Here is a 49,071-nt window from a genome sequence, read left to right as displayed (position 1 = left end):
AATACCTAACAGATTGTTAAATTTGGCAATAATTCACACGCCAATACATTCTTACTGAGCCAACTGCATAGGCATGTTTATTAATGTTATTCTGGTTCTTGCTCATTGCGGTAATTTACATGTTTATCGCTGATAAACTGCAAACTAAACAAGCCATTCGGCATAACTACCCTGTCATCGGCCGTTTTAGGTATATTCTAGAAAAACAAGGCGAGTTTTTTAGACAATACTTTTTTGCCCAAGACCGCGAAGAGCTGCCATTTAATCGCGCCGAACGCAGTTGGGTATATCGCGCCGCTAAAAATGTTGACCGCACCATTGCGTTTGGTTCTACTCAGATCTTAGATAAACCGGGGGCAGTAATGTTCATGAACTCAGCATTCCCCATCAATGATCATGACACCCATAAAACCATCGCTGTCACCATTGGCCCCGATTGTAATCACCCTTACATAACCGAGAAAATTTGCCATATATCAGCAATGAGCTTTGGGGCATTGTCTCGTCCAGCGATTACAGCACTATCCCATGGCGCAGCAAAAGCAGGCTGTTGGCTCAATACTGGCGAGGGAGGATTAAGCCCTTACCATCTAAAAGGTCATTGTGATTTAGTATTTCAAATAGGCACAGCTAAATACGGTGTCCGTAATGCTCAAGGCCATTTAGACGCACAAAAACTCACCGAAATTGCAGCGCATCCTGAAGTCAAAATGTTTGAAATTAAGTTAAGCCAAGGTGCTAAGCCCGGTAAAGGTGGTATTTTACCCGCCATAAAAGTGACTGAAGAAATTGCCATTATTCGCGGGATCCCAGCGGGACAAGACTCAATTAGCCCCAATGGACACATTGAATTAAACAACGTAGCTGACATTGTCGATATGATAAATCAGGTAAGAGGTATTACCGGCAAACCAACAGGAATTAAGGCTGTGTTAGGCGATATGTCTTGGGTAACCGAATTCCTGGATGAAATTGAGCGCCGTGGTATTGAGCATGCACCAGACTTTTTTACCTTAGACAGTTCCGATGGCGGTACAGGCGCAGCGCCACAAGCTCTGATGGATAATGTGGGCTTACCACTACGACAGAGTTTACCGTTACTGGTTGATTTACTGAATGAACGCGGCTTTAAGCAACGCATTAAAATTATTGCTACGGGGAAAATGATCATACCCTCATATGTGGCATGGGCATTAGCCACTGGTGCCGATTTTATTGCTTCCGCCCGTGGAAATATGTTTGCCTTAGGCTGTATTCAATCGCTGCAATGTAACAAAGACACTTGCCCCACTGGCATTACAACTCATAATACACGACTACAAAAAGGCTTAGATCCTAAAGATAAATCGGTACGTGTCGCAAACTATAATCATTTTTTACACTATGATTTAATCATGATCGCACATTCATGCGGCGTAACAGATCCAAGATATTTAACCCGCCACCATGCTCGTATTGTGCAATCGTCTGGGGTCGCAGTCACTCTCGATAAACATTACCGACATATGCAATAGTGTAGGTCATGAACCCCAGTAAATTACAGGGCTCTAGTGCGCGGATTACTTTGCCGAAAATGAGAAAAGGTGTACAATATGTTTGATATTAGTCACAATAAGCAGTCTTAATGTGATTTGAAGAGACGTCAGTCCAGAGGGTTTCGTATTGAATATAAAAACGAATGCAGTAGATCTAAATGCAAAAAGCTTAAGTTTAAGCTGTAAAAACTGTAATCGAATGACAGAAATCGAAGGAGAATTAGTATGCTTTGAACAAGGCAAAATTAAACGTTTAACACTAGACCCTTCTCCAGCGGCACTGATAAAAATGGTGTGTATTAGTTGGCAGAAAAAGTAATCATTTTTAATCAACAGTCGAATTTGTCATTTTAGACATAACTGACTATATCCCGATCTTCTTCCAAGTGCTTTATCGACCAAAAATCCTAATGTTAGCGATTAAAGCCATAATGGCATCCCAAAAGATACACTGATATCAATTCATTAGCATCATAAGTCAGTGCAAATCGATATAACAGCATGAGTTGATTAGAGCGAGTCAAACAACAAAAGTGTGTCCTGCGTGTCATCATTTTGTTTAATTGGCTAGGTTATACAATACTCTTATCGAGATCACTATCCATCGCCTTAGCTAACGTCACGCCACGAGTCGTCACCCTTAAACCAGCACACAAATCGTTGTACACTATTTTAATTGCATCATCAGACATGTTACGCGTTTTTAGCATTGCCATAATAGCAAACCAATCTGTTGTCACTTGATGCCGGGTGCCTTCTAGCGCCGCAATTAACGCAATATTATGCACAAGTCATCTCCATACACGAATCTGCACCTTTAATAAAATCCAGTTGATTGAAAAACAATGTTATCTGAGATAAATAACTCACGAGTAAGGCTATAGATTAACTGCGTTAATCACTATCGTCAAAAAATTCATTAGCCATAAATCTAACAATAGGGTTTTAACACCATTCAGCGCTGTTAAAATGTTCCATTATAGAGTGCTTACGCTATAAAGAGGTTTTTAATTATGCCCCCACTTAACGACTTCGCTGGTGATAATTCTTACTCATGGTAAGAGAATGATAAACCCAAACGCCCGTTTTTACGCCACATCAACATATATACCTAAACGACCTCGAAATGTAGGCTCCAGCATATCAAGAAGTGACCGCGCTCAACGTTCTAGGAATAGGGCTGCTAGAGCGACCTTCGGTCGGCTAGGTACTCGGAATTAGCCGCACAGCATATTCGCATCTAATCCTCTCGCTTTTAGCTGGTATAGAATCTAGCCGCGCTAGCGTACTAGCATCTAATCCTCTCACTTTTAGTTTATATAACGCAGAAACATGTTTATCGACACTTAGCCCTTCGCCAGATTTTCTTGTTCATTTTGAATATGCCAAAGCCGAGCATAAAGCCCCTGTTGAGCTAATAAACTAGTATGAGTGCCATGCTCAACAATATTACCTTTACTCAATACGACTATTTGGTCTGCATCAATAATGGTCGATAAACGATGGGCTACGACTAAACTTGTGTGACCTTTTGCAGCATCTCGCAAGGCACTTAAAATAGCTTGCTCTGAGCGTGAGTCTAATGAAGACGTGGCTTCATCAAACACTAAAATAGGCGCACCTTTCAACACAGCACGAGCAATAGCAACACGTTGTTTTTCGCCGCCGGAAAGCTTTAATCCACGCTCACCGACCTTGGTATTGCCTTTATCTGGCAATGATTCAATAAAGTCGCTCAAATGAGCCAATTTAATCGCCGCGATAATCTCATCACGGGAAGCATCTGCACGGCCATAGCGAATATTCTCATAAATAGAATCGTTAAATAATACCGTATCTTGCGGTACTACTGCGATTGCTCTGCGTAAAGCTTGCTGGCTAAACTGACGCACATCAATACCATCTATAGTGATCGAACCACTGGCAACATCATAAAAGCGAAATAACAATTTAATGATAGTGGATTTACCTGCGCCACTGTCGCCCACTACGGCAATTTTTTTCCCTGCTGGCACCTCAAAACTGACACTTTTTAAAATGGCTCGTTGATCGTAATGAAAGCTCACATCAGTGAACTTTATCGCTCCAATGGTTGGGCTAATTTCTATCGCATCAACCTGATCTAATACTTGTGGTTGTTTGGCTAAAATATCAAACATGCGTTCAATATTGGCTAATGCACCGCGGATCTCACGATAAACAAACCCTAAAAAATTTAACGGAATAAATAACTGCATCATAAACGCATTAATTAATACAAAATCGCCAATAGTCATGGAATCTTGGCTCACTTCGTAGGCCGCCAACCCCATCATGGCAGTCATAGCAACGGCAATAATTAACGCTTGGCCACCATTAAGCGCAAATAACGATAAACGGTTTTTGCGCTTTGCCACTTCCCATTGCTCAAGCGCAGAGTCATATCGTTGCGACTCAAATTCTTCGTTATTAAAATATTTTACGGTTTCATAATTTAATAAGCTATCCACTGAACGAGTATTTGCCAGCGAGTCGGCTCTAGCGGCATCGCGCACATAACCTGTACGCCATTCTGTCGCCACGACGGAATAACCAATGTAGGTCACAACAGAGAAGAAGGTGATCAGCGCAAAACTCGCGCCATAGTTATAAAAGAAAATACCAATAACTAAGACAATTTCAAGCAGTGTTGGAACGATATTAAACACCATAAAGCGCATTAAAAAACTGACACCACTGGTGCCACGTTCAATGTCACGCGACAGGCCGCCGGTACGGCGATCTAAGTGAAAATCAAGATCGAGTCGATGTAAATGTTCAAAAACCGACCGTCCAAGGCGACGAATAGCACGTTCGGTAACCCGACCAAATAAGGTATCGCGTACCTCACCAATAATGACATTGAGCAAGCGAACCGCACCGTAGGCTAACACCAAACCAACAGGGACGGCGATTAGCTGCGTCGCTGATTGTTTATCGAGCGTATCGACTAAGTCTTTAAGGATAAATGGCAATCCAACACTCGCTATTTTAGCAACGATGAGGCAAATCATCGCCAGCAATACTCGCCCTTTAAATTCTAATAAATATGGCCATAACAATCGTAGAACTTGCCAATTTAACGTCCCTACCGGGCCTTCAAAATACGCAGAAGGTCTCATCTTTACTCCAGTTAATTACCGCTGTTATTGGCAGTGTTACGAATGGTAAACATTGATTGTCTTATTATATGCCATTTCCTTATCAGACTTACGTCACATTATAATGGAATGGATATTATCAAATTTTATTGATGTTAACCTTTTTAACGTCAAGTTTAGTAATACTTAAGGCTTACTAAAAATAGATTTTTATTAGTCAAAGATATAATTTTTGGGTTTATTTGTGTTTTTTTGTGCTTTTTTAAGCTAAATAGAGTTATTTCTGTGAGCATAATTTGCTACTCTTCGAGTACAAATAAAGGCCTGTTTGATGATTAACAGACAAAGATTTACTAACTTAAAGGATGCTTTATGTTGGATAACACAAAAATTCAGTACCCTCCATTACAACTAATACAAACATGGGTATGGATGATGATTGAATCTGATAACCCTGAACTGCAAGACAAAGGCCGTAATAATCTTATCTCGGCCTTTGGTAATCTAGCAAAGGCTAATGAATATCTCGTTGAATATACAAAAAAATAAGGCGCTCATTGCGCCTTATTTTTTGAGTGATTTTGCCAAAGACTATGCTTGACGACGGTCTAGTACACTTTGATTTAGGGTCGCTAAAAGCGACTCGGTGTCATCCCAACCGATACAAGCATCTGTAACACTTTGTCCATAACACAATGCACTGCCTTCAATTAAATCTTGGCTTCCTTCGACTAAATGACTTTCAACCATAACCCCAAATATAGCCTGATTACCTTGAGATATTTGACCGGCAACATCCTTTGCTACCACCATCTGTTTTTTATAATTTTTGCTGCTATTGGCATGGCTAAAATCAATCATAATATTATCAACTAATCCTGACTTAGTCAGCTGATTAGCAATCTCTGAAACATGCTCAGCACTATAGTTTGGGGCGCGTCCACCACGAAGAATAATATGACAATCGGGGTTGCCTTTGGTCGATACAATCGCTGAATGACCAAACTTAGTCACCGACAAAAAGTGGTGAGGAGCATTGGCTGCACCTATCGCATCAATAGCCACTTTAATGGTGCCGTCGGTGCCATTTTTAAATCCAACAGGACAAGACAGCCCCGATGATAGCTCTCGGTGTACTTGCGACTCAGTGGTGCGAGCCCCAATAGCGCCCCAACACATCATATCGGCCACATACTGAGGCGTGATCATATCTAAAAACTCACCTGCGGTTGGTATTCCAGAGTCATTTAAATCGACTAATAATTTGCGCGCAGTGCGTAAGCCATCATTTAGTTGAAAACTATTATCCATATACGGATCATTAATTAAGCCTTTCCAGCCCACGGTTGTTCTCGGCTTTTCAAAATACACCCGCATCACGATTTCAAGCTGATCTATATACTGTTCACGTAACTTAACCAAGCGTTGACCATATTCTAAAGCCGCAACAGGATCATGGATTGAACAAGGACCAATCACCACCAACAGACGATCATCTTTACGGGCTAAAATGTTATGAATGCTGTTGCGTGCATTGAAAACGGTTGCTGATGCATTTTCGGTTGCCGGAAATCGCTCTAGAATCGCAATAGGAGGAAGCAATTGTTTTATTTCATCAATACGAATATCGTCAGTTTGGTAATGCATAGTGGTTACAGCTCCGGCAAAACATTTTATTTATCTGATCCATTAAAAGGTAAATCAGATGATACGATTCATTAAAAATGATCAAAAACCATCGAAAAAAATGAACATGAATCTCCAATTTAACCAGTATCTATCGACAAATCAATCAAGTATTATTCATCGATACCGATAACAGATGCTATAGCAAGTCACGGGCAATACGGTAATAGGAAGTAATAGCGAATGAGACACAGTACCCCGATGTAAACTGAGTATTAAATAAGCCTATTTATAGATTTTTAGTAACCAATCACACTGCCAATCACACTGCCAATCAGCAGTATTATGAAAAGACACACTCATGATATTAATATGCTTTACCTTGGTTATTAACCTCATTCAACTCAACACAAACAAGATGAACCATTTAATATTCAGCTCGTTATCCAGAAGGTAATCACTGATTGAAAAACTAAAAACACCCATTACATTCAGCAAGTTACCATGGACATCAACCCCTCAGTGGCCGCTTCCATTGAGCCTAACGAAGGTTAACACCCATTAGTCGAATTTAACTCGTTGAGTGACAGTGGAACATGGGTTCAGGGCATCGGAAGATTTAGTTTATGCCGATAATATTAAATGACTATTTGATACCCAAAACTTGATTGAATATCAAAAATAGCGGGTTCTGCTTATCAAGCATTAACTTCCATATTGAATAAATTAACGATCTTAATGCTTTGTCTTTTTTAGGGTTTCAAAACTGAAAACAATACTTAGTCGATATGTTTAACGATTTGAGCAATGCCAATCCTCATATTAGTGAAATCACTGATCACAAAGCCAAGTGGTGAGGTTATTTAATCGTTACGTACATGAAATTATATTAGAAAAACAGATATTTGAATATTATCGCCATAAACTAAAATTAAAGCTCGACCCCCTTACCCCCGAGCAAAATCGCATTGTTCAACCCTGCCCAACCAACATTGTCTGTCATCAACCCATCATGACTAATCGAGTTAATAATGCCATTACGTCACCCAAGCAGTCATATCGCGACCTAAAAATACTCGAACTCGCATAACAAAAATAATGTTCAGCCACATCATTAAGCCCCTAAAAAGCATTAGTTCTGCTTCATTGCTTGCAGCTTAATTTGGTAGCGTTGTTTATTATTGGTGTCACTGAGTGCCAATGCACGTTTAAGATTTTTCTCAGCGAGTCGCTCCTCACCCGTTGCCCAATAAGCCCTAGACAAACCAAAATAAAACTCGTGCCGATAATCCGCTTTCTCAACAGCGCGCTTATACCATACGAGTGCATCTTGATATTGCTTATCAAAATACGCTTGTTGGGCCATGTCAAAATAATAAAATGGATTATTAATTCTCGCTAACTCAAGTACTTTATGCACTTCACGCCATTCCTCTAAACGACCTTGTTCACCTAAAATTAACGCTAAGTTATACAGTGTCGACAGATCTTGATCGTTAACGTGTAACGCCGAGCGGTAGACATTTTCAGCCTCATCCTCATAGCCCTTATGTCGATAGATAACCGCCAGTGTATTAATCGCAGCAACAAATTGAGGGTCTAGCTGAATGCTTTTTTTAACTAACGCATAAGCCAAATCGTAATCGGCTTTCACCAACGCTTCGGCGGCGATATTGTTATAGAACATTGCCGTTAATTGATGCTTATTGACTCTTTTTTTATGGTAAGCACGAACAGAGCGTTCAGGCAAAAAGTCCACTAGCATTTCAGATCTGCTAAATAGCACAATGTTGCTATTAACCGGAGGTAACAAACTTAAATTCACATGACCGTTAACTAAATAGAAACCACCGCGCCTATCCCAAATAGGTTCAACATCAATATCATGAAATTCAACCGGCACATTTAATACATCCGCTAACGCAGCCGACAATACAACTAAAGACATGCAGTTACCTTGGCGGCTGAGTACCGTTTCAGCGGCTGTGCGGGTAAAATGGTCTCGATATTCAAAGCCACCATTTTGTGCACCGATATACTGAGCCAACCACTCATTGGCCATCACACCTTGGCTACGGATAGTATTATCGGCTTGAAATTGTCGCCTGAGTTGTGTCACAAAATTTTCTGGCAATCGATAAATATCGTCAACAGTCACAACGTCAACAGGTGTGAACAGTTCATCATGAAACAAGTTATCAATATCAATTTTGTTGACCGACGACGGGGCTGATTGGCAGGCACTCAAACTAAAAAATAAAAACAAAAACAAGATATTAACCCACGCAGGTAATAAGTCATCACCATAATACGGGGGATCAACCTCTATTCCTTTTGAGTGATAAGTGAACATAATTCAGCCCTTAGATAGAAATAAGCTATCTAAAAGTATAGTCAACAGATGACCTCTCGGTCAAAAAGAACCGTCACAAGGTTGTAACGACTTATTAACCAACCGCTATTGGGATAATAAACGCTTATCAAACAGCTGAAGTATTCGAACTCTACCCTCTTTGCCCCCTTTATTAATCCCAGTGGGATTAACTATTGAGATGGGCCATCACTCATAGGCGGATCAATTTGTATATAAACGGGTTTATCTTGGTATTGGTAGGGACGATAAGATTGCAGGCCACAGCTAAAGTGGTCAAAGGGTAACGTCACGGCGACACAACCCAGGGGTAAGGATTGCAAAATGTTAATTTGCTCTTGCTGCCTTAACAATTCTTGCCATTGATGCTGTTGTGACACCAAATCGCGAACCGCAAATGCATCAAAGGCTTGTGATGACGGACGCACCACAACGGTGCCAGAGTAGCTATTGGCACTTAATAACACGACTCCAGCTAACAGACAAATCATCCATGGCTTCATTAATAATGTCATCACTCTTGTTATCCCAAAATGGCTATCTCATAACGCTAGCACATTGTCTCAGCTTCCCCAACAAAGCTTGATAACCTCTTTATTCTGGTGCATAAAAAAACAGAATCCTAATGTTAGGATTCTGTTCCAGGGTTATGTTTTATAATACGAATAAAGCGTATTAATCACTTAACCAGCGGTTTTAACACTAACAAACTCAGGGTAAGCATCTACACCACAGTCAGAAGCATCCATCCCGTTATACTCTTCTTCTTCTGTTACGCGGATACCCATGGTCATTTTAATCACAAACCAAACAACAAGAGATGCTGAGAATACCCAAGCGAAGATAATCGCGGCCCCGTATAGCTGGCTACCAAAACTCGCGTCTGCATTTGATAATGGCACCAGCATTAATCCTAGGAAACCAGCAACACCGTGCACCGAGATAGCACCAACAGGGTCGTCAATTTTAACACGGTCAAAAGCGATAACCGAGAAGATAACAACAGCACCAGCAACCAAGCCAATCACACCTGCCATTAACAATGACGGCGATAATGGGTCAGCGGTAATCGCCACTAACCCGGCTAACGCACCGTTTAAAATCATGGTCAAGTCTGCTTTACCCCATACCACTTTACACACGATAAGTGCTGAGATGGCACCAAATGCAGCAGCGGAGTTGGTGTTGACAAAGATTTTAGCAACTGCACTGGCGTTTTCTGCATCTGAAACTAACAGTTGCGAGCCACCGTTAAAGCCAAACCAACCCATCCATAAAATAAACATACCTAAGGTAGCCATAGGCAAGTTTGAACCAGGGATTGGATGAATTTGACCATCTTCACCGTATTTACCTTTACGAGCGCCAAGCAGCAACACACCAGAGATGGCTGCGGCAGCACCCGCCATATGCACAATGCCACTACCAGCAAAATCAACAAAGCCAGCTTCAGAGAGAAAGCCACCGCCCCATGTCCAATACCCTTCAACAGGATAAATAACCGCGGTCATTACCACTGAAAAAGTAAGGAATGACCACAGCTTCATCCGCTCAGCAACCGCACCAGACACAATTGACATTGCTGTGGCAACAAACACCACTTGGAAGAAAAAGTCAGATTCAAGAGCATGATCCGCACCTTCAGCTTGCGTGCCTATTAGTGAGCCAAAAGAAGGAATAAAGCCACCTTCAACATTATTTACATACATAATGTTATAGCCAACTAATAGAAACATGACACACGCAATGGAGTATAAGCACACGTTTTTAGTTAAAATTTCAGTGGTGTTTTTTGAGCGAACTAAGCCAGCTTCTAACATGGCAAAACCCGCTGCCATCCACATCACAAATGCGCCTGAAATAAGAAAATAAAATGTATCTAGTGCAAAACGTAATTCAGTTACCGTCAGCCCTAATTGAGTTAATTCTTCCATCACCGCCCCCTTATAATGCTTCGTTATCAAGTTCACCCGTACGGATACGGATCGCTTGTTCTAAATCAGTTACAAATATTTTACCATCACCAATTTTGCCGGTATGAGCGGCACTGGTAATCGCTTCAATAAGCATGTCCAAGTTTTCATCCTTGGTGGCAATTTCTAATTTTACTTTTGGTAAAAAGTCTACTTGATACTCTGCCCCACGATAAAGTTCTGTGTGACCCTTTTGACGTCCAAAGCCTTTTACCTCAGTTACAGTCATACCCTCAATGCCCATGCCTGCAATAGCTTCACGGACATCATCCAATTTAAATGGCTTGATGATAGCGCTGACGAGTTTCATCTCGACCTCCAAAAGTGTGAAAAAAAATGGTTGTTGTTTTGTTGTTGAATGAGTTAATTCAATCATTAGGCCACTTTTTCAACAGTCTGTTATATATGGTTTTTATTTTATTTTGTATTTTATTTGTTAACAGAACAGCACCAATCGAGTGCACAGAAAACAGCGCCGCATTGTTTTGGTGCAACTATTACCCCACCATTAATGGCACATAACAGCAATCGATTGATCTGCGACTTCTACGCCAAACACATAAAAAAACAGCCCTCAAATGAGGGCTGTTTGCTATATTGCTTCTGGTTTTACATGAGGTGAGTGTTAATGCTCACCGTAAAACTTATTAGTAAGTCGCTTCACGCTTTTTAGCTTCTTCTTTCCACTGAGGAACCAGTGTTTTCTTAAACTCAGCTTTTTCAGCATTCATGGTTTTCATGTTCATACCTAAAGCGGCTTGTGCTTTTGCTTTAGTTGAAGTGTCAGGGTATGCAATAGGTTGCTTAACACCTTTAGCACCTAGTAGCTGAGCCAATTTAACACGAGCATCAGCCGCTTTATCCAATGAAGTACCTAAAATACGTAATACTTCAGCAGGAGCATGAGTTGATGCACCATGAGAAGCAGTTGCGTAATCCCAACGCCATTGTGAATGACGAATATCCATTAGGATTGGCTTCATTTCAACTTCAGTTGCACCAGCATCCCACGCAGCTTTAGCTTCAAAGTGAGCTTTAACTAATTGAGTTTCAACACGTGCTTTTAAGTCTTGTGCTTTCTTTTTGCTTTCATTAACTTGCTTTACCATAAACTCTTTGCTTTGACTGTGACAAGTTGCACAGGTTTCTTCAAAGCGATCAAATGGGTTACCCACTTTATGGTCTGTAAATTTGCGGCCTTTGTCGTTAGTCACTTTAGGCATATGACAATCAATACAACTCACGTTATTTTGACCGTGCACGCCCATTTTCCAAGTTTCATAACCAGGATGTTGTGCTTTTAGCATAGGAGTTTTAGACACAGCATGGGTCCAATCAGAGAATTCCATGCTGTCGTAATACACTTCCATTTGCTCAACAGTCGTCCCCATATCCCAAGGGAATTTAACGAAACCAGGACGTTCTGCGGTTTTCTCGAAATAGTATTCTACGTGACATTGAGCACATACCATTGATTGCTTGTCTTTACGAGAAGCTTTATCAAATGGCGTATTCAATGTATCCATTGCGCGAGCCGCAAATGGACGTGACATGCGTAACTTTGAAGAACCTTTTTCATGACAATCGCCACAACCAAGCACATTGACTATTTCTGGACCGCCTTTAGCCCACTTACCACTGAAATAACCATCTTCACCTTGCTCTTCAATCACCCGAGGTACATCAGGGCTTTTACAGCTCCAACACGCCATTGGCATTGGACCATCTTGAGCATTTTTTGGCGCACCGGTACGTAATGAGTTAGTTACGTCAGTAACCGCATACATATGACCACGTGGTGCATTGTAATCTTTAGCGAAGCCGTAACCTGCCCATAATACAACTAGGCTAGGTACTTTTTCTAACATATCAACAACTTCTTTGCTTTCCTCAGTAGCATGCCAGCTGTCATATTGCTTTGAAAATTTATCTTTATAAACCTCATTACGCGGTTCGGTTTTATCACTCGCCATTGCGCCTGCAGCCATAAAACTGGCTGCAATCACTGCACCCAGTGCAATTGATTTTACATTCATCTTCATCACCCTTTATCTCCGTGTTACATTATATTTAATTTAATAATCACGACATCTCCAAGGTCAAAGTTAGCTATTTAATTCAACTTTAAATATACCCCTTATGGGGTATAGCGATGAAAGTTTGCGCCAGATCAACATGTAAACAGGATGTATTTCACAGTTTTGTAAACTTGTTAATGTTATCAACCCATACCTAATGTAGAACACACTATTGGACACGATATAAAACAATACTTTTGGCTTATTTTTAATCACTAATCACTATCAACAACAGGATTTTATGTTTACTCGTGGCAGCCTTACCTCCACCATTTTAAGCTTAATGCTTATGTTAATTTTGTTGTCATCAAGCTTAGCGGTATTTTCTATCGTCAATTTAACCTTCAGTTTAGGCGATGCCAAAGGGATTAATGCCTCGGGATCACTGCGAATGCAAAGTTACCGGCTCTTGTTGTATACCAATGCGGGCAGTCATAATACCGATAAAAAAATTACTGAATTTGAAAACACACTTAACTCTGAAGCACTTAAACGTTCCTTTGCTTGGTATAGCCCTGAAGAACTCAGAAACCAATACTTGGTGGTTATCGACAAGTGGCAAGTAATGAAGGTCTATATAGAACAAGGGAATACACAGCTTTACTCTAATTCATTGACCGACTTTGTCGACACCATTAACACCTTAGTATTTAAGATGGAACAGTTCGCGGCCTTTAAACTTAAGCTATTGGTTATTGGACAGATTATCGGCTTATCTATTTTGTTAGTTATCGCTTTCTTTGCTGTAGTGTTCACTCGTAAACGCGTTGTTAAACCGTTGCAATTATTAATGGACAGCGCCGCAACGATTTCTAAAGGTAACTTCAACGTTGAAATGCCTAAAACGGGTTATATTGAGCTGACGGCTCTAGGTAACGCATTGCAGAAAACGGCGGCTGAATTAGCCAGCTTATATGAGGATTTAGAAGACCAAGTAACGGAGAAAACCTTGGCATTAACCCGAGCAAATAACGAGTTAAAGTTTTTATACGACAACCTCGTAATGCTACATGCCGATAAACTTGACTATAAAGCATTGCAATCTGCAATCAACCAACTCAAATATTATGAAGACTTAACCTATCTCAGATTAATCGTTGAACATGATGACGGCTCTGAAGATGTCATTGAAGCAGAAGGCGGTTGGCCGAAAGAGTTGCAAGCTGAATCGGTACATTTTCCGCTATTGATAGAAAAGACACAGTTGGGCTATTTAGATGTCATTTCTAACCGACCATTAAACCAATTATTGTTTGAAAACTTTGCCATGATGTTAACGCGCTCCATTACCATCCATAATGCAAGTGAGCAACGCCAACAACTGGCGCTATTAGAAGAGCGAGCGGTCATCGCAAGGGAATTACATGATTCTATTGGGCAATTATTATCATTTTTGAAAATTCAAGTCAGTTTATTACGTAAAAGCCTTGGTAATAGTTGTCGTAGCCCTGAAGTAGAAAGCCAGTTGATGGAAATCAATGAAGGTGTCAGTACTGCTTATGTACAATTACGTGAGCTGTTATCCACCTTTAGGTTAACCATTAAAGAGCCTAATTTAAGTCAAGCGATTGAAGTTATGTTGGATCAATTACGTCATCAAACCAATATCGATATCCAGTTGAACTACACACTATCCGCACATTTACTTGAAGCTAAACAACACATTCATATCTTGCAATTAATTCGTGAAGCGACATTAAATGCAATAAAACACGCAAAGCCTGCCCATATAGTGGTAGATTGTCAGTTGACTGAGAATGGCATGATTACTATTTCAATTTGTGATGATGGTATTGGCGTGACACATTTAGCAGAACGAGACCAACATTTTGGTATTGGTATCATGCATGAACGCGCCAACAAACTGAATGGTATCGTTTCGTTCAATAGTAATCCGCTTGGCGGCACTACTGTCACGCTGAGTTTCCCCCCTCAACAGGAGCCTTTAAATGGGTAAGCCGTATTCCGTACTTGTTGTCGATGATCATCCATTATTACGTCGTGGTATTTGCCAATTAATCACCTCCGACAGCGACTTTTCGCTTTTTGGTGAAACAGGCACAGGCATAGAAGCTCTTACAGCCGTAGCCGAAAATGAACCCGATATTATTTTGCTCGATTTGAATATGAAAGGCATGTCTGGCCTTGATACTCTTAACGCTATGCGTCAAGAGGGAGTGACAGCAAGAATTGTCATTTTAACCGTATCCGATGCAAAACAAGATGTCATTCGATTATTGCGCGCGGGTGCTGATGGTTATTTGCTCAAAGACACTGAGCCTGATTTACTATTAGAGCAACTTAAAAAAGCCATGCTGGGTCACAGAGTCATTAGTGATGAAGTCGAGGCTTATATTTATGAGTTAAAAAACACCATTGACGATAATAGCTGGATAGAAAACTTAACCCCTCGTGAATTGCAAATATTACAGGAACTAGCCGAAGGTAAAAGTAATCGAATGATCTCTGATGATTTACACATCAGCGAAGGGACGGTCAAAGTTCACGTGAAGAATTTACTGCGTAAAGCGAATGCGAAATCACGCACTGAAATGGCTGTACGCTACCTTAATAATTAGCGCGTTAACAACCAAGTTCATACTCAACAAGGCCACTTCAATGTGGTTTTGTTATTATTTATCGTTAATAAACGCTAACCAACTTTGCAGTACTGACTCAAAGTCTTCCAAACCACAATAAGACTCAGACTCGGCATCATATAAGTTCATAGCATCTTCGAGTTGGTATTTTTCATCAAAATCAATCACATTGGCAAAAACTCTAACCTGCTCAGTGTCGATGTCGATGGTTAAATCCCCACTGATATCTCGCCAATGAGTGAGAGTCCCTTTTTTAATGGCCGCTATTTGGCTAAGAATATAATTAGCTTTGCGATTATCATCACCGAGTTGTTCAGCAAACCATCGGCCTAGCACCTCGTGATCCATACTAAATTCAGCAAAGAAATTGCCTTCTAGGCGGTTACGACGAAACTGATATTCCATACTAGTACTCTTTTATTAGCATTTTTTCTATTTTAACCGATGATTGGCCACTCTGCTGATCGTTAACTGATTAAATCGTGTATTTGATGGTTAAATGCTCGATAAATAAAGAGTTTCATTCTACAAGCTCGTTTAAAACTTGGGCATGATTAAAAAGTAGCGTAAATTATTGCGATAGTGATCACATGGAGTCTCTGATAATGAATAATGGTTTTATATACAGTTTGTTGCTTACAGGGCCAAATGCTGGCCAGTCACTTACCATTGAACAAATAGCACAATGGCAGCCCACTGATGGGCTTTTGTGGCTACATCTTCGCTATCGTGAACCTAAAGCTCGTCAATGGCTCCTCAACTCTGGCTTGGATAGAGTTGAGATGGATACCCTACTAGCAACCGATACTCGTCCACGAGTATTAAGCTCAGAAAAAGGTATATTACTAGCATTGCGTGGGGTTAATTTAAACCCCGGGTCCGATCCTGAAGACATGGTTGCGGTGAGGATTTACGCAGAAGAATACAAAATCATTTCGACCTGCGAGCGTCAATTACAATCGGTGATTGATGTTGCTGATGAGATCACTCAAGGCAAAGGCCCTATTGATAGTGCGGCGTTTATTATGGCCATTTGTGAGCGGCTGACGCAGCGTAAAGTGGAGTTTATTGGCAAGCTTGAAGAACAGCTTGATGAATTAGAAGAACGGGTTGTCACTCAAGTGAACAAAACCTTGCGTACCGACATTGCTGAGCTGCGCAGGCAAACGGTTGTGTTAAGACGCTACTTAGCACCTCAGCGTGAAGCATTTTATCGTATGCTACAAGAAGCCAGTGAACTGTTTGACCATAATGACAAAGTCCGCTTACGAGAAATTCACGAAACCCTGATTCGGGTCATTGAAGACCTTGATGCGATACGAGATCGTGCCAGTGTCACCCAAGAAGAACTGCAATCGCAACAATCAGAACAAGTGAACCAAAGACTGTATTTTTTATCGTTGATTTCGGCGGTGTTTTTACCATTAGGGTTTTTAACTGGGTTATTGGGCGTCAATATTGGCGGCATTCCAGGGGCTGAATCTAACTGGGCTTTTGCTGCATTCTGTGGCGGGTTGTTTGCGCTGATTGGCTTGCAAATGTACTTATTCTACCGCTTGAAATGGCTATGATCAGTGAGTCATCGCCCTTTTTATTCATAACGCGCCACGGAACCGCAATGAAGCACTCGCGGGATGAGGCCAGGTGATCGTTATAAGATGATCGACAAGGTGGGCAGCAAGCTAATGGCAATACCATTATTAGCTCGGTATAGCGAATGTAGCAAACCACCTAAGGTTGAGTCATGTCAAAAGGCTAAGTGAATCATTTATCCTGAGCCAAGATCAAAGGTTAAACACACTACATTGTAAACAAAAAAAGGACGCCGGAGCGTCCTTTTTGATATCCATATTTCAATCACTGAGTGACGGTAACATAGATGATATTATTTGGTTTCTGTTGCTGCAGGCATTTTTTCTACTGAGATTAATTCAACTTCAAAAACCAGTGTTGAATTAGCAGGAATAGTGCCCGTATCACGTTCGCCATAAGCTAATTCTGATGGGATAACAAACTTATACTTAGCGCCTACAGGCATTAACTGTAAACCTTCAGTCCAACCAGGGATAACACGGTTTAGTGGGAATTTAGCCGTTTCGCCGCGAGCATAAGAGCTATCAAACTCGGTACCATCGACTAATGTACCACGGTAGTGCACTTCAACAGAGTCTTCTGCTGCAGGTTTGTCGCCGCTACCGGCTTCTAATACTTCATACTGCAAACCAGATTCAGTTGTGGTCACACCTTCTTTAGCTTTGTTGTCTTCTAAGAACTTTTTGCCTTCAGCAATCGATTTAGCGGCTAACGTTTCTGCTTGCTCTAAACGCTTGTCGTTTAATTTTTTGTCTAGGTTTTCTAATACAGTCTTCATTTCTTCTTCAGTTAACTGCATTTCTTCGCCTAAGCCATCGCTAAAGCCTTTAATCACCATGGTGCGGTCAACAGCAAAACCTAATTCTTCTTGCTCTTTAATGTGGCCCGACATGTATTTACCGATTGAACCACCAACACTATATGCTTCTTTCTGAACATCAGTTGTTAGCTCAACTTTCTTTTGGGCAACGTCTTGTGGTTGATTACACGCAGTAAGGCCTACAACGGCTAATGCAACTAACGATAATTTGTAAATAGATTTCATTAAAGCTTCCTCAGCATCCTTTAGTGGTTACAATAACCTTAATACATTCAATCAATGAGATGTTTAAGTGGTCATGTTTATTTGCCACTCTATACTAGTTAAAACGGTTATACCATTGGGCAAACCTTATATGACAATGTTTAGGACAACAATTCAAGGAGCAAGTTCATGATACGCGTTCCAATGCTGCTTTTTTGGTCAATATTTGTCCTAACAGGTCTATTAACGGCATGCCAGCCTCCAGCCACCAAAGTACAGGTGATTACTACCGATGCCAGTTACAGTGCAAGCCTATCTAATGATGCCAGTATTGCCCTGGTTAGTACGGCTCACAACGGTGTACAAGTATGGGATCTCACCACCTCAACCCTGTCCTATCAGTGGCTGCAAGGTCAGCAGAAAAATACCAGTAACGTCATTGAGACCGCAATATCGGCTAATAACCTCTATGCCGCGACAATCAGCAGTCACTCGCTGGCAATATGGCGATTAACCGATGGGTCTTCCGTGGGATGGTGGTCGTTACCCTCTTATGCACAAAGCGTCGCCATAGCCAATACAGGCCAAACACTTGTTGGTTTAGTCGATGGCTCAGTGATGTCATTGTCACCAGAAAAAGCGCGCCTAATCCAATTTTTGGGCCATCAAGAAAAAGTCAATAGTGTCTCCATTAGTGCCGATGGTAATAAGGCACTCAGTGGCGGTAATGACGGTAAAGTGCTTCTTTGGCAAGCCCAAACGGGTCAACCAATCCAGCAATGGCAGTTAACCTCTCGTATCACTAAAGTGGTGATTAATGATTCTGGAACACTCAGCTTTGCCAGCGATATCACAGGTAATGCAACGCTATGGCAATCGGGTACAGGTAAACCAATCAGTCATCTGGATATTAACCGACGCCAAATGACCTTTTCAACTGCTCGCTTTGTTAATCATGACCAGCAATTACTGACAGGCACGCCATCAAGAGAAATTTTTTTATGGCAAATTAACTCAGGCAAGCGACTTTCACGTTGGCAAGTTCAGCTGAGTAAAAACACCCAAAACAAAGGCGCTGTAGTATACTCTGCCGCAATGATAGCACCAGGATCAATAGTCAGCATTAGCAGCCAAGGTCTCGTTGAGTATTGGCAGCATTAATTAATCAATAAGAGGTCAACATGGATCGCGTTTTACAAAAGATTGATGATCTTGAAATGAGATTATCATTTCAAGACATCACCATTGAAGAGTTAAACCAAGAAGTGATAAAACTCAATGCACTGGTTGCCAGACAGCAACAGCAAATGCTATTAATGGTTAATAAACTACATGCTATTGAGCCCAGTAATATGGCGTCTCAGGTAGATGAAACACCGCCACCGCATTACTAAAGCCTTGCTGCGAAGCGGCATAACTCAGGCTAGCATAACTCAGGCTAATAGATGGCTATCATCTTAAGCTGATGTTGAGCCAATGTGGCATAGACAGTCATCAAACCGAGTGGATCATAAGTAAGTATGAATGACCTATTTGCAAGTAATAACGATCTTAAACGATAGATTAATGCAGCTCGTCGTTAAACGCGAACAACAAGGATAGCCGTCACCTATGCAGCTAAAGCCATTACTCAGCATTGCTACCACAGGCGAAGAAATACTGACTCAAATTGCTGAGCCCGTGACGGTTTTTGACCAAGCATTACACACTTTAGCCGACAGCATGCTCAGCACTATGCAAAATGCAAACGGGGTCGGTATTGCGGCAACGCAAGTGTTCAGTCGCGCGGCGATGTTCATCATGGCATCAAATCCAAACGAACGTTATCCCGATGCGCCCTTAATGGCCCCAACTGTGGTAATAAATCCTCAAATTTTATCGGCGTCTACCGCAACAGAAGCGGGTATAGAAGGCTGCTTGTCGATTCCAGGTCAGCGGTTATCTATTTGGCGACATAGTGAAATTGAGGTTCAATATCAATCACTTGATGGCCAGTTATATCAACAAACATTAACGGGTTTTGTGGCGCGTATTTTTCAACATGAATATGACCACTTACAAGGCATTACCTTACTTGAACGGGTCAACCTTATCGCAACGCAGGTACAGGTGACACAATGTTAAGAACATTCTGTGCTTGGTTGATCCTCTGTTTTGGCCTGTCCGGTTGCGCCTTTAACAGTGTCTTTGTTAATTATCCGTCGCAAATAGCGTCATACAAGCAGCAACTCAGTAGCGAGACGCCAACCGCAAACATCACCGATTTGGCCGGCAATATTAGTGGCAATGATGGCTTACTTTATGCCCAAGAATCTGGACGTATTATGCAAATAGCGGGTGACTTTACCCGCAGTAAGACTTATTACCAGCAAGCCATAGACGCCTATCAAGTCTTTGACGATAAAGCCACTGTCAGTGCCAGTAAACTCGGCGCAGGGGCCAGCAGTATTTTATTAAATGATAATGCCATACCTTATCGAGGTCCGGGATATGAGCGCATCATGCTGCATCAATATCAGGCGCTTAATTATTTATTCAGTGGCGATGCTCAAGGAGCATTAGTGGAAGTTCGTCGCAGCAATGAACTGCAAAGCATGGAACAAGCTCGCTATCAACAATCTCAAAAGTCAGTGCAAGATATGGCTAATGGCACTATTAATTCGCAAATGGCGCAATTAAGTAAGGACGCTGGCAGTGTCACCAGCTCGTTTCTTAACGCCTACAGTTATTACACCACCGGGTTATTACACGAACTCGCTAGCGAACCTAACGACGCGTTTATTGATTATCGAAAAGCAGCCCAAATCACCCCAGATAATGTCTTTTTACAACAAGATTTAGTCCGTTTAGCCAAACAACTGAATATGCCTCAATACGATGAATTTAAACGTCGCTGGGGAGATGCTGTCTTACCGACACCGGAGCAAGGACAAGTCGTATTTATTGTTGAACGTGATTTTGTACCAGAAAAACAAAGTATTACAGTACCGTTCCCCATCAACGGTAATTTACAATCCGCCTCATTAGCGACTTATCAAGCGCAACGTCAGTTAGTCAATAACAGCCAAATTCAAGGTTTAGGTGCGCCACTAACCGCTCAAACTATTGCTAACATTGATGCTTTAGCCATTAATGCGTTAAAAGAAGATTTACCCGCGGCTCTGTTTCGCCAAGCCGCAAGAGTTTATGCTAAATACCAAATGAACCGAAGTGTCCAAAGCAGTGGTCAAGGTGGCAATAATCCAATTGACGCCGGCGCCATTGTGATGCAACTTTTTAATGTAATAACCGAACAGGCCGATCGCAGAAGCTGGTTAACCTTGCCACGCCAAGCACAAATCGCCAGACAATTTATTGATGCCGGCAACTATAATATTCGCTTAAATAACAGCCAAAGTGTAAAAATAGAGGTAAAACCACAGCGATCAACATTAATTTGGGTCATCGAGACTGGCAATCGTACCCGTTTTTATTCGATAATCATCTGATGGACGATAATCGTTTATCAACTGTCACTCATCACCAATGGAATTTATTATGAAAAATTTGAAACTGATATTTGTATTAGCTGCAGTGATGGCACTTTCCGCCTGCCAATCAAAAGTAGAGTATGGTGACGCCACTGAAGTCGAAACCGTCAATGAAAACTTTGGCTCAACCGATCTGCAAAACATTGCCGCTAAGATGGTCGACAGTATGATGGCATTCCCTCCTGTGGTGGTGATGACACAAAGTAACCGCCCAATTGTGTTTGTGGATAAAATCAAAAACAAAACCTCTGAGCATATCGATACAGAATCAGTGACCGACACCATTAGCAACAAGTTATTACGCTCTGGTAAGTTCCGCTTTATTGATATGACTAAGGTTGATACCGTACGTAAACAACTTGATTATCAAAACAATGCTGGCATGGTAGACCCATCAACTGCGATTAAATTTGGTCGCCAAATTGGCGCGCAGTATATGCTTTATGGCAACTTATCGAGCATCGTTAAACAAGATGGCAGCACCAAAGACGTATATTACAAAATGACCATGCGCTTAATGGATCTTGAAACAGGCCTCATTGAATGGTCAGATGAAAAAGAAATTCGTAAAGTAAAATCAAAGTCATTTTTAGGCTTGTAAAACGCCACCACATAGCACTAAAGCCGACATTGTTGTCGGCTTTTTCATACATTTAATAATAAGTTAGGAACACTAACGTGAAATTGTTATCCACCCAATTGTTTCGTTCACTAGTCATCAAAACCAGTCTCATCGCATTATGTTGTGCCAGCGTTATCAGCTGCAGCAGTTCACCGACTACCTCATCATTACAACGGAATGGTTCGGCCTACATCAGCCAAGGGCAGGCACAAGCCAGATCCAGCCTAGTATCGAATGTACAATATGAACTAACCTTCTTTTTAAGTGAACACAGCCAATTCAGTGCCAAATCCATAGCCCACTTTGACTTAAGCAGCGTACCTAAATTACTCACACTCGATCTCAATAAAGTCAATATTAAGCAGTTTTTTATTAACGGTATTAAGGTCTATCCTAATTACAATGGTGCTTATATTACCCTTAATCAAAGCTTATTGAATGAAGGTAGTAACACTATTGAAGTTGAGTTTACCCGTGAACACAGCACCAATGGCGAAGGCCTACATCGTTTTGTCGACCCAGTAGATGATAAAGTTTACTTGTACTCACATTTTGAACCGGCCGCGGCACAACAAATGTTTGCAGTATTTGATCAACCGGATCTTAAAGCCAGTTATCAAATTAATGTGCATGCTCCAAAAGACTGGCAAGTGATCAGCGCCATGCGCGAAGCCAGTGTGGTTGACCAAGGCGACAGCAACTTATGGACTTTCCCTGCTACGCCCAAATTAAGCCCATATAACTTCTCTATGCATGCCGGCCCGTACCATGTGTGGGAAGACAATTCAGGCCGTTACCCCATGCGCCTGTTTTCACGTCAATCTGTTGCTAACCAAGTTACCCCACAAGATTGGTTTACCTACACCAAGCAAGGTTTAGACTTTTTTGACCGCTATTTTGGCATTGCCTATCCGTTTAAAAAATACGATCAAGTATTAGTGCCAGACTTTCTCTATGGTGCGATGGAAAACGCCGGCGCGATTACCTTTTCTGAAGACCGTTTCTTATTTAATGCCAAAATGACGGGTGAGCAAAAAGAACGTTTAGCTGGCGTTATCATGCACGAAATGGCCCATCAATGGTTTGGCGATCTAGTGACCATGAAATGGTGGAATGGCTTATGGTTAAATGAAAGCTTTGCTTCTTTTATGGGCACGCTGGCAACGAGTGAAGCCACCGAATTTAGTCATGCATGGCGCACCTTCTACGCCTCTGGTAAACAAGCCGCTTACCATCAAGACAGCTTAGTGACCACTCACCCCATTGAAGTGCCCGTGGCCACCAGCCAAAATGCCTTTGATAACATTGATGCCATTACGTATCAAAAAGGCGCATCGACCATCAAACAATTGCGTCATTTACTCGGTGAAGAAACCTTCCGCCGTGGTGTGAGCCAATATTTACAACAGTACAGTTACCAAAATGCTGAGCTCAATGACTTTATCAACAGTCTAGCCAAGGCCAGTGGCCGCGATCTGCGTCAGTGGACTCAAGAATGGTTGTATGCCGCTGGCGTCAATACCATCAAGGCGCAATACACTTGCCAAGACAAGCAAATTGACTCGTTTGCTTTAGTGCAGACCGCTGATAATAGCCAACACCCCACACTGCGCGAACAACGGGTGCAAATTGGATTATTTACTCAAAATAGATATGGCCTAGAAAAACAACAATCAATTGCCGTTACGTACAAAGGCGCCTACACCGAAGTAGAGCCATTAATTGGCGAGGCTTGCCCAGATTTGGTCTATCCAAACTATCAAGACTGGGGATTTGTGAAAGTGGAACTAGACTCTAGTTCGTTTAGCACGGCCAAACAGTCTCTAGGCCAAGTGAGCGATCCGCTATTACGTTCTATGTTGTGGCAAAGTATGTGGGACAGCGTAATTGATGGTAAGACATCACTGGATCAGTTCATCAATATCGCATTAATTAATGCCCCACTGGAAAAAGACTACACTATTTTAGGTCAAGTACTTGGCAATCTGCAGCGAGCCAAAAACTACCTTGATCTCATGGCTCCAATGCATGGGAGTTACAACAGCAGAATATCAAAAGCATTAAGCCAAATGAGTCTGCGTATGAGCATGGAAAGCTACCGCAATCGCGACTTCCAACGCCGTTGGTTCGATGCTTACATTAGTTTATCTAGCCATGGTGATGCGTTAAAACATATTCAATCTTTACTGCAAAGTAAGAGCCATATTAAAGGTCTAAACATAGATCAAGACATACGCTGGGCAATGATCAGACAGTTAAACCGTTATGATTATGGCGACGCTAAGGCGTTACTCGCCCAGGAAAAACATCTTGATCAATCTGACTCAGGTGAAAAAGCGGCGATTGCAGCTGAAGTGATCCGCCCGCAGTCATCGCTTAAACGTCAGTGGTTAAACACCATTGAAAATAATGACAACATGCCTTTCTCTAAAATTCGTATCGCGATGAACAATCTCTACCCTGCAGAACAAAAACTATTCAGTGCCGCAACCGCAGATCAACGCTTTGCCAACTTGGCATTAATGGACGACAAAGGCCCAGTATTTATGCGCAGTTTTGCTGCGCAATTAATTCCGACAGATTGTAGTTCAGTGAACATTGATGCGATTAGCTACGCCTTAGATACGCAAACGGGCTTATCGCAATTAGCGAGACGCGCGCTACTCGAAACCCGCCAACAAGAGCAGCGCTGCATAAAGATAAAACAAACGTTAAAGTAATCCGTTTTTAACGATTTATCCCCTCTCTTATTCAGAGTTGAGAGTAAAGTCACTATTGCCAACTTATTGTCCTTTTCAATGGCGAATAATTTGCCTTAAACCCAAAAAAGCGCTGATAAACATCAGCGCTTTTTTTACTTTGATTAGATGAACTTAGCTCTCAACTCATAGTTATTATCTTTATCTCTTAGCTCTTAGCACATTTATTTGACCATGATGTTTGACAACACATCAGTCATCATCCTTATTGCAAGCCACTAATTACGCACGCGAAAGCTCATCATCACAGGAGCATGATCGGTACTGTCACGATCCCGATCATAGTCAGGCCGAACCAGATGTCGGTCAAAGGTTTGATAATCAATGACATGAGCAAGGTTTTGCTGCTGAGTAGGATTAAACTCACTCGACACTAATATGTAGTCCAGTACAGATCCACTGTTGCCATAATAATGAGTCGGCTGTCTGGCAGGATGGGGTTGCTCATCCACTAATGTGCTTGATTCAAACTCATCTTGGGCCAACGTCGCATTACACTTGGTTGCAGCAATAAACAACTCATAGCTGTCAAACAAACTGCTTTGGTGTAATTCTGCCATCAATGACGTTTCGCCTAGCTTAGCCAGCCCGGGGTCTTCAATGTCACTGCGATACACTCGCAATTGATGATTAAACGCGGCTAAGAGTTCACTGCCCATGGTGTCATTAAAGTCACCCATTAACATGAAAGGTTGCTGACTTTGTTGTCGTCTCATCAGCATTTGATGGCACAACAATGCAGATTCACTGCCTCGCTGTAAACTCGATGCCCAGCGCCCAAGCACTTGCCTTGCAACAAAATCTGCACCGCCATGTAAACCACTGTCATTGATATCGTCACGACTCACGCCACTTCGTTTAGACTTAAGATGAATAACATAACAATCACATGGACCAAAAATCGGTAATTGTATGGTTGCTCTGAGCGGTTTACGACTAAAACTAAATGACTCTGCTAAGCCTAACTGGCTCACCCATTGCTTATCTGGGGTGACATTGACGGAATCGATAATAGGATACTTTGATGCAATAGCCACCACAGGACTGCGATACACATAGTCACTGACCACTTCAGGTAAATCTAACGCCACAAAATGCTCATAACCCAGCGACTGAGTCAGTTTGGCTAAGGCGTCAGGACTAAAAACCTCTTGAAAAGCAATAATATCAGGTTGATTTTGGTTAATAAAATCACTTAACCAAGCACACTTTTTTTGCCACTGTTTATCGCTATAGATATTTTCAAAGTCGTAGAAAGCATGAGGCGGTTCAATAAAATTAAATAAATTGATGCTTACCACACTGAATGTAAGCCCGGGTGATGGAGCGGATGATGTGCTGTTTACTTGCAAAATATGTTGTTCCCAGTAAAACCTTCATTAAGGGTACTGGCAACATTCTGATTTGTCGAATATAACGGCATTCATTTGGTGAATAGCCACAAAAACTAAATAAACTAAGAAATAAATGAACCTAAATTAACTCGCTTGCGTAATGCATGAACAGATAAACCGTTAGATAACACCTGATGTAATAACACCTAATGCACTAATATTTGATGCACTAAATCCCCAATTGACTGACACCCGATGTACTGTATGCAATTATCATCCGTATGACCCTTTATGGCTTATCTCTCACCCTGATAAGCCATTTTTTTTACGGCAATGTTTGCTACAGTGTAAGTGTTTATCGAACGATAATTTACAGGAGTATATGATGGCATTACTCAATACACATAACGGGCATATTAGCCGGATAATACAAATAGGCATCCATGCTGCAGTTGGGGTTATATTATTAATTAGCCAACCCGTATGGAGTGCAAGTGAGGACACTATGCTATTTCACTTTACTGATCCGAGCCACTTTACACAATGGAACATCAATAATGACACTGTGATGGGCGGCGTCTCGCAAAGCCAAATTGAGCTTACGCAGCAAGCGTTATTATTTACTGGCACAGTGTCATTGGAAAACAATGGCGGCTTTGCGTCGATAGAGTCGACTCTACTACATCAAATTGCAGATGCATCATTACTCGTCATTGCGGTTAAAGGTGATGGAAAAACCTATCAAATTCGGCTAAAAACACCGAATTTATCTTATGGTGAAGCCTATGTTGCTAACTTTACCACTAGCGCAGACACACTCACTCAACATGCTTTTACCCCTGCAGATTTTACGGTCAGCTTTAGGGGACGCGCAGTCGCGAATGCACCAACATTACATTTAAATGATATTAATCGTGTTGGATTTTTAGTCGCACAAAAACAACAAGGTCCATTTGCAATTGAGTTACACTCTATGCAGTTTGACCGATAAATATTGAGAAAAGAAAGGAATTCATTGAATTTACCCATGCAAATAAAAGGCATTATTTTTGACTTAGACGGCACCTTAGTTGAGTCCAGCTTAGACTTCGGCTTAATTCGCCAGCAAATTGGTTGCCCTGATGGCATAGACTTACTTAACTATGTCGACGACTTAAGCTGCAAAGCCACTCAAGCCGATGCCAAGCAGATTATTCTAGATCATGAATACCAAGATGCGTTGAGTGCCAAGCCCATCAAAGGAATGACCGAGCTGATTAATGCCATTGAAGCGGCAAAATTACCCATCGCCATCGTAACGCGTAACAGCCTTGCCGCAAGCGCATTAAAGGTAAAACAGAATAATATTGCTATCGACCACGTGCTAACCCGCGAAGATTACCCAGCAAAACCGGCACCCGATGCTCTACTGGCGATTGCAGCCCAATGGCAAATAGCCCCTCAAGATATTATCTATGTGGGGGATTACCTATACGACATTCAAGCGGCTAATAATGCTGGCATGATCGCCTGTTTTATTAATCATGGGATTGAAAGTACTTATCAACATTTGGCCGATATTATTATCAATGATCTAAGCCAATTGCAGCAGTTATTAGTTGGTCACTCTCACAGTGACTAACACCAGTACTGATCAGGTACGCCATGAGTTACTGTATGAGTCATAACATGAGTGTTAATACGGGCAACGAAATACTGTGAACATGAGAACGAATATGAACCTAATTCATCCTAAAAAATTACTTAATAGTAAGTGGACCAAGGTTAACGTGGTTCAAAAGCTGAAGCATTTTACTGTCGCTAAAGTCGAGTATGACGAACAACAAAACGTGGTTGAATGTCTTATCCGTGCAGAAATGAATGCACAAGAGTTTGTCATTGACTGGCGCGATCTTAAAGACCCGCAACAGTGGAAAATTGGCTGGCAATAATCTACTGTAAAACACATTCATTATGGGATTTGAAAATAAAAAAGTGACGCTTGCTTAAGCACAATGAGTCACTTTTTTATACTAGCGTTAGCATAACCTTATCTAACGAATTTCAAGATAATAAACGGTTATCAAACCGCTTGTTGATCGGCTTACTATGACATTGACTACAACAACCCACTATTGCTCTGTCATTGGCCTTGCTAACAAAAATAACCAGTTTGTACTCAGCTATTAATTGATAATAAATATTGAACCTTCAAGCCTAAATTGAAGTGTTTCTAGGCCCCAATCAGATAACAGGACGTCCTGGATACGTTCGCCGTCGCCTTCACTACTACACCCCCACATTGTGGCACATGTCTGCCCTGCTATATTTGATCCAGTGCCTTTTGAAGTGTCAGGGATCATATTGTTTAACTGGGCGATATGAGTTCCAAACATACCTTCAAATGTATCCATTTTCACATCAAGGGTTTCCATTTCACCTTCAGGAAAATTGATCACTGCAGTTTGCTCATTTGAACCAGTTTGCTCTGGGGTTAAGGTGACAACATCTTTTGAAATTAAATCGTAAAGTTTTCTGAGTGGTAATTTTTTAGTTGATTCATGTAAGTAAAGTTCTTGTCCATAATTTCTGGCTGCAAAATTTTTTTCTTCATAAGCTCTAGCAAGATATTGATCTGCACGCGCCAAATCTTGCTCTACCATACCACCACCTAAATACATTTTGCCTAACAAATACGAAGACTGTCCATGCCCTCTCTTTGATGCGTACTCTAAATATTCAACGCCTTCGTCAATATCTTTTAAATGCGTATCTTGTAAGTACAATACACCCGCTTTGTATTTGGCATCCATAACGCCATATTTACCTGCGCGACGATACCATTTTAATGCTATGTCTATATCTTTATCAGTACCATAACCAACATAGTAAAACTCACCTAACATGCCCATCGCTGAGGAGTGACCTCGTTTAGTTAAAATACGATAGGCTTTAAAGTATTCGACACATTCGGATGTACTGCACTCAGGCAATTGGTTTGCTTGGCTTTTAAATGGAGCGAAAGCGAGAAAGCTTAATATTAAGCTAAAAATAATAGTATTTTTTGTCATCATGTTAAATCCTTTTATATACGATTCATTACTATTAGCATTTATATACCGAATGTATATAGTAATTATGTCTATAAAACTAACCGTACCTAATATCTAATACTTAATACTTAATACTTAATACTTAATACTTAATACCTAATATCTAATATCTAATATCTAATACCTAATACTTAATACCTAATATCTAATATCTAATATCTAATACCTAATACCTAATACCTAATACTTAATACTTAATATCTAATATCTAATATCTAATATCTAATATCTAATATTGTCAGTTAATAAGCACATTATTCTTCAAAAGCAGTCTAATACTTTAATAACCACTTACCTATCGCAATAGAAGTAAGCCCACTGTTGATAAATATCGGTAAGCAAATAAGCAAATAAGCAAATAAGCAAATTAGATCGATTTACCGCACACATCAATTGTTCACCCAAATCGAGTCGCTGCAAATTGATTCAATAAACGATGCATTAGATAACACAATAATAATGTCGCTACTATCGCAACCAAAATGCTACTCACACGGTATAAAGCACTAAAAATCAGATCATTTTGGGGGGTTAAGTACTGACCAAACAAAATACCTAAGGTCGTCATAGCGCCAAACCCTACTCCTGAACCACTCGCCTCTCTCACATGCACTTGGCTAAATAACATAAGGCCTATCCACAATAGTGGTATAACAAAAATAAGTAACCCAGACCAATCATAAAGTAATCCTTGCACCAGCAACCCAAATGTTACCCCAAACAAGGTGCCGATAGCCCGTTTTCGGGCGTAACCGAGTGCGCCATTCCAATGCATTGGGAATAACAATAACAAAGTGGTGGCTTGGGCTGACATGGAATCTTGTAAATTAAACACCTGAAATACCAAAAATGATGCGGTGGCAATTGATGCCCCCAACAAAGCTTCGTGGCGCATACGGTTAGGCGCTTTAACCACGGCTGCCATTGGCGAGCGAGGTTCAACATCGGGCCATAGGGCGGTCATGGCATAAGCAATGATCACCGACGCTGCCGTCGCCCAAAAATTGCTAAAAATAAGATTGTTAATATCCATACTCGGATAACTGGCAAAGTGCAGCATAATACTTAAGCTGATCACCCCATTAGCACCGAATAAAAACAAGCTTCCACGTGACATTGCCGCAAATCGATACAAAAAAAGCCCAAAAACGATGGGCAATATCATCCCTGGGTGAGAACCAAATAAACCACCTAGAATACCGACCTCAATCCCAGCCATGACCGATGATGCCAACAGTTGACGCATCGCATGCGCATTCATCACGGGCACAAGTCCGAGTAATAGCATTGGGGTTACGGTAAAAAACACCCCATAACTTAGGTCGAAAAACTTACAAATCGCAAACCCTAGCGTTGCGCCTGTTGCAATGCGCAAGCATTGACGTAAATCGTTTTTAGTCAAAGGACTATGGCGTAACAACATCTGAAATACCTACGCGTCGGGGAAAATATTCCACAATAAAGAACTCATCCTGATTGATGCGTTTGCTAAAAAAAGCAACCACCAAAGAGAAAGTCAGCCATTGTTATGGATTAGAGAAATACTGATTAAATGTAAGATGTCATTTAATAAATATAGTGCAGCACACTAATGACCTTAATTTGCACCTTGGCAATAAAGCCAAGCAAACCACTATTGGGCACTAATTGTACAGTGGCACGCGCGCCTGCTGGCAGTAGATTAACGGCTTGCTGGTCAAGCTCAAGGTGTAAACGTAAGCGCTGAGCATTGCGTACCCAACGAGCAGATTCTTGTGGTGCCGCCAAACGACCATTCGCTTCAAACTGTCCGGCGCTGACTCCAGCATCAATTGAACTCACTTGCGCACGATATAAACGTCCAGGTTCGCCATCAAATGCAATAAAAGCACTCGACTCAATATCAATACCGCGAAGACTTTTTTCCCTAAAATCAGCAATGATATCAACCTTATCCGACACTAATGCTAATAATGGTTGACCGACAGAAGCAAAACTACCTACCTGCAGCTGTAAATTAGTCACGATACCATTTTGATCGGCTCGAATTTGAGTATATGACAGATTCAACTCAGCTTGCTCTAAGCGATTCTGTGCTTGGCGAACTTTTAAGTTTCCATCACCATAACGACCACGACTGACTTTTAGTTTTGCTAAGCGCGCATTGGAGGCCTGTAAGTTGGCCTCTGCAGTCGTCGCATCACTGCCAGTCTGATCGTTAAGTTGTTGAGACACTCCGTGAGTCAAAAATAAAGAGTCAATTCTCTTCGCCTCACTGCGCTTTTGTTTGGCATTGGATCTATTGGCTTGCACATCTGCTTTGGCCGCTAATAAGGCAGCATCAAGTTCAGCGTTATCTTGTTTTGCTTGTTCCAGTGCTAACTGTGCTTGTTCTTCGGCAAGCTCGTAAGGAACTGAGTCAATCTTAAATAACACATCGCCTTTTTTTACCACTTGATTATTGGCTACGGCAATAGTCGCTATTTTCCCACTGACTTGGGGGGTGACTTTTGTCACTATTCTGGTCGCCATCGCTTGAGGGGTTAAAGGGATAACGGCATCAGCAAACATAAAGTAGCCGAAGACCATAACAAACATCAAAATGGCTATCTTAACGAGGCGGGCAAATTGTTGATCTGGAGTCATGTTATTTCTCACCAAAAGGGTCGGCAGACGGATCAAGTTTAGCCATGGCATTATCACTAATCAGACTGATCACACGTTCAAACTCACTTAATTCTTGACTGCTAATGCCATTGAGTAATTCAGCACGAATTTGCATAATCCGTGTTTCTATTTGTTTAAGAATGTCGATCCCCTGCGGTGTCAAACTCACTATTCGAGCGCGCTTATCGTTTTCGCAACAACGCCTTTTAATATAGCCTTGCGCTTCTAATTGACCCAAGGTACGCATTAACGATGGCAGCTCTATTTCTAACGCATCGGCTAGCACTTTTTGACTCACATCGTCACCCAAACGTAATAGTTTCCATAATGCAGTCCAACGAGGATGAGTTAACCCTAGTGGAATTAATTCAACATCTGCGGCTGTGCGCCATAATCGATGCAATCTTCCTAGTTGCTCCGCAAGATGCAGCTCTTTTAGTCGTTCTAATTCGTTATACATATTAACTTGCCATTTAGTTAGCTTGCTAAGCATTATAACTAGTTAGCATGCTAAGTAAATAGCTCAATTGCTTACTTGAAGTTAAAAAAGCTTAATAAATTAACTAAATACTTGATATATAGACTTTAAAATATTAATCAACTGAATATTAGTCTGACCTAAAATGCCTATCATCGGCTTTATCTATTCATACTCGACATGTTCAACCCATTCTCCCTTTGTAATAAAACAAGGTGACCATGATCACATTTAATAATTGTAAATATGACAACGGTGTCATATTTACAATTATTAAACAATGTCTAAATGACAATTTAATTCAATTGGGATTAAATTAATATACATATATATCAATACTTTAATTAACTAAAAATAGTTGGCACGACTTATGCTATTACATGCTATCTGTATCAAAATGACTTTGCGCTAAGAGGATTTATGAGCAAAAACAAACTCACCGGCATTGCACTGCTAATCGTGCTCGTTGCTTCCTTCACTGTATTACTCAGTTTAGGCAGTGGCATATATCGAGAAAAACCCCCTATTCCAACGGCTTTTACTGACACCAGTGGCCAACCCATATTTACCAAAGATGATATTGAACAAGGTCAACTTGTGTGGCGTTCTATGGGCGGTCATCAATTGGGATCGATCTGGGGACATGGGTCGTATGTAGCACCAGATTGGACTGCTGATTGGTTACACCGTGAAGCACAAGCTTGGTTATCAATCACCGCAATTGATCGTTATAATCGCGATTTTGCTGAACTTGATTCTGAGCAGCAGGCAGGTTTAGAACAAGGCCTCAGAAATGATATTCGTCATAATACTGTCATTGAAGGCGCTGATGGCAATACATATGTCGCATTATCAAATGTGCGTATTGCTGCGATAAATGAAGTCAGTCAACACTATTTATCACTCTTTGGTGACGACCCAGCACTGTCATCACTGCGCGAACAATATGCCATGAAAGAAGGGACCATCACTGATGCCGAGCATCGTGAATTATTAAACGGTTTTCTCTTTTGGGGAGCATGGGCAGCAGTAACCGAACGTCCTGGCTATGAGTACACTTACACCAATAACTGGCCGTATGATCCCCAAATCGGCAATATACCGACTTCAGATAACATTGTTTGGTCAGTATTAAGTTTGGTGACATTGATCTTAGGTATTGCCATGTTGATTTGGCACCATGCCTGCTGCAAAGAAGAAGCATTACCGGAAGCGGCCAAAGATGATCCATTATTTTTTACCAAACCGACGCCATCACAAAAAGCCGTCGGCAAGTATTTTGTAACCGCTATTGGCCTGTTTTTACTGCAAATATTAGTGGGCGGTATTACCGCGCATTACGCAGTTGAAGGCCAAGAGTTTTATGGTTTCCCATTATCAGAAATACTCCCATACTCGGTCACTCGTACTTGGCATACTCAACTAGCGGTATTTTGGATTGCCACAGCTTGGTTAGGCACAGGGCTGTATATCGCGCCAGCACTATCAGGATACGAGCCTAAGTATCAACGCTTAGGAGTAAACATTCTGTGGGGCGCATTAGTTGTTATCGTACTCGGTTCTATGGCCGGTGAATGGCTTGGCGTACAACAATACTTTGATCTGGACATGAACTTCCTATTCGGTCACCAAGGATATGAATACATTGATTTAGGTCGCGTTTGGCAAGTGTTATTGCTGGCGGGCTTATTAATTTGGTTAGCGTTAGTGACCGCATCAATGCGTCCAGCCTTAAAAGTCAGCAACGACATGCAACCGGTGATTTGGGTTCTGTATGCCTCTTGTGTCGCGATTGGCTTATTTTACGGTGCCGGCCTGTTTATGGGCAAACACTCAAACCTAGCGATTGCTGAATACTGGCGTTGGTGGGTGGTGCACTTGTGGGTTGAAGGCTTCTTTGAAACATTTGCCACCTCTGTCATTGCGCTTATGTTAGTTCGCTTAGGTCTTATCCGTGCCCGCAGCGCCAATGGTGCAGTATTGTTCTCAACGGTAGTGTTTTTAACCGGCGGCTTAATCGGTACTTTACATCACTTATACTTTACCGGTACCCAAACTTCTGTCATTGCATGGGGTGCTATCTTCTCGGCGCTTGAAGTCGTGCCGCTAGCGTTAATTGGTTTTGAAGCCATGGAAACCTATCGCTTACGTAAAGCAAGTCCTTGGATGGAACGTTATCACTGGGCGATTATGTTCTTTGTGGCCACTTCATTTTGGAACTTGATTGGCGCTGGGGTATTAGGTTTCTTAATCAATCCGCCTATTTCGTTGTACTTTATTCAAGGCTTAAACACCACTGCAACTCATGCTCACGCTGCGTTTATGGGAGTGTATGGCATGCTAGGCATAGGGCTAATGCTATTCTGTCTTCGTGGATTAACTGGCAATATGCAATGGAACCACAAATACCTTAAAGGGGCATTCTGGACGCTCAATATTGGTTTAGCGGCAATGGTATTTATGTCGCTACTGCCTGTGGGTATCGTGCAATTTTTTGCGGTTATTGACCACGGCTACTGGTATGCCCGTTCACCAGCGGTGATCCATAGCTACTTGGTTGAAAACCTCGTCTGGATGCGAATGTTTGGTGATATTATCTTCAGTATTGGTGGGTTATTGATGGCGGCGTTCTTATATGACCTTATCAAGAAAGCTATCGTCAGCAAAGGGGCAAAAGCTAACCAAGCTGCCGTATTAACCAATAGCTAAGCTATACATTGATAAACATGTTTTGATAAATATCATATAAGGGGCCATCGAGGCCCCTTTTTGTATCAAGATTATGCTCTTTACCCTTGTTGTTATATTCACACTTGTCATAATGACATCACCCTGTAGTTAACTGGAGTTTGACATGGCATTGAGTCAAGCAGACTTAACCCGTATCGCACTTGATATTACCGCTAACTTGTCTAATCGCGATCGTTTTTCACGTTTAGTCACCACAGTAAGAGAAACCCTCGATTGCGATGCGGCGGCGCTATTATCATTTCAAGGTCATCAATTTACCCCTTTGGCGATTGATGGACTCAGTGCTGATGTACTGGGGCGGCGGTTTATTTTAAACGAACACCCAAGGCTTGAAGCCATTGCCAGAGCGGGTGATATCGTAAGATTTCCTGCCGACAGCGAACTTGCCGATCCTTACGATGGCTTAATTCCTAATGTAGAAGGTAACTTAAAAGTACATGCCTGTATTGGCCTACCATTATTTGCCAATGAACAACTCATTGGCGCATTAACCATTGATGCCATCGATCCCCATAAATTTGATCAATACAGTAATCATCAGTTACGCAGTTTTAGCGCCATTGCGGCAGCGTCTCTAAACAATGCATTACTGATTGATGAGCTTGAAAAACAAGCGAGCAACCTTACAATCCCCGACGCAAAACCATCAGGACAACTTAACCCAGACACCGAAATAATCGGTCAAGCAGATAATCTTTTATCGCTGCTTAATGAAGTTAATGTGGTCGCGGCAACTGAACTCAATGTGTTGATTTTAGGAGAAACGGGTACGGGTAAAGAGCTGATAGCTAAAGCTATCCATCAACATTCAGTGCGAGCCAATAAGCCCCTGGTATATTTAAATTGTGCCGCGCTGGCTGAATCCGTTGCCGAAAGTGAACTCTTTGGTCATGTCAAAGGCGCCTTTACTGGCGCCATTAGTCATCGTAGCGGCAAATTTGAAATGGCTGATAAAGGCACATTATTTTTGGATGAAATTGGTGAACTCGCGCTTAACTTGCAAGCCAAGTTACTGCGAGTACTACAATTCGGAGATTTACAGAAAGTCGGCGATGATCGCAGTCTAAAAGTGGATGTGCGTATTATTGCCGCGACCAACAAAGATCTCAAAAGCGAAGTATTAGCAGGTCGATTTAGAGCCGACTTATATCATCGCTTAAGCGTGTTTCCCATTGTCGTACCACCGCTAAGAGAGCGCCAGCAGGATATTCACTTGTTAGCAGGCTTTTTTATCGAGCGCTATCGCCAACAGTTACACTTAACTCATTTAGGGTTAGAACCTGCATCACTGCAATTACTTGAACAATATGATTGGCCTGGTAACGTGCGAGAACTTGAACATGCTATCCATAGAGCCGCCGTATTAGCCAAATCCCAAAGCCAAAAAGATGGCATGTGTATGATTAAAAATAGCCATTTTGAATTTGCAGATACCTCGCACTCTGTTGCGTTCTCATACAAAAAACTCACGGTTAAACAGTCGATAACCTCTTTACCACAAACAAGCTTACGCGATGCAACCGATCAGTTTCAAAATCAATATATTCAACAAATATTTACCCAACAAGGGAGTAATTGGGCTGCAACCGCACGCCAATTGCAAATCGACTCAGGTAACTTACATCGGCTTGCTAAACGCTTGGGATTAAAATAGCCAAAGTGAAAAAATGAGTTGAATTATTAGGCGTAATAAGTGAGGATGCGCCCTAATCATCTGTACAAATGACCTGTACAAAATAGTCATGCTTGGTAAGATATTGTAGTCTGACTAACTTAACGCCTGTTTTTAGGAATGATATAACCCTTATGATAAATTCGTTACGCGCTTCGTTAATTGGAGCGACTGCCATTATATTAAGTTTTTCCTGTGCAGCAGTTGAATATCGTCTACCTGCCAAAGGCAGCAATTTAGTGGGTGAAAATCAATATTATGTTGTTCCTGAGGGAAAGCTAACCCTAGAGCAAATTGCTTCAGAATTTCAGCTAGGGTTAACTAACTTATTAGAAGCAAACCCAGATGTTGATCCATTTTTGCCAAAAGTCGGTAGTACTTTATTGATCCCACATCAGTTAATTCTACCTAACACTAAGCATGAAGGTGTGGTGATTAACAGCGCTGAAATGCGTTTATATTATTTCCCTAAAGGAAAAGACACTGTTGAAGTATTGCCTATCGGTATTGGTCAAATTGGTAAAGACACCCCAGAAAATTGGGTGACAACAATACAACGAAAACGGGCAAACCCAACTTGGACACCCACCGTTAACATTCGTAAATCTTACGCTGCAAAAGGGATAACATTACCGGCAGTATGGCCTGCTGGCGCTGATAACCCAATGGGTTTATTCGCACTCTATGTGGGTAACTTATATGCTATTCATGGCACTAATGCCACGTTTGGTATTGGTTTGCGGGTAAGTTCTGGTTGTGTTCGTTTGCGTGATGAAGACATTGAATATTTATTTAACAGCATACCTGTTGGCACTCGCGTTGAGTTTATTAACCAACCGATTAAAGCCACTGAAGAGCCTGATGGTAACCGTTATCTAGAAGTGCATGAGCCACTATCACGCACTCAAGCTGAATTTGATTCACAAGAGCCCGTGGCATTATTATTAGATAAGCAAATAACTCGCTTTATTGCTCACCCAGACACTGACTCATTCACATTAAAGCGTTTGCTTGAACAACGCACCGGAATGCCAACTCGGATTAATCCGTAAGCATTAACCCATAAAGGTGTTTGGATTTCTGCAGACATAACAACAATGGCTTTGTTAATTCAGTAAACACTGTGATTAACAAAGCCATTTTTTATAAGCTTGATAGCAAAAATTATGACTTAACCTCAACTCCGGATAAGAGATGAGGTTACTTATCAGGTGTGCTTATGGTCGACCCGCTCTGCTCTACATTATCGTTATCATTCACATTCTGACTATCACCGAGTGCCTCAGTGGTTTTCGTTAACGCAGGTAAATCTTCCATGGACATGTTTAAGTCAGTTTGATCTACATTGATTAACGCTTCGCTCTGCTTAGCCAATTCCGCAGAGTCTTCTGTGACACTCGATGTTGGTTGCAGATATTGCGCCACGTTAGCTTGAGTGATATCAAAAGATAGCGCTTGGTCATTATCTAGCGCCAAACTGATTGTGGGCTGTAATACTACGCCAGCAATAATCACGATGGCAGCAACTGCCGCGTAAGTGAATTTTTTACGGGCATAAAAAGGTGAATGGGCTGCAGTAACGGCACTCGATTGATGTGAATGTTGATATGACGGTTGATCTGATGTTGGTTCGTCAGCTTGAGGTAACCCCAACGCATCGGGTCCCTTGGTGCGCATACCGATAAATTGGCCACCATCATAAATTTCCATTTGATGGCTCGACACCTCACCTTCAACAATGCCCGAGCTGACAATGACTAACTTATTACAATGTAATTTGCCTTTAAATAAACCCGAGACACGCATCTCTTGACAAAAAACGTCACCTTCAACCACACCACCCAGCTCAATTTTTATTTGATCAGTTGAATTAATGGTACCTTTAGTTTGGCCTGCGACAATGGCAGGGCCTTGGATGCGGACATCGCCTTCCAATGCCATATCGGCACCAATATAGGTCATCCCCTTATTTTTATTATTCATTTCTAGGTCCTTGTTAGGATTAATGCTCAGGGTTAATGCTCAGAGTTAATGATTTGTTATTTTTTGTCACGAGAGCTTAAAGGAAATGCACACCATAATAAAGAGAACCGTTAATGGTATACTACCCAGGTCAACAATTTACCTTAAGTGTTATGTCTCCATTACAAGCCTACCAGCAGCGCGTTCAACAAAATATTGTTGATGATCCCGCGCAACATCAAGCAATACTCGCCTTAGATTCGCTCTATCAGCAATATACTTCAGCACAACCGGTCATTCGGGGCTTATATTTGTGGGGGGATGTCGGCCGAGGAAAAACTTTTTTGATGGATTTGTTGTATCAGGGCCTGTGTGATCGGAGCGAGTGTGGTGGGTTACTTAAAGCAAAAAAAACGGTATTACGCCTACACTTTCATCGTTTTATGGCCATGCTCCACCAGCAATTAAATCAGACATCGGGGATCCGCGATCCCTTAACTCATATTGCTAAGCAGATCGCGGCGAAATACTCTGTAATTTGCTTTGATGAGTTTTTTGTATCTGACATTGGCGATGCTATTTTACTGGGCCGATTATTTGAAACCTTATTTCAATCAGGCGTGACCTTAGTAGCAACCTCAAATGTGCCCATAGTGGACTTATATAAAAATGGTTTACAGCGCGATCGTTTTTTACCGACGATCGATCTCCTGCTTAAATACACCCAGACAATCCATTTAAACGGCCCTGTTGATCATCGTTTACCAACCAATGCCGCAACACTATCTGCAATTGCAACGCCAGCAGCTTGGCTGAAACTGCCTTCATCAACGAAGCCTGAAGCCGTTTTTCAACGATTATGTCAACAATATCCACAAGCTAATGCCAGCATCATAAGTCATCCAGATTCAATTGAGGTTTGTCATCGCGATATTGCCATTGCGGCCCAATATGGACAACTTGCTTGGTTTGAATTTTCAGCCTTGTGCCAAGGTCCGCGATCGGCATTGGATTATATTGAACTGGCGGGACAATTTAGCCATATTTTACTCAGCAATGTGCCTACATTAGGCGGCGAAGTACGCAGTTGGATTAAAGCGCGCGGCACTGAAGATGGCGCGGTAGCGACGACCACAGGCGAAAGACAACTGGCGTATGCCAGTGAAGACGATCCCACTCGGCGCTTTATCAGTTTAGTGGATGAACTCTACGATCAAAAAGTGAGGTTAATCCTCAATAGCCATTCCAGCTTAGAAGATTTGTATCTAAATGGGGCATTACAGTTTGAGTTTCGACGCACTTATAGTCGCCTTATTGAAATGCAACAATGGGCGTAAAATAAGCCTGTATGACTAAGGCTAACGGTGCTTAGTCACCTAGCGCTAGACTAAGATGCTTGGTAATTTTCAACGTCATTAAAACGACGTAAGAAGTTGTCAAGGGCATCACTGGTCGGATATTCGAACTGATATTTATTGTGAAAAAACACCGTTAAGCTGACCTGAGCGTCAGATAAGGTAATAGTATAACCATCATGGTCTGTTTGCGCGCTAATGCCACATAACCAATAATCATGGCCAAAATGACCGTCTTCAATGGCACGCTTTTCGCCATGTTGGGTGACTTTGTTAAATACTTTTAACGCACGGTGAATATCAATTTCATTTTTCATGTCATGCTCTGCTGTTAATTTTTTATGTTGCTATTTAAAGATACTATACGCCGATTGCCTTTAATAGATCAGCCCTCAATAGATCAGTATTTAATAGATCAGTTTTTAATAGGCCAGTCATTAATCGATCTGCACTAAATAGATCAGTCATTAATCGATCTGCATTGAATAGATCCCTCAGTAATCGATCTGCACTAAATAGTTCAGTCATTAATCGACCTACATTGAATAGATCCCTCAGCAATCGATCTGCATTGAATCGATCAGTCCTTAATCGAACGGCTTAGTTTAAAGCGGCTCAGTATTGCAGTTTCTTTTTCAGTTAAAACATTTCCATTTGTTAACACAACAAGGCAAAATCACCATACTTTATAACAGACTGAACCTATACCATGCCTGATATTGTGATTGCCTTTTTTGCCCTAGGTTTGCTTGCTGGACTGATCAAATCAGATTTAAAAGTCCCTAAAGCCACCTACGAAACCCTGTCCATCTTGCTAATGCTGACGCTAGGACTTAAAGGCGGAATGGCACTGCATGGTGAAACCAAAAATTTAGCGATCACTGAATTACTGTCTATTATTGCACTTGGGTTTATTATCCCACTGACTCTTTACCCTTTGCTTCGAAAATTAATTCAATTACCACAAAAAGAAGCCATTAGCATTGCGGCCCATTATGGCTCAGTCAGTGCGGGAACATTTGCCGTGGTGATGACCATGGTCGATCAATCTCAATGGCCTTTACGACCTGAAACAACATTGTATCTGGTGTTACTTGAACTGCCTGCGATTATTATCATGTTATGGCTACATCGTTATTTACAAGCCAAAACCGCAGGAAATAGTCAACACGCTTCGGCTGGCAGCGTATTGCACGAAGCCCTGACAAGTCGCGGAGTTGTGTTGCTCTGTGGTGGGGTGGTCATAGGCTGGATATATGGCTCCAGCGGCATGGCACCACTCACACCAATGTTATTGGCGGGTTTTAAAACCTTGTTAGCACTATTCTTATTAGAAATGGGGATTAGTACCGCTAAAGTGTGCTTACCGATCCCATACAAGCAATGGCGTTTATTATTATTTGCAGCGGTCATTCCATTTGTACTGGCTTGGGCGGGTATCGGTTTAGGGGTGTTACTTGATTTACCCTCTGGCAGTATTTTGGTGCTTGCAGCCCTAAGTGCCAGTGCATCTTACATTGCGGCTCCTGCAGCAATTAAGGCGGCGATACCGGATGCGAATATCGGCTTGGCTATGTTGGCGTCGCTGGGGATAACGTTTCCGATTAACGTATTAATAGGCCTACCCGTCTACCAATTGTGGATTGCGCAGATACTAGGGTAAACCGTTATAAATTAGCTTAACGCCCATATTATTTGAACCAAAACGAATGCCTCAAGTGAGTATTGGTTTATCTCATCCGGTATTATTTAGCCTGATGATGAGCGGCTTTATCAACCAACATCGCGTTATCGACGTTAAGCTGATAATGGTATGAAGTTAATCACGGCTTTGCTGGTCGATGCACCACAGCTTTACTAATACGCGTGGCGCTAAGGCTTGCTGTATCCAAGCTGATGTTGAACCACCTTCTGCTCAAAACGCGCTAATACCTTGCAGGTTAATGGCATGACCACAACATGAAATATCTTGGTGGATTTCGCATACCTCTTCACATTGCACAGACTTAAATCATTAGCACTGGGAGTCGATTAAACTTATCAACCCAATCGATGCTGAAAACCGCTGTTAACTGACGAGATATCAACCTGGATCCATTTAATTAACCGTCAACCCCTAAAATATGATTATAAATCTCCACCACACTTTCTGTTTTTTGCTGCACGCTTTGCTTGGATAATTTACTGGGTAATTGTTGCAATGTCAGTTCATGATTCTCGTCGCGGAGCCAGCAATAGGTTTGAGTTAACTGCTGGGCTTGCATGATAGGCAATAACTCCAACTCAGCTAATACTTCAAATATACGCACATTATCAGACCAAATGGTTAACTCTTGATATTGGTAGGCATAGGCTAAGACTAGGTACTGAGCGATAAATTCGATGTCAGCAATCCCACCAGCACTCTGTTTTAAATCAAATTGCCCTGGCTCAACGCGGAGCAAGTGCTCACGCATTTTGATACGCATGTCCCTGACGGCTTTGGCCAATACCACTTTATCTCGCTCTATTTGCAAGACTTGCGAGCGTAGCTCACTAAAGCGTCCTGCCAGCGAATAATCACCAAACACAAAACGAGCCCGCACTAAAGCTTGATGCTCCCACGTCCAGGCTTCTTGTTGTAAATAGGCACCAAAATGCTCAATTTCACTGACTAACAAGCCAGATGCGCCAGAGGGTCGTAAACGCATGTCGACTTCATATAATTCACCCGAGGTTGTGCGGGTGGCAAATAAATGCACAATTCGCTGCGCCAGTTTTAAGTAAAAGTAGCCATTGTCGATCGGGCGTTTGCCATCTGTAGTGCCAGAACCGGTATGACCGTGTAAAAAAACCAAATCTAAATCAGAACCATAACCTAGCTCAATGCCACCGAGTTTACCGTAACCAATCACCGCAAACCCCATGTTGCTAGGGCTAGTTTCCTCGGGAATACCGTGGCGAGACGCCACTTGATGCCAAGCTTGCAGCACGACTTGCTCGATAATGGCTTCGGCTAAAAAGGTTAAATGATCACTTACCTGCATCACAGGTAAAACGCCAGTCACATCGGCGGCAGCAATCTTGAGCTGTTGAGACAATTTAAACTGCCGCAACGCTTCCATTTGCTGTTCCATGTCATCTTCTGGTACCCGTAACAAGTACTGACGTAATTCGCTAGGGTAATCATCAATCGAGGTAATGTCATACAGCTGCGACGGATCAATTAACTCATCTAGCAGCATCGGGAAATTGGCCAGCTCGCGCGCAATCCAAGGACTTGCACAGCACAAACTGACTAACTGCTGTCGAGCGCCCGGGTTTTCACACAAAAGCTCTAGATAAGTGGTACGGGTTAAGATTTTATCCAGCACTTTTGACACAGGTTTAAACGCTTGACTCGGTTTAACTTGATTGACTAATTCTTCCAGCAACTTAGGCATTAGCTTATCGAGCGTTTCACGTCCTCGCGGCCCGATAGAACGTTTGGACACCGTTTGATGCCACTCATTTAATAGTGGCCATAATTCGGCATCATCGATTTGTTGCTCTTGCAACAAGGCATTAGCGTGTTCATCTTGCTGAATATTCCAAAATAAACAGGTCCAATGATCATTATGTTCGTGGCTGTCAGCCCCGCCTACTGTGTCATTGAAGTGACCATGAATGGTTGCCATCGCCTTGTTGATTTTTTGGCGAAGTGCCGCTTCGTCTTCTACCCCTAGCGGGTAACATAAACGCTGCCAATCGAGTTCATTATTGGGCAGGGTTTGCGTTTGTTTATCGTCAATGGCCTGCAATAAATTCTCCACGCGACGCAATAAAATATAACTGTGTTTAAGCTCATCGACGGCTAAATATTCCAACTGCCCTAGGCTGTACAAGGTATCAATGGCGCCAAATAAACTTTGCTGTCGCAATGCAGGCTCGCGTCCGCCACGGATCAACTGAAAACTTTGCACCACGAATTCGACTTCACGGATCCCGCCAGCACCAAGCTTAATATTGTCAGTTAACTGACGACGCCTAACTTCTTGGGCAATCAGTTGCTTCATTTTACGCAGTGATTCAATGGCAGAAAAATCAATATAACGCCGATAAACAAACGGGCGTAATAAATCATGGAGCTCGTCACAATAGCCCGACCAAGGACCAAGCACTCGCGCTTTGACCATGGCATAACGTTCCCAATCGCGACCTTGCTCTTGGTAATAGTCTTCTAACCCACTAAAGCTGACCACCAAAGGACCACTTTCACCATAAGGACGTAAACGCATGTCGACCCGAAATACAAATCCATCTACGGTCACTTGGTCGAGTAGATTAACCAAACGCTGGCCCATGCGAATAAAAAATTGTTGATTGTCCTGAGTCCGTCGACCGCCAACGGTTTCACCATGTTCTGGAAAGGTAAAAATTAAATCGATATCAGATGAAAAATTAAGCTCACGTCCGCCTAATTTCCCCATCCCCAAAATCAATAAAGGTTGTGGCTTACCTTCTGCACTCATCGGTGTACCGTATTGCTTACACATCTCTTGGTATAACCAATCTCGCCCAGCAATAACCAATGCCTCTGCTAATGCAGACAAATCGAGTAATGACTCTTCGACTGGGGTGTAATTTAAAAAATCACGCCACGCTAAGCGAACCATTTGCACATTACGATAACGACGTAAAACCGATTTAACTTGTTCTTCTTGCGTTAATTCCGCTAACAGCGAATGTAACCCAGCATCAAACTCACTGCGCACAACATCATCTAATAAGCCATTAAATAACTGCACAATCCATTCTGGATGACGGCAAAGTTGCTCTCCCATATAATCACTCAAGCCAAATACGGTCTTTAACTCTTGCTGTTGCACGGCGGTCAGTGCTGTTTTAGCTTCAGGCCAAACATCACAGAGTCTTAACCAGTAACGATCTGCACTGGCTAACATCGCGGCAGATAATACCTTGTCACCTTGGTTTTGCATGGCAATAATGATCCCTAAAGAAATGAGTGTTGGACATATTATGTCGCGAGTGGTATATCTATCAGTCAGTCTAATGTTCAGATTAATATCATTGACACCCAGATTACTATAACCTGTGTCATATTGAATTAGCACATGAAAAATCTACATTTGGAGAAAACATGGTAGGTCACCTCCCCCGTGTACTCACATTGATAACCGTATTGTTTGTCACGTTAACCCTTGGCGGTTGCGGTGATAACAGACCGGAACAAATTGCTCAGTACCAGCAACTTGCCCAACAACGTCTTGATCTGTTGGCTAGTTCGCTCAACAACAATCAGCTGCGTAATGCGACATTACTCAAACAATACTGCCGTATTCTCGCTCAGCGTCAATCCGATTTAACCCCATTGCTGGAAGAGTTGGCTAAAGATGCTGGCACAGAAGGTCCAATGTTTACGTCATTAACCCGTCGTAATAAAGACTTAAACAACAGCGCTAACTTTATTGATTTAGACCAGCAATTAGCTGAAGCACAGAATATTTATCAAGCCGCCGACAGCAGTTTGTATAACGATATGCTGTCCGATCCCGTCAATGTAGTTGCCGATATGTCTAATGGGCAACTGGCCAGAGTCAATGCTATCAGCCGTGAAGCTGAAGCGCTGGCAAATGGCTCCGAAGGCAGTGGTGCTGGTAGTCAGCTGGTGGGCAATCCGTCTTACGGTAGTTGGCAAAATAATTCAAGCGGCACCTCAATCTGGGCTTGGTATGGCATGTATGCGATGTTTTCTAACTTCTCTCGTCCAATAGGTTACGGTCGTTGGTCAGGTAACCGTGGCTACAGCTACTACAATGATGTAGGACGTTACCGTTACACATCACCAAGCCAAGCGACCTCGCAAGCAAAAACCTTTGAACAAACCAAGAAACGTTTTAACAGCCAAGGGAAACGATTCGATAGCCCTTATGCCAAAACTCGAACAGGCTCAACAAGCTTGTCACGTCAAAGTGCGAGCGTACCCAAAGCCAGTAGCACTACCCAAAGCGCGAGTAGAAAATTCCGTTCGAGCTATTCAAAAGACAGTAGTTTCCGTAACTCAAGCAGCCGCACTAGTCGCGGTGTTAGCCGTGGAAAATAGGTAAGGACTCACCATGACATTTTTTCAAGAATATGGCTTAACTCAACATTTGGCGATTATTTTAGCCATTGATTTAACCATCGCTATAATTTTACTGGCGTTGATGCGTTATTTGCAAGGTTGGAGCATTAAAGTCAATAGCAGTGCTGAGCTTGCAGAGCGCGACAATTTTGCGTTTGGTATTAGTACCGCAGGTGCGATCGCTGCATTAGGGATTGTGCTTACAGGGGCCATCACTGGCGAAGCTGCACCGTCTTATTTAACCGAAGCTATTGGCATGTCGGCTTACGGCTTGTTTGGCTTAGTGCTAATTAAATTAGGCCGGTTTTTACATGATAAAATAGCCTTAAATGAATTTGCTAAGAACGATGAAATTCTTAAAGGTAATGTCTCTGTTGCTGTGGTTGACGCCGCGGCTGCCATTGCCACTGCGATTATTATTCGCGCAGTATTAATGTGGGCAGAAGATCTTACCCTAGATACCTTTATTGGTATTTTTAGTGCATTTTTAATCTCACAATTGATGCTAGTCATACTCACTCGATTACGTGAAAAACGTTATGCTAAACGTAATCAAGGCGCCTCAATGCAACAAGCATTAACCCAAAATCAAACCGCATTAGCACTACGTCACAGCGGCTATATGATAGCGATGGCGTTAAGCTTTAAAGCGGCCAGCCATTTCATTGTTTATGACCCAAGCGCCCATTTAAGCAACATTATTAGTTGGTGCGTTTTTTCACTGATCATGCTGGTGGTGTTATCGCTGTTGATCGCCATAGTGAAAAAACTGGTGTTAGCCGGTATCAATCTGGCTGAAGAAGTTGAAAAACAACACAACATTGGTATTGCAGCCGTTGAAATGGCAATTAGTATTGCTGTTGCTCTTATTCTTACGGCGTTAATGGCTTAATTTATGACAACACCTTTGCTCGATGATCTTCCCGTTAACACAACACCGGGGGACCCACAGCAAAGTTCCCTTCCCTCCCGTGAAGTATCGTGGCTTGATGATGCCTTATTGCTCGGCATCATGGCCTCGCTGGCGGGATGCGGTCTTATTTATGAATACTTATTATCGCACTATGCGGGGCGTATTTTAGGCGCGCTAGAAGCCGCTATTTACACCATGATAGGTTTGATGATTGTGTCTATGGGCGTAGGAGCATTTGCCGCCCGTAAAATAAAATGCGCATTCACAGGCTTTGCCATGCTCGAGTTAACAGTAGCACTGTGCGGCTCGTTTGCCATTATTGTTACCGCTGCGGTCATTGGGTTTGGCCAACAACTTCCTTTAGCTATAGCCAATACGCTGGGTCTGCCTCCTGATCATTTACCCAATGGCGGCTTTATTGCTGGCCTGCAAACCCTCAGCAAATACTTACCTTATGTATGGGGTGTATTGCTTGGGTTAATGATTGGTATGGAAATTCCGCTTATTGCTCGCGTTCGGCAATCCTTATCTGAAGCGCACTTACTGCATAATGCCGGCACCATATATGGTGCCGATTACATTGGTGCAGGTATAGGCGCGGCTATTTGGGTCGGCTTTATGCTAGCCATTGATATTCAATTAGCGGCTGCGCTAACCGCAAGTGTTAATTTACTCGCTGGACTAGTATTTATTTGGCGCTTTTGGGCCAAAATTCGTCATGTTAAATGGCTGCTTATTGGCCATATTATTGCCAGTGTTGTGATTGGAATTTTAGCGGTTAAAGGCCCTAATTGGGAACAACATTTTAATAATCTATTGTATAAAGATCATGTAGTGTATGCCAAAGCAACCCGGTTCCAGCAGCTCAACTTTACTGAGCGTTTACGTGGTGGAGGGTTAGCGCCAGTTTATAATTTATACATCAATGGGCGTTTGCAATTCTCTAGTAGCGACGAGCATATTTACCACAGCTTTTTAGTTCATCCAACATTAGCGGCCAGTGCCCGGCACAATAACGTGCTCATTATTGGCGGCGGCGATGGTTTAGGCTTAAAACAAGTGCTCAAATGGCAACCTAAAGCGGTTACATTGATGGATTTAGATCAAGACTTGTTGAGCTTATTTACATCACCGCCAGCAGATATGCCGCAACGTTTGAGCGATGCATTACTAGCATTAAATGGAAATTCGTTAAACGATCCACGATTAACGCTGGTCGTTGACGATGCGTTTAATGGGGTTGATAAGCTGATCCAAAAAGGCCAAATGTTTGATGCCATCATTGTTGACTTACCCGACCCAAGCCATCCTGACTTAAACAAACTCTATTCGGATTTATTTTACCGAAAACTCAATGAGCTGCTCAGCGCCGATGGTGTCATCACAGTGCAATCAACCTCCCCCTATCATGCACGCAAAGCGTTTATGTCTGTTGGCAAGACACTGACTGCAGCAGGATTTAATGTAAAACAGTATCATCATAATGTGCCTAGCTTTGGTGAATGGGGCTGGAGCATGGGCAGTAAAATGGGCAAAAACCCACAACAACGACTCGCGACATTACAGACACTACCAGTGCCAGAAGAATGGTTAACCCCAGGCTTAATCAAGGCTTCATTTGAATTCCCGGGTGATTTTTATGATGATATCGATAGCATTAACGTAAACGAAATTGGTTCATTACAGCTGTATCATTACCACCTAGCAGCTTGGTCAGAATATGAAGTAATTAATCTTTTTTAATTGAACCAGATAGCGCTTGACATATTATGTCTAGATGCTATCGTTACTCACAGACATAATATGTCAATTAAGGACAAATATGAACATCCATACCATTGCAAGTCACCTAAATGGACTTTGCGATCAAAGCAAAACCGGTTTTCAGTTTGATTGTTATCCGATTGACGGTGATGTTGAAGTGTTACAAGTCAA

The 49,071-nt window shown here is 42.0% G+C and carries 42 protein-coding genes (1 of these 42 cut by a window edge); 24 read left to right on the top strand and 18 right to left on the bottom strand.

The window, feature by feature from the left end; genetic code table 11:
* Window positions 1–83: 83 nt before the first annotated feature.
* Together AAEY93_RS09510 and AAEY93_RS09505 are read left to right on the top strand one after the other, a co-directional pair.
* Complete coding sequence (locus tag AAEY93_RS09510) at window positions 84–1,514, top strand: FMN-binding glutamate synthase family protein (protein WP_351076382.1); 1,431 nt, start codon at window positions 84–86, stop codon at window positions 1,512–1,514.
* Window positions 1,515–1,662: 148 nt separating this feature from the next.
* Entirely contained in the window at window positions 1,663–1,854 is a 192-nt protein-coding gene (locus AAEY93_RS09505) for a hypothetical protein (protein WP_101034238.1), read from the top strand.
* 253 nt (window positions 1,855–2,107) lie between these two features.
* On the opposite strand, the gene AAEY93_RS09500 is transcribed toward AAEY93_RS09505, so the two are convergent.
* Window positions 2,108–2,323: a hypothetical protein gene (locus AAEY93_RS09500; protein WP_101034237.1), complete on the bottom strand. Its 216-nt coding sequence runs from the start codon at window positions 2,321–2,323 to the stop codon at window positions 2,108–2,110.
* 558 nt (window positions 2,324–2,881) lie between these two features.
* On the bottom strand, window positions 2,882–4,675 hold the full coding sequence (locus AAEY93_RS09495; RefSeq protein WP_101034236.1) for an ABCB family ABC transporter ATP-binding protein/permease: 1,794 nt from the start codon (window positions 4,673–4,675) through the stop codon (window positions 2,882–2,884).
* A 351-nt stretch (window positions 4,676–5,026) separates the two neighbouring features.
* On the opposite strand from AAEY93_RS09495, the gene AAEY93_RS09490 reads away from it, so the two are divergent.
* A complete protein-coding gene (locus AAEY93_RS09490; protein WP_101034235.1) occupies window positions 5,027–5,203 on the top strand; it encodes a hypothetical protein in 177 nt (58 codons plus the stop codon).
* A 42-nt stretch (window positions 5,204–5,245) separates the two neighbouring features.
* Here the strand turns inward: AAEY93_RS09490 and aroG are convergent, their stop codons facing one another.
* From aroG to nrfA, 6 genes are all read right to left on the bottom strand, one after another.
* Window positions 5,246–6,301: a 3-deoxy-7-phosphoheptulonate synthase AroG gene (gene aroG / locus AAEY93_RS09485; RefSeq protein WP_351076377.1), complete on the bottom strand. Its 1,056-nt coding sequence runs from the start codon at window positions 6,299–6,301 to the stop codon at window positions 5,246–5,248.
* Between the two features lie 1,111 nt (window positions 6,302–7,412).
* The gene (locus AAEY93_RS09480) at window positions 7,413–8,633 is read right to left on the bottom strand and encodes a tetratricopeptide repeat protein (protein ID WP_124012414.1); all 1,221 of its coding nucleotides are present in this window, start codon (window positions 8,631–8,633) and stop codon (window positions 7,413–7,415) included.
* Window positions 8,634–8,824: 191 nt separating this feature from the next.
* Entirely contained in the window at window positions 8,825–9,166 is a 342-nt protein-coding gene (locus AAEY93_RS09475) for a hypothetical protein (RefSeq protein WP_233768651.1), read from the bottom strand.
* Window positions 9,167–9,334: 168 nt separating this feature from the next.
* Window positions 9,335–10,585: an ammonium transporter AmtB gene (locus AAEY93_RS09470; protein WP_124693468.1), complete on the bottom strand. Its 1,251-nt coding sequence runs from the start codon at window positions 10,583–10,585 to the stop codon at window positions 9,335–9,337.
* Between the two features lie 10 nt (window positions 10,586–10,595).
* The gene (gene glnK / locus AAEY93_RS09465; RefSeq protein WP_011636110.1) at window positions 10,596–10,934 is read right to left on the bottom strand and encodes a P-II family nitrogen regulator; all 339 of its coding nucleotides are present in this window, start codon (window positions 10,932–10,934) and stop codon (window positions 10,596–10,598) included.
* Between the two features lie 337 nt (window positions 10,935–11,271).
* The gene (gene nrfA / locus AAEY93_RS09460) at window positions 11,272–12,660 is read right to left on the bottom strand and encodes an ammonia-forming nitrite reductase cytochrome c552 subunit (protein WP_206191826.1); all 1,389 of its coding nucleotides are present in this window, start codon (window positions 12,658–12,660) and stop codon (window positions 11,272–11,274) included.
* Window positions 12,661–12,943: 283 nt separating this feature from the next.
* Between nrfA and narQ the strand changes: the two genes are divergently transcribed.
* Both narQ and AAEY93_RS09450 read left to right on the top strand, forming a co-directional pair.
* On the top strand, window positions 12,944–14,659 hold the full coding sequence (gene narQ, locus AAEY93_RS09455; protein WP_351076372.1) for a nitrate/nitrite two-component system sensor histidine kinase NarQ: 1,716 nt from the start codon (window positions 12,944–12,946) through the stop codon (window positions 14,657–14,659).
* On the top strand, window positions 14,652–15,281 hold the full coding sequence (locus AAEY93_RS09450; protein WP_101034229.1) for a response regulator: 630 nt from the start codon (window positions 14,652–14,654) through the stop codon (window positions 15,279–15,281). Before narQ ends, AAEY93_RS09450 begins: the two co-directional genes overlap by 8 nt.
* Before the next feature lie 54 nt (window positions 15,282–15,335).
* Here AAEY93_RS09450 and AAEY93_RS09445 read toward each other — a convergent pair whose 3' ends face one another.
* Window positions 15,336–15,707 carry a YacL family protein gene (locus tag AAEY93_RS09445; protein ID WP_101034228.1) on the bottom strand — a complete coding sequence of 124 codons (372 nt, stop codon included), beginning with the start codon at window positions 15,705–15,707 and terminating at the stop codon, window positions 15,336–15,338.
* 200 nt (window positions 15,708–15,907) lie between these two features.
* On the opposite strand from AAEY93_RS09445, the gene AAEY93_RS09440 reads away from it, so the two are divergent.
* On the top strand, window positions 15,908–16,873 hold the full coding sequence (locus tag AAEY93_RS09440; RefSeq protein WP_351076368.1) for a zinc transporter ZntB: 966 nt from the start codon (window positions 15,908–15,910) through the stop codon (window positions 16,871–16,873).
* 314 nt (window positions 16,874–17,187) lie between these two features.
* Here AAEY93_RS09440 and fkpA read toward each other — a convergent pair whose 3' ends face one another.
* Complete coding sequence (gene fkpA, locus AAEY93_RS09435; protein ID WP_335686835.1) at window positions 17,188–17,940, bottom strand: FKBP-type peptidyl-prolyl cis-trans isomerase; 753 nt, start codon at window positions 17,938–17,940, stop codon at window positions 17,188–17,190.
* 168 nt (window positions 17,941–18,108) lie between these two features.
* Here fkpA and AAEY93_RS09430 point away from each other — a divergent pair, with 168 nt between their 5' ends.
* The 6 genes from AAEY93_RS09430 (at window position 18,109) to pepN (ending at window position 24,791) form a co-directional block, all read left to right on the top strand.
* The gene (locus AAEY93_RS09430; protein ID WP_351076366.1) at window positions 18,109–19,080 is read left to right on the top strand and encodes a WD40 repeat domain-containing protein; all 972 of its coding nucleotides are present in this window, start codon (window positions 18,109–18,111) and stop codon (window positions 19,078–19,080) included.
* Window positions 19,081–19,100: 20 nt separating this feature from the next.
* Window positions 19,101–19,313 (top strand): SlyX family protein, encoded by a 213-nt coding sequence (locus AAEY93_RS09425; protein ID WP_101034224.1) that lies wholly within the window; start codon window positions 19,101–19,103, stop codon window positions 19,311–19,313.
* A 217-nt stretch (window positions 19,314–19,530) separates the two neighbouring features.
* On the top strand, window positions 19,531–20,043 hold the full coding sequence (gene def, locus AAEY93_RS09420; RefSeq protein ID WP_124012420.1) for a peptide deformylase: 513 nt from the start codon (window positions 19,531–19,533) through the stop codon (window positions 20,041–20,043).
* On the top strand, window positions 20,037–21,407 hold the full coding sequence (locus AAEY93_RS09415) for a COG3014 family protein (RefSeq protein ID WP_124012421.1): 1,371 nt from the start codon (window positions 20,037–20,039) through the stop codon (window positions 21,405–21,407). The genes def and AAEY93_RS09415 overlap by 7 nt, the downstream gene beginning before the upstream one ends.
* A 49-nt stretch (window positions 21,408–21,456) precedes the next feature.
* Complete coding sequence (gene lpoB / locus AAEY93_RS09410; protein WP_198554786.1) at window positions 21,457–22,050, top strand: penicillin-binding protein activator LpoB; 594 nt, start codon at window positions 21,457–21,459, stop codon at window positions 22,048–22,050.
* 77 nt (window positions 22,051–22,127) lie between these two features.
* Window positions 22,128–24,791, top strand: coding sequence for an aminopeptidase N (gene pepN, locus AAEY93_RS09405; RefSeq protein ID WP_124012422.1), 2,664 nt, complete (start codon window positions 22,128–22,130; stop codon window positions 24,789–24,791).
* Between the two features lie 257 nt (window positions 24,792–25,048).
* Here the strand turns inward: pepN and AAEY93_RS09400 are convergent, their stop codons facing one another.
* Window positions 25,049–26,182, bottom strand: a complete 1,134-nt coding sequence (locus AAEY93_RS09400; protein ID WP_124012423.1) for an endonuclease/exonuclease/phosphatase family protein — start codon at window positions 26,180–26,182, stop codon at window positions 25,049–25,051.
* Window positions 26,183–26,546: 364 nt separating this feature from the next.
* Between AAEY93_RS09400 and AAEY93_RS09395 the strand changes: the two genes are divergently transcribed.
* From AAEY93_RS09395 to AAEY93_RS09385, 3 genes are all read left to right on the top strand, one after another.
* A complete protein-coding gene (locus AAEY93_RS09395; RefSeq protein ID WP_124012424.1) occupies window positions 26,547–27,155 on the top strand; it encodes a CIA30 family protein in 609 nt (202 codons plus the stop codon).
* 24 nt (window positions 27,156–27,179) lie between these two features.
* Window positions 27,180–27,785: an HAD family hydrolase gene (locus AAEY93_RS09390; protein ID WP_124012425.1), complete on the top strand. Its 606-nt coding sequence runs from the start codon at window positions 27,180–27,182 to the stop codon at window positions 27,783–27,785.
* A 94-nt stretch (window positions 27,786–27,879) separates the two neighbouring features.
* On the top strand, window positions 27,880–28,095 hold the full coding sequence (locus AAEY93_RS09385; RefSeq protein ID WP_124012426.1) for a TIGR02450 family Trp-rich protein: 216 nt from the start codon (window positions 27,880–27,882) through the stop codon (window positions 28,093–28,095).
* A gap of 234 nt (window positions 28,096–28,329) precedes the next feature.
* On the opposite strand, the gene AAEY93_RS09380 is transcribed toward AAEY93_RS09385, so the two are convergent.
* The 4 genes from AAEY93_RS09380 to slyA form a co-directional block, all read right to left on the bottom strand.
* Window positions 28,330–29,217 (bottom strand): tetratricopeptide repeat protein, encoded by an 888-nt coding sequence (locus AAEY93_RS09380; RefSeq protein ID WP_124012427.1) that lies wholly within the window; start codon window positions 29,215–29,217, stop codon window positions 28,330–28,332.
* 436 nt (window positions 29,218–29,653) lie between these two features.
* A complete protein-coding gene (locus tag AAEY93_RS09375) occupies window positions 29,654–30,679 on the bottom strand; it encodes a DUF2955 domain-containing protein (RefSeq protein ID WP_351076357.1) in 1,026 nt (341 codons plus the stop codon).
* A 143-nt stretch (window positions 30,680–30,822) separates the two neighbouring features.
* Window positions 30,823–31,881 (bottom strand): HlyD family secretion protein, encoded by a 1,059-nt coding sequence (locus tag AAEY93_RS09370; protein ID WP_101034214.1) that lies wholly within the window; start codon window positions 31,879–31,881, stop codon window positions 30,823–30,825.
* Between the two features lies 1 nt (window position 31,882).
* The gene (slyA, locus tag AAEY93_RS09365; protein WP_124012429.1) at window positions 31,883–32,362 is read right to left on the bottom strand and encodes a transcriptional regulator SlyA; all 480 of its coding nucleotides are present in this window, start codon (window positions 32,360–32,362) and stop codon (window positions 31,883–31,885) included.
* Window positions 32,363–32,800: 438 nt separating this feature from the next.
* Here slyA and AAEY93_RS09360 point away from each other — a divergent pair, with 438 nt between their 5' ends.
* The 3 genes from AAEY93_RS09360 to AAEY93_RS09350 all read left to right on the top strand — a co-directional run bounded on the left by AAEY93_RS09360 (window position 32,801) and on the right by AAEY93_RS09350 (window position 37,855).
* A complete protein-coding gene (locus tag AAEY93_RS09360; RefSeq protein ID WP_351076353.1) occupies window positions 32,801–35,089 on the top strand; it encodes a nitric-oxide reductase large subunit in 2,289 nt (762 codons plus the stop codon).
* A gap of 145 nt (window positions 35,090–35,234) precedes the next feature.
* A complete protein-coding gene (gene norR / locus AAEY93_RS09355) occupies window positions 35,235–36,785 on the top strand; it encodes a nitric oxide reductase transcriptional regulator NorR (RefSeq protein ID WP_351076350.1) in 1,551 nt (516 codons plus the stop codon).
* 152 nt (window positions 36,786–36,937) lie between these two features.
* Window positions 36,938–37,855, top strand: a complete 918-nt coding sequence (locus AAEY93_RS09350) for a L,D-transpeptidase family protein (protein WP_101034210.1) — start codon at window positions 36,938–36,940, stop codon at window positions 37,853–37,855.
* 148 nt (window positions 37,856–38,003) lie between these two features.
* Here the strand turns inward: AAEY93_RS09350 and AAEY93_RS09345 are convergent, their stop codons facing one another.
* Window positions 38,004–38,786, bottom strand: a complete 783-nt coding sequence (locus tag AAEY93_RS09345) for a bactofilin family protein (protein ID WP_124012432.1) — start codon at window positions 38,784–38,786, stop codon at window positions 38,004–38,006.
* 113 nt (window positions 38,787–38,899) lie between these two features.
* Between AAEY93_RS09345 and zapE the strand changes: the two genes are divergently transcribed.
* A complete protein-coding gene (gene zapE, locus AAEY93_RS09340; protein ID WP_124012433.1) occupies window positions 38,900–40,102 on the top strand; it encodes a cell division protein ZapE in 1,203 nt (400 codons plus the stop codon).
* A 50-nt stretch (window positions 40,103–40,152) separates the two neighbouring features.
* Here zapE and AAEY93_RS09335 read toward each other — a convergent pair whose 3' ends face one another.
* Entirely contained in the window at window positions 40,153–40,437 is a 285-nt protein-coding gene (locus AAEY93_RS09335) for a DUF3081 domain-containing protein (protein WP_101034207.1), read from the bottom strand.
* A 392-nt stretch (window positions 40,438–40,829) separates the two neighbouring features.
* Here AAEY93_RS09335 and AAEY93_RS09330 point away from each other — a divergent pair, with 392 nt between their 5' ends.
* Complete coding sequence (locus AAEY93_RS09330; RefSeq protein ID WP_101034206.1) at window positions 40,830–41,783, top strand: sodium-dependent bicarbonate transport family permease; 954 nt, start codon at window positions 40,830–40,832, stop codon at window positions 41,781–41,783.
* A 439-nt stretch (window positions 41,784–42,222) separates the two neighbouring features.
* Here the strand turns inward: AAEY93_RS09330 and glnE are convergent, their stop codons facing one another.
* Window positions 42,223–45,078 carry a bifunctional [glutamate--ammonia ligase]-adenylyl-L-tyrosine phosphorylase/[glutamate--ammonia-ligase] adenylyltransferase gene (glnE, locus tag AAEY93_RS09325; RefSeq protein WP_164839441.1) on the bottom strand — a complete coding sequence of 952 codons (2,856 nt, stop codon included), beginning with the start codon at window positions 45,076–45,078 and terminating at the stop codon, window positions 42,223–42,225.
* A 161-nt stretch (window positions 45,079–45,239) separates the two neighbouring features.
* Between glnE and AAEY93_RS09320 the strand changes: the two genes are divergently transcribed.
* The 4 genes from AAEY93_RS09320 to AAEY93_RS09305 form a co-directional block, all read left to right on the top strand.
* Window positions 45,240–46,202 (top strand): hypothetical protein, encoded by a 963-nt coding sequence (locus tag AAEY93_RS09320; RefSeq protein ID WP_101034205.1) that lies wholly within the window; start codon window positions 45,240–45,242, stop codon window positions 46,200–46,202.
* A gap of 13 nt (window positions 46,203–46,215) precedes the next feature.
* Window positions 46,216–47,115 carry a DUF350 domain-containing protein gene (locus tag AAEY93_RS09315; RefSeq protein ID WP_101034204.1) on the top strand — a complete coding sequence of 300 codons (900 nt, stop codon included), beginning with the start codon at window positions 46,216–46,218 and terminating at the stop codon, window positions 47,113–47,115.
* A 3-nt stretch (window positions 47,116–47,118) separates the two neighbouring features.
* The gene (locus AAEY93_RS09310; protein ID WP_233768622.1) at window positions 47,119–48,879 is read left to right on the top strand and encodes a polyamine aminopropyltransferase; all 1,761 of its coding nucleotides are present in this window, start codon (window positions 47,119–47,121) and stop codon (window positions 48,877–48,879) included.
* A 79-nt stretch (window positions 48,880–48,958) separates the two neighbouring features.
* Window positions 48,959–49,071 carry the start of a YjfI family protein gene (locus tag AAEY93_RS09305; RefSeq protein WP_101034203.1) on the top strand. The gene runs 301 nt beyond the window's last position, so the window shows 113 of its 414 coding nt (coding positions 1–113); the start codon lies at window positions 48,959–48,961; its stop codon lies off the right edge, out of view.

It is taken from the genome of Shewanella sp. CAL98-MNA-CIBAN-0140 (genome assembly GCF_040309905.1).
In the GTDB taxonomy this organism is placed as follows: domain Bacteria; phylum Pseudomonadota; class Gammaproteobacteria; order Enterobacterales; family Shewanellaceae; genus Shewanella; species Shewanella psychromarinicola.
The sequence above is the reverse complement of the archived record's forward strand: the minus strand, read 5'-3'. Positions and strand labels throughout refer to the sequence as shown.

What these genes read in the sequence shown, in the direction of transcription:
- AAEY93_RS09510 (WP_351076382.1), top strand. Translation starts at nt 84, where the DNA reads ATGTTATTCTGGTTCTTGCTCATTGCGGTAATTTACATGTTTATCGCT.
- AAEY93_RS09495 (WP_101034236.1), bottom strand. Translation starts at nt 4,675, where the DNA reads ATGAGACCTTCTGCGTATTTTGAAGGCCCGGTAGGGACGTTAAATTGG.
- AAEY93_RS09490 (WP_101034235.1), top strand. Translation starts at nt 5,027, where the DNA reads ATGTTGGATAACACAAAAATTCAGTACCCTCCATTACAACTAATACAA.
- aroG (WP_351076377.1), bottom strand. Translation starts at nt 6,301, where the DNA reads ATGCATTACCAAACTGACGATATTCGTATTGATGAAATAAAACAATTG.
- AAEY93_RS09480 (WP_124012414.1), bottom strand. Translation starts at nt 8,633, where the DNA reads ATGTTCACTTATCACTCAAAAGGAATAGAGGTTGATCCCCCGTATTAT.
- AAEY93_RS09475 (WP_233768651.1), bottom strand. Translation starts at nt 9,166, where the DNA reads ATGACATTATTAATGAAGCCATGGATGATTTGTCTGTTAGCTGGAGTC.
- AAEY93_RS09470 (WP_124693468.1), bottom strand. Translation starts at nt 10,585, where the DNA reads ATGGAAGAATTAACTCAATTAGGGCTGACGGTAACTGAATTACGTTTT.
- glnK (WP_011636110.1), bottom strand. Translation starts at nt 10,934, where the DNA reads ATGAAACTCGTCAGCGCTATCATCAAGCCATTTAAATTGGATGATGTC.
- nrfA (WP_206191826.1), bottom strand. Translation starts at nt 12,660, where the DNA reads ATGAATGTAAAATCAATTGCACTGGGTGCAGTGATTGCAGCCAGTTTT.
- narQ (WP_351076372.1), top strand. Translation starts at nt 12,944, where the DNA reads ATGTTTACTCGTGGCAGCCTTACCTCCACCATTTTAAGCTTAATGCTT.
- AAEY93_RS09450 (WP_101034229.1), top strand. Translation starts at nt 14,652, where the DNA reads ATGGGTAAGCCGTATTCCGTACTTGTTGTCGATGATCATCCATTATTA.
- AAEY93_RS09445 (WP_101034228.1), bottom strand. Translation starts at nt 15,707, where the DNA reads ATGGAATATCAGTTTCGTCGTAACCGCCTAGAAGGCAATTTCTTTGCT.
- AAEY93_RS09440 (WP_351076368.1), top strand. Translation starts at nt 15,908, where the DNA reads ATGAATAATGGTTTTATATACAGTTTGTTGCTTACAGGGCCAAATGCT.
- fkpA (WP_335686835.1), bottom strand. Translation starts at nt 17,940, where the DNA reads ATGAAATCTATTTACAAATTATCGTTAGTTGCATTAGCCGTTGTAGGC.
- AAEY93_RS09430 (WP_351076366.1), top strand. Translation starts at nt 18,109, where the DNA reads ATGATACGCGTTCCAATGCTGCTTTTTTGGTCAATATTTGTCCTAACA.
- AAEY93_RS09425 (WP_101034224.1), top strand. Translation starts at nt 19,101, where the DNA reads ATGGATCGCGTTTTACAAAAGATTGATGATCTTGAAATGAGATTATCA.
- def (WP_124012420.1), top strand. Translation starts at nt 19,531, where the DNA reads ATGCAGCTAAAGCCATTACTCAGCATTGCTACCACAGGCGAAGAAATA.
- AAEY93_RS09415 (WP_124012421.1), top strand. Translation starts at nt 20,037, where the DNA reads ATGTTAAGAACATTCTGTGCTTGGTTGATCCTCTGTTTTGGCCTGTCC.
- lpoB (WP_198554786.1), top strand. Translation starts at nt 21,457, where the DNA reads ATGAAAAATTTGAAACTGATATTTGTATTAGCTGCAGTGATGGCACTT.
- AAEY93_RS09395 (WP_124012424.1), top strand. Translation starts at nt 26,547, where the DNA reads ATGATGGCATTACTCAATACACATAACGGGCATATTAGCCGGATAATA.
- AAEY93_RS09385 (WP_124012426.1), top strand. Translation starts at nt 27,880, where the DNA reads ATGAACCTAATTCATCCTAAAAAATTACTTAATAGTAAGTGGACCAAG.
- AAEY93_RS09380 (WP_124012427.1), bottom strand. Translation starts at nt 29,217, where the DNA reads ATGATGACAAAAAATACTATTATTTTTAGCTTAATATTAAGCTTTCTC.
- AAEY93_RS09375 (WP_351076357.1), bottom strand. Translation starts at nt 30,679, where the DNA reads ATGTTGTTACGCCATAGTCCTTTGACTAAAAACGATTTACGTCAATGC.
- AAEY93_RS09370 (WP_101034214.1), bottom strand. Translation starts at nt 31,881, where the DNA reads ATGACTCCAGATCAACAATTTGCCCGCCTCGTTAAGATAGCCATTTTG.
- slyA (WP_124012429.1), bottom strand. Translation starts at nt 32,362, where the DNA reads ATGTATAACGAATTAGAACGACTAAAAGAGCTGCATCTTGCGGAGCAA.
- AAEY93_RS09360 (WP_351076353.1), top strand. Translation starts at nt 32,801, where the DNA reads ATGAGCAAAAACAAACTCACCGGCATTGCACTGCTAATCGTGCTCGTT.
- norR (WP_351076350.1), top strand. Translation starts at nt 35,235, where the DNA reads ATGGCATTGAGTCAAGCAGACTTAACCCGTATCGCACTTGATATTACC.
- AAEY93_RS09350 (WP_101034210.1), top strand. Translation starts at nt 36,938, where the DNA reads ATGATAAATTCGTTACGCGCTTCGTTAATTGGAGCGACTGCCATTATA.
- AAEY93_RS09345 (WP_124012432.1), bottom strand. Translation starts at nt 38,786, where the DNA reads ATGAATAATAAAAATAAGGGGATGACCTATATTGGTGCCGATATGGCA.
- zapE (WP_124012433.1), top strand. Translation starts at nt 38,900, where the DNA reads ATGGTATACTACCCAGGTCAACAATTTACCTTAAGTGTTATGTCTCCA.
- AAEY93_RS09335 (WP_101034207.1), bottom strand. Translation starts at nt 40,437, where the DNA reads ATGAAAAATGAAATTGATATTCACCGTGCGTTAAAAGTATTTAACAAA.
- AAEY93_RS09330 (WP_101034206.1), top strand. Translation starts at nt 40,830, where the DNA reads ATGCCTGATATTGTGATTGCCTTTTTTGCCCTAGGTTTGCTTGCTGGA.
- glnE (WP_164839441.1), bottom strand. Translation starts at nt 45,078, where the DNA reads ATGCAAAACCAAGGTGACAAGGTATTATCTGCCGCGATGTTAGCCAGT.
- AAEY93_RS09320 (WP_101034205.1), top strand. Translation starts at nt 45,240, where the DNA reads ATGGTAGGTCACCTCCCCCGTGTACTCACATTGATAACCGTATTGTTT.
- AAEY93_RS09315 (WP_101034204.1), top strand. Translation starts at nt 46,216, where the DNA reads ATGACATTTTTTCAAGAATATGGCTTAACTCAACATTTGGCGATTATT.
- AAEY93_RS09310 (WP_233768622.1), top strand. Translation starts at nt 47,119, where the DNA reads ATGACAACACCTTTGCTCGATGATCTTCCCGTTAACACAACACCGGGG.